The 57,671-nt window shown below is 53.4% G+C and carries 49 protein-coding genes (2 of these 49 only partly in view); 42 read left to right on the top strand and 7 right to left on the bottom strand.

What is annotated here, in order from left to right:
* The 22 genes from kdpC to NYE26_RS14100 form a co-directional block, all read left to right on the top strand.
* On the top strand, positions 1 to 544 hold the 3' portion of the coding sequence (gene kdpC / locus NYE26_RS13995; RefSeq protein ID WP_339256619.1) for a potassium-transporting ATPase subunit KdpC. Its footprint begins 77 nt before the window's first position; the window shows 544 of its 621 coding nt (coding positions 78–621); the start codon falls outside the window, past its left edge; the stop codon is at positions 542 to 544.
* A gap of 63 nt (positions 545 to 607) precedes the next feature.
* The gene (locus NYE26_RS14000) at positions 608 to 2,929 is read left to right on the top strand and encodes a universal stress protein (protein WP_339256621.1); all 2,322 of its coding nucleotides are present in this window, start codon (positions 608 to 610) and stop codon (positions 2,927 to 2,929) included.
* A 208-nt stretch (positions 2,930 to 3,137) separates the two neighbouring features.
* Positions 3,138 to 3,662 (top strand): hypothetical protein, encoded by a 525-nt coding sequence (locus tag NYE26_RS14005; protein WP_339256623.1) that lies wholly within the window; start codon positions 3,138 to 3,140, stop codon positions 3,660 to 3,662.
* A gap of 584 nt (positions 3,663 to 4,246) precedes the next feature.
* Positions 4,247 to 4,732, top strand: a complete 486-nt coding sequence (locus NYE26_RS14010) for a nitroreductase family protein (protein ID WP_339256625.1) — start codon at positions 4,247 to 4,249, stop codon at positions 4,730 to 4,732.
* Positions 4,733 to 4,776: 44 nt separating this feature from the next.
* Complete coding sequence (locus NYE26_RS14015; RefSeq protein ID WP_339256627.1) at positions 4,777 to 6,522, top strand: ABC transporter ATP-binding protein; 1,746 nt, start codon at positions 4,777 to 4,779, stop codon at positions 6,520 to 6,522.
* A complete protein-coding gene (locus NYE26_RS14020; protein ID WP_339256629.1) occupies positions 6,506 to 8,347 on the top strand; it encodes an ABC transporter ATP-binding protein in 1,842 nt (613 codons plus the stop codon). Before NYE26_RS14015 ends, NYE26_RS14020 begins: the two co-directional genes overlap by 17 nt.
* An 832-nt stretch (positions 8,348 to 9,179) precedes the next feature.
* Positions 9,180 to 9,860: a response regulator transcription factor gene (locus tag NYE26_RS14025; RefSeq protein WP_036728495.1), complete on the top strand. Its 681-nt coding sequence runs from the start codon at positions 9,180 to 9,182 to the stop codon at positions 9,858 to 9,860.
* A complete protein-coding gene (locus tag NYE26_RS14030; RefSeq protein WP_339256631.1) occupies positions 9,857 to 11,611 on the top strand; it encodes a HAMP domain-containing sensor histidine kinase in 1,755 nt (584 codons plus the stop codon). The genes NYE26_RS14025 and NYE26_RS14030 overlap by 4 nt, the downstream gene beginning before the upstream one ends.
* Before the next feature lie 39 nt (positions 11,612 to 11,650).
* Entirely contained in the window at positions 11,651 to 12,175 is a 525-nt protein-coding gene (gene pssA / locus NYE26_RS14035) for a CDP-diacylglycerol--serine O-phosphatidyltransferase (protein ID WP_076075653.1), read from the top strand.
* A gap of 6 nt (positions 12,176 to 12,181) precedes the next feature.
* The gene (locus tag NYE26_RS14040) at positions 12,182 to 12,676 is read left to right on the top strand and encodes a DedA family protein (protein WP_036728489.1); all 495 of its coding nucleotides are present in this window, start codon (positions 12,182 to 12,184) and stop codon (positions 12,674 to 12,676) included.
* A gap of 125 nt (positions 12,677 to 12,801) precedes the next feature.
* Complete coding sequence (locus NYE26_RS14045) at positions 12,802 to 15,921, top strand: GNAT family N-acetyltransferase (protein WP_339256633.1); 3,120 nt, start codon at positions 12,802 to 12,804, stop codon at positions 15,919 to 15,921.
* A 20-nt stretch (positions 15,922 to 15,941) separates the two neighbouring features.
* On the top strand, positions 15,942 to 16,814 hold the full coding sequence (locus NYE26_RS14050; protein ID WP_339256635.1) for a TatD family hydrolase: 873 nt from the start codon (positions 15,942 to 15,944) through the stop codon (positions 16,812 to 16,814).
* 465 nt (positions 16,815 to 17,279) lie between these two features.
* Positions 17,280 to 18,005 (top strand): alpha/beta hydrolase, encoded by a 726-nt coding sequence (locus NYE26_RS14055; protein WP_339256637.1) that lies wholly within the window; start codon positions 17,280 to 17,282, stop codon positions 18,003 to 18,005.
* Between the two features lie 36 nt (positions 18,006 to 18,041).
* Entirely contained in the window at positions 18,042 to 19,169 is a 1,128-nt protein-coding gene (locus NYE26_RS14060; protein ID WP_339256639.1) for an FAD-dependent oxidoreductase, read from the top strand.
* 161 nt (positions 19,170 to 19,330) lie between these two features.
* On the top strand, positions 19,331 to 20,929 hold the full coding sequence (locus NYE26_RS14065; RefSeq protein WP_339256641.1) for an ABC transporter substrate-binding protein: 1,599 nt from the start codon (positions 19,331 to 19,333) through the stop codon (positions 20,927 to 20,929).
* Positions 20,926 to 21,915, top strand: coding sequence for an ABC transporter permease (locus NYE26_RS14070; protein ID WP_076075640.1), 990 nt, complete (start codon positions 20,926 to 20,928; stop codon positions 21,913 to 21,915). The genes NYE26_RS14065 and NYE26_RS14070 overlap by 4 nt, the downstream gene beginning before the upstream one ends.
* Positions 21,912 to 22,781 (top strand): ABC transporter permease, encoded by an 870-nt coding sequence (locus tag NYE26_RS14075; RefSeq protein WP_155991610.1) that lies wholly within the window; start codon positions 21,912 to 21,914, stop codon positions 22,779 to 22,781. Before NYE26_RS14070 ends, NYE26_RS14075 begins: the two co-directional genes overlap by 4 nt.
* Positions 22,778 to 23,542 carry an ABC transporter ATP-binding protein gene (locus tag NYE26_RS14080; protein WP_339256646.1) on the top strand — a complete coding sequence of 255 codons (765 nt, stop codon included), beginning with the start codon at positions 22,778 to 22,780 and terminating at the stop codon, positions 23,540 to 23,542. Before NYE26_RS14075 ends, NYE26_RS14080 begins: the two co-directional genes overlap by 4 nt.
* The gene (locus NYE26_RS14085) at positions 23,533 to 24,285 is read left to right on the top strand and encodes an ATP-binding cassette domain-containing protein (protein WP_339256648.1); all 753 of its coding nucleotides are present in this window, start codon (positions 23,533 to 23,535) and stop codon (positions 24,283 to 24,285) included. The genes NYE26_RS14080 and NYE26_RS14085 overlap by 10 nt, the downstream gene beginning before the upstream one ends.
* A 25-nt stretch (positions 24,286 to 24,310) precedes the next feature.
* A complete protein-coding gene (locus NYE26_RS14090) occupies positions 24,311 to 25,375 on the top strand; it encodes an aminotransferase class V-fold PLP-dependent enzyme (RefSeq protein ID WP_339256650.1) in 1,065 nt (354 codons plus the stop codon).
* Complete coding sequence (locus NYE26_RS14095; RefSeq protein WP_339256652.1) at positions 25,372 to 26,526, top strand: amidohydrolase family protein; 1,155 nt, start codon at positions 25,372 to 25,374, stop codon at positions 26,524 to 26,526. The genes NYE26_RS14090 and NYE26_RS14095 overlap by 4 nt, the downstream gene beginning before the upstream one ends.
* A gap of 91 nt (positions 26,527 to 26,617) precedes the next feature.
* On the top strand, positions 26,618 to 26,743 hold the full coding sequence (locus NYE26_RS14100) for a hypothetical protein (RefSeq protein ID WP_339256654.1): 126 nt from the start codon (positions 26,618 to 26,620) through the stop codon (positions 26,741 to 26,743).
* Positions 26,744 to 27,089: 346 nt separating this feature from the next.
* Here the strand turns inward: NYE26_RS14100 and NYE26_RS14105 are convergent, their stop codons facing one another.
* Positions 27,090 to 28,034, bottom strand: coding sequence for a hypothetical protein (locus NYE26_RS14105; protein WP_339256656.1), 945 nt, complete (start codon positions 28,032 to 28,034; stop codon positions 27,090 to 27,092).
* Between the two features lie 414 nt (positions 28,035 to 28,448).
* On the opposite strand from NYE26_RS14105, the gene NYE26_RS14110 reads away from it, so the two are divergent.
* Together NYE26_RS14110 and NYE26_RS14115 are read left to right on the top strand one after the other, a co-directional pair.
* Positions 28,449 to 29,300: a Cof-type HAD-IIB family hydrolase gene (locus NYE26_RS14110; protein ID WP_036728457.1), complete on the top strand. Its 852-nt coding sequence runs from the start codon at positions 28,449 to 28,451 to the stop codon at positions 29,298 to 29,300.
* A 299-nt stretch (positions 29,301 to 29,599) separates the two neighbouring features.
* Complete coding sequence (locus NYE26_RS14115) at positions 29,600 to 31,081, top strand: Lsa family ABC-F type ribosomal protection protein (protein WP_339256660.1); 1,482 nt, start codon at positions 29,600 to 29,602, stop codon at positions 31,079 to 31,081.
* Positions 31,082 to 31,088: 7 nt separating this feature from the next.
* Here NYE26_RS14115 and NYE26_RS14120 read toward each other — a convergent pair whose 3' ends face one another.
* Complete coding sequence (locus tag NYE26_RS14120) at positions 31,089 to 32,006, bottom strand: AraC family transcriptional regulator (RefSeq protein WP_339256662.1); 918 nt, start codon at positions 32,004 to 32,006, stop codon at positions 31,089 to 31,091.
* 179 nt (positions 32,007 to 32,185) lie between these two features.
* Here NYE26_RS14120 and NYE26_RS14125 point away from each other — a divergent pair, with 179 nt between their 5' ends.
* The 3 genes from NYE26_RS14125 to NYE26_RS14135 all read left to right on the top strand — a co-directional run bounded on the left by NYE26_RS14125 (position 32,186) and on the right by NYE26_RS14135 (position 36,228).
* Complete coding sequence (locus NYE26_RS14125) at positions 32,186 to 33,166, top strand: aldo/keto reductase (protein ID WP_339256664.1); 981 nt, start codon at positions 32,186 to 32,188, stop codon at positions 33,164 to 33,166.
* Positions 33,167 to 33,231: 65 nt separating this feature from the next.
* Positions 33,232 to 33,390 (top strand): hypothetical protein, encoded by a 159-nt coding sequence (locus NYE26_RS14130; RefSeq protein ID WP_339256666.1) that lies wholly within the window; start codon positions 33,232 to 33,234, stop codon positions 33,388 to 33,390.
* A 27-nt stretch (positions 33,391 to 33,417) separates the two neighbouring features.
* Positions 33,418 to 36,228 (top strand): beta-glucuronidase, encoded by a 2,811-nt coding sequence (locus NYE26_RS14135; protein WP_339256668.1) that lies wholly within the window; start codon positions 33,418 to 33,420, stop codon positions 36,226 to 36,228.
* A 348-nt stretch (positions 36,229 to 36,576) separates the two neighbouring features.
* Here the strand turns inward: NYE26_RS14135 and NYE26_RS14140 are convergent, their stop codons facing one another.
* A complete protein-coding gene (locus tag NYE26_RS14140) occupies positions 36,577 to 37,482 on the bottom strand; it encodes a LysR family transcriptional regulator (RefSeq protein ID WP_339256670.1) in 906 nt (301 codons plus the stop codon).
* A gap of 159 nt (positions 37,483 to 37,641) precedes the next feature.
* Between NYE26_RS14140 and NYE26_RS14145 the strand changes: the two genes are divergently transcribed.
* The 9 genes from NYE26_RS14145 to NYE26_RS14185 all read left to right on the top strand — a co-directional run bounded on the left by NYE26_RS14145 (position 37,642) and on the right by NYE26_RS14185 (position 45,726).
* On the top strand, positions 37,642 to 38,436 hold the full coding sequence (locus tag NYE26_RS14145) for an SDR family oxidoreductase (protein ID WP_209870641.1): 795 nt from the start codon (positions 37,642 to 37,644) through the stop codon (positions 38,434 to 38,436).
* 418 nt (positions 38,437 to 38,854) lie between these two features.
* On the top strand, positions 38,855 to 39,562 hold the full coding sequence (locus NYE26_RS14150; RefSeq protein WP_076075611.1) for a response regulator transcription factor: 708 nt from the start codon (positions 38,855 to 38,857) through the stop codon (positions 39,560 to 39,562).
* Complete coding sequence (locus tag NYE26_RS14155; protein ID WP_339256673.1) at positions 39,540 to 40,964, top strand: HAMP domain-containing sensor histidine kinase; 1,425 nt, start codon at positions 39,540 to 39,542, stop codon at positions 40,962 to 40,964. The genes NYE26_RS14150 and NYE26_RS14155 overlap by 23 nt, the downstream gene beginning before the upstream one ends.
* Positions 40,965 to 41,101: 137 nt before the next feature.
* Positions 41,102 to 42,172 carry a hypothetical protein gene (locus NYE26_RS14160; protein WP_339256675.1) on the top strand — a complete coding sequence of 357 codons (1,071 nt, stop codon included), beginning with the start codon at positions 41,102 to 41,104 and terminating at the stop codon, positions 42,170 to 42,172.
* A gap of 117 nt (positions 42,173 to 42,289) precedes the next feature.
* Entirely contained in the window at positions 42,290 to 42,634 is a 345-nt protein-coding gene (locus NYE26_RS14165) for a YojF family protein (RefSeq protein ID WP_036728435.1), read from the top strand.
* A gap of 23 nt (positions 42,635 to 42,657) precedes the next feature.
* Positions 42,658 to 43,374 (top strand): bacillithiol biosynthesis deacetylase BshB2, encoded by a 717-nt coding sequence (gene bshB2 / locus NYE26_RS14170; protein WP_339256677.1) that lies wholly within the window; start codon positions 42,658 to 42,660, stop codon positions 43,372 to 43,374.
* A 16-nt stretch (positions 43,375 to 43,390) separates the two neighbouring features.
* The gene (locus NYE26_RS14175; protein WP_209870647.1) at positions 43,391 to 43,933 is read left to right on the top strand and encodes a GNAT family protein; all 543 of its coding nucleotides are present in this window, start codon (positions 43,391 to 43,393) and stop codon (positions 43,931 to 43,933) included.
* A 56-nt stretch (positions 43,934 to 43,989) separates the two neighbouring features.
* The gene (locus NYE26_RS14180) at positions 43,990 to 44,298 is read left to right on the top strand and encodes a hypothetical protein (protein ID WP_339256680.1); all 309 of its coding nucleotides are present in this window, start codon (positions 43,990 to 43,992) and stop codon (positions 44,296 to 44,298) included.
* Between the two features lie 96 nt (positions 44,299 to 44,394).
* Positions 44,395 to 45,726: a serine hydrolase domain-containing protein gene (locus tag NYE26_RS14185; RefSeq protein ID WP_339256682.1), complete on the top strand. Its 1,332-nt coding sequence runs from the start codon at positions 44,395 to 44,397 to the stop codon at positions 45,724 to 45,726.
* A gap of 38 nt (positions 45,727 to 45,764) precedes the next feature.
* Here NYE26_RS14185 and NYE26_RS14190 read toward each other — a convergent pair whose 3' ends face one another.
* The gene (locus NYE26_RS14190; RefSeq protein ID WP_339256684.1) at positions 45,765 to 47,165 is read right to left on the bottom strand and encodes an MFS transporter; all 1,401 of its coding nucleotides are present in this window, start codon (positions 47,163 to 47,165) and stop codon (positions 45,765 to 45,767) included.
* Positions 47,166 to 47,276: 111 nt separating this feature from the next.
* Here NYE26_RS14190 and NYE26_RS14195 point away from each other — a divergent pair, with 111 nt between their 5' ends.
* Genes NYE26_RS14195 through NYE26_RS14205 form a run of 3 tightly spaced genes read left to right on the top strand, consistent with a single transcriptional unit; the run spans position 47,277 to position 49,498 of the window.
* Complete coding sequence (locus tag NYE26_RS14195) at positions 47,277 to 48,149, top strand: LysR family transcriptional regulator (protein WP_339256686.1); 873 nt, start codon at positions 47,277 to 47,279, stop codon at positions 48,147 to 48,149.
* 22 nt (positions 48,150 to 48,171) lie between these two features.
* Positions 48,172 to 48,858: a bacillithiol biosynthesis deacetylase BshB2 gene (bshB2, locus tag NYE26_RS14200; RefSeq protein ID WP_339256688.1), complete on the top strand. Its 687-nt coding sequence runs from the start codon at positions 48,172 to 48,174 to the stop codon at positions 48,856 to 48,858.
* Between the two features lie 28 nt (positions 48,859 to 48,886).
* The gene (locus NYE26_RS14205; protein WP_339256690.1) at positions 48,887 to 49,498 is read left to right on the top strand and encodes a sugar O-acetyltransferase; all 612 of its coding nucleotides are present in this window, start codon (positions 48,887 to 48,889) and stop codon (positions 49,496 to 49,498) included.
* A 38-nt stretch (positions 49,499 to 49,536) separates the two neighbouring features.
* On the opposite strand, the gene NYE26_RS14210 is transcribed toward NYE26_RS14205, so the two are convergent.
* The 3 genes from NYE26_RS14210 to NYE26_RS14220 are packed head-to-tail and all read right to left on the bottom strand — an operon-like array spanning position 49,537 to position 52,405.
* Positions 49,537 to 50,235: a lactate utilization protein C gene (locus NYE26_RS14210; protein WP_339256692.1), complete on the bottom strand. Its 699-nt coding sequence runs from the start codon at positions 50,233 to 50,235 to the stop codon at positions 49,537 to 49,539.
* The gene (locus NYE26_RS14215) at positions 50,232 to 51,659 is read right to left on the bottom strand and encodes a LutB/LldF family L-lactate oxidation iron-sulfur protein (RefSeq protein WP_339256694.1); all 1,428 of its coding nucleotides are present in this window, start codon (positions 51,657 to 51,659) and stop codon (positions 50,232 to 50,234) included. Before NYE26_RS14215 ends, NYE26_RS14210 begins: the two co-directional genes overlap by 4 nt.
* Positions 51,656 to 52,405, bottom strand: coding sequence for a (Fe-S)-binding protein (locus NYE26_RS14220; protein WP_339256696.1), 750 nt, complete (start codon positions 52,403 to 52,405; stop codon positions 51,656 to 51,658). The genes NYE26_RS14215 and NYE26_RS14220 overlap by 4 nt, the downstream gene beginning before the upstream one ends.
* Before the next feature lie 176 nt (positions 52,406 to 52,581).
* Here NYE26_RS14220 and aldA point away from each other — a divergent pair, with 176 nt between their 5' ends.
* From aldA to NYE26_RS14235, 3 genes are all read left to right on the top strand, one after another.
* Positions 52,582 to 54,027 carry an aldehyde dehydrogenase gene (gene aldA, locus NYE26_RS14225; RefSeq protein ID WP_339256698.1) on the top strand — a complete coding sequence of 482 codons (1,446 nt, stop codon included), beginning with the start codon at positions 52,582 to 52,584 and terminating at the stop codon, positions 54,025 to 54,027.
* Between the two features lie 285 nt (positions 54,028 to 54,312).
* Positions 54,313 to 56,958: a glycoside hydrolase family 2 TIM barrel-domain containing protein gene (locus NYE26_RS14230; protein ID WP_339256699.1), complete on the top strand. Its 2,646-nt coding sequence runs from the start codon at positions 54,313 to 54,315 to the stop codon at positions 56,956 to 56,958.
* On the top strand, positions 56,951 to 57,671 hold the 5' end (the start) of the coding sequence (locus NYE26_RS14235) for a hypothetical protein (protein ID WP_339256701.1). 1,382 nt of this gene lie beyond the right edge of the window; the window shows 721 of its 2,103 coding nt (coding positions 1–721); it begins with the start codon at positions 56,951 to 56,953; its stop codon lies beyond the right edge, outside the window. Before NYE26_RS14230 ends, NYE26_RS14235 begins: the two co-directional genes overlap by 8 nt.

The following is a 57,671-nucleotide window of genomic DNA, read 5'->3' on the forward strand; positions in this document are numbered from 1 at the left end:
GTTAAGCATAGTATTCATTATTCTCTGCGGAATGATCTATCCGCTGGCTTCCACCGCGCTGGCCCAGGTGCTGCTGCCTGCCCAGGCGAACGGCAGCCTGCTGAAGGATGCTTCCGGGAAGGTCGTCGGTTCTGCGCTGATCGGGCAGAGCTTTACGAATCAGGCAATGTTCCAGAGCCGTGTATCCAGTATCGGGTACAAGGCCGAAGCCTCGGGCTCGAATAACTACGGGCCGTCAAATCCCGATATGCTGCAACGCACCAAGGATTCCATTGCCCAGTGGAAGCTGGACAATCCCGGCGTCCCTGTAAGTCAGCTCCCTGTGGATCTGATTACGAATTCCGGATCGGGTCTTGATCCGCATATTTCTCCGGCTGCGGCGCTCGTGCAGGTTCCCCGGATCAGCAAGCTGACCGGCATTCCGGCAGATACCCTTGAAGCTCTGGTGAAGGAGCATACCGAAGGGCGTGATCTGGGCCTTTTTGGAGAGAAACGGGTGAATGTGCTGAAGCTGAATCTGGCGCTGACGGAGATGGCGAAATAAGCTGACTCCGCATAGAATGCTTCCTCCAGATGTGAGTTGTGAGAAGAGAAAGAAGGTGAGTCCGTGGCGCCCTATAAACGCAAGTCTCCTGAGGAGATTCTATATTCTATCTATCAGCTCCAGCGGGGGCGGCTGAAGATCATCATCGGCTCGGTCAGCGGCTCCGGCAAAACCTATCATATGCTGGAGGAAGGCAAGCTGCTGAAGCAACAGGGAATCGATGTGGTGATCAGTGCGGTCTCCACAATGGGCCGGGCGGAGACGGTCCAGCAGCTTGGCGATCTGGAGCGCGTGCCCAGCATTCATTGGCTGAAGGACGGCAAGGAGGAGAAGGATCTGCCGCTTGAGGCGCTGGTGGAGCGCAATCCTGAGGTGCTGCTGGTCGATGGTCTGGCCCACCGCAACCGTCCGGAGGCCCGCTTCCCGACCAGGCTTGCGGACATCCGTTATCTGATGGATCAGGGAATCAGCGTAATTACGACAATTAATGTCTATGAGCTGGCCGGTGTGGGCGAGCAGATCTATGAAATGACCGGCATCCGTGCGGAGTGCACTGTACCGCTCAATACACTGGAGCTCGCCGATGAGGTACGGCTGATCGATGTGTCGCCGGAGACCATTCTCAAGCGGCTAGAGGAGGGGGTGCTTGGAGAAGGTGCGCATCCCGCACTATCCCTCAGGGGTAACCTTGGCGTTCTCCGTGAGGTGTCGCTGCGGCTGATGGCCGAAGGGGTCAATGATTCCCTGGAAAAGCATCGCGAGGCCGAAGGACTGATCGGCCCTTCGGGTGCAACAGAGCGGATTCTGGTATCCGCGCAGTATCATTGGAACGGTTCCCTCTATATTAGAAGGGGACAGCAGATTGCCAAACGGCTGAACGGAGACCTGCTAATCGTTACGTTCCTCCTGCGCGGACGTCCCCTGACCAAGGATCAGCAGGTATTCAAGCGCTCCATCCGCAAGCTGACCGAGCGGATTCAGGCCCGGTTCGAGGAGCTGGAGCTGCTGCGCCTGCGGATGCTGCCTTCCATGCTTGTGCGCTATGCCATTCAGAACAATGTCACCCGAATTGTGATGGGGCATTCGCAGAAAAGCCGCTGGCAGGAGAAGTGGCAAGGCTCCATTGCCAGCCGTGTCCTGCGGCGGACGCGGAATATCGATGTGTTCCTGATGGCTGACCGTGCCGAGCAGGAGGGAGAACGGGTTCTGCCGGTCCGTCCCGCCGTGAAGGTGGCGGCAGAACCGTTCCACCGGCTGACCGGCCGGGAGCTGGAGCGGCGGATCGAGGATATCCGCCGGGGCACCTTCAAGGTGTATATCGGCGCAGCCCCCGGCGTAGGCAAAACCTACAAAATGCTCCAGGAAGGCAATCTGCTGCTGGGCAGGGGCATCGATGTGGTTATCGGACTGCTGGAGACCCATGGGAGAGAGGAAACCGGCAAGCAGGTGGGCAAGTTAACGATGATTCCGAGAGCGCGGATTGCCTACCAGTCCACTGAGCTTACGGAGATGGATACAGCGGCCATTATCGCCCGCCGTCCCGAGGTGGTGCTGGTGGATGAGCTGGCCCACACCAATGTCCCCGGCAGCCTCACCAAGAAGAGGTATGAGGATGTGATCAAGCTGCTGGAGAACGGGATCTCTGTCATTACCACGGTTAATGTACAGCATCTGGAGAGCCTGAACGATGCGGTGGAGCAGTTAACCGGTGTGCGTGTGCGCGAGACGGTGCCGGATGCCATCCTGCGGATGGCGAGTGAGGTGGAGCTGATTGATGTGACTCCGCAGATGCTGCAGCAGCGGATGCGGGAAGGGAAGATCTATGCGCAGGAGAAGGTTAATCAGGCACTGGAGTCTTTTTTCAGAATCGGCAATCTGATCGCGCTGCGTGAATTGGCCCTGCGCGAGATTGCCGATGATGTGGATGAGCGGCTAGAGGCCTGGGAGCGTGAGCCTGCCTTGCGCGGGCCGTGGAGCAGACGGGAAGTGATCTTCGTCTGTGTAGACACGGGACCACAGGCTGAACGGCTGGTCCGCCGCGGCTTCCGCATTGCATACCGCCTGAAGGCGGAGTGGCATGTTCACTACGTGCACTGTGCCCGCATGAAGACGGCGGAGGAGCAGAAGCGGCTGGATACGCTGAGGGCTCTGACCGAGCGGCTGGGCGGGGTAATGGACATTACGGAGGCGGGAAGCCGCAAGCATCTCTACAAGCATCTGCTCCAGCGGATGAATGATATGCAGACTACGCAGGTAATCATCGGCCAGTCCCGCAGACCCTTCCTGCGCAGCCTGTTCATAACGAGCTTCGTCCAATATCTGCTGCGGCATGCCCGGCATATGGATATGCTGATCGTAGCCGTTCATACGCAGATAATGGAATGAACCTGTCTGCATACGGCCCTACGGCACTGTGCGGATAATGTACAATTTACACGGGTTTGTTCAGTAATTGACATCCTTGGCACCATTGGCAATTGCGCTAGTAGAGTCCCCGCTGCTAACCTAATGAACAGATGTTCATTTAACAAGCCCACAGAATATTGCGTTTGGCTTCCAGATAAACGGCGGGACGCGTGAGGAAGACGGGCGTGTGATCGTTGTAAGCGGTGGCGGCAAGATGGTACTGGGCAGCCTGGAGGGGGAGGTTCCGTTCAAGACGGAGCTTGCAGAAGCCTTCCATAAGACGAAGTATAAGCTGGATTATTCGCAGGATATTAACGCCTGGCTCTTGAGTCACATTGTTTTAATTATCCCGGTGATGTCGGTCATTTATCTTTATGATTTTAATTTGGCAAAAGCAAGCAAAGACTCCGCCCGCTGGAAACAGGCGGCTGCTGTAATGGATGAAGAGTTCCGTGTGCTCTCCTCGCGGGGCTTACCCGTTAACCCCGCCTCCCTGGTTAACGGGGCGAAGAAGCACCCGGCACTGCTTGCCCAAGGGTTGAGATGGTTACAAAAGCTGCCCTTCATGAAGCTGATTGATGGCTCATTCAGCGAGATTGCAGCGCTCTATCAAGCCTTTGAACCTCTGATGCAGCAAGCCCGTCTGTCCACACCAGCGTGGGATGATTTCAAGCAGCAGACGATGCGGAAATATTCCCTGGAGCAGGCCTAGGATAAACGAGTGCACGGAATACAGATGAACATTTGAACAGATCAACTCCTCCAAAAGAACAGCTCAGGAAGCTCCGCTAAGGCGGAGTTTGCTGGGCTGTTTTTGCTAATTAAGTAAATCACTATGGTTTTCTTATGTGTATGCCAAAAACCACATACAATGTGCAGGTACGAGGGCGCCCGGGCCCAATGTATGCTAAAAACCACACACAATATGCTGGTACGAGGGAGCCGGGCCCAATGTATGCTAAAAACCACACACATTATGCTGGTACGAGGGCGCCCGGGCCCAATGTATACCAAAAACCACACACAATATGCTGGTACGAGGGAGCCCGGACCCAATGTATACCGAAAACCACACACAATGTGTGGGCCTGAAGTTGTGTGAGCATGCTGCTGCCCAAAAGGAGCAAATGAGCGGCAGCCAGTGCAGCAACATTTTCCCATGAATTCGCCAGATGCCGCTATCAACATAACATACATAATGTTCCATTCTAGTTATAAAGCCTTGTAATTTAACGTGTTAAAGAGATATGCTTATTACCATGTGGATACAAATACAACAGAAGGAGTGGACTACCTATGACTATCATCGATACTATTCAAACGAGAAGAACGATCAAAGCCTTCCGGCCAGACCCGATTAAGGAGGAGGAGCTGAATACTTGGCTGGAGGCTGCCAGCTATGCTCCGAACCACCGGATGAATGAGCCTTGGGAGCTGTTGTTCATTGGGCCGCAGACCCGTGCAGCGCTGAACCATAAGACAGATTTTGGCGGTGCTCCATTGTTGATTGGAGTCTTATCCAAATCTGCCGCTACCACAATGGAACGTGAAGAGAACATCATGGCCGTGTCCTGTTATATCCAGAATTTCATGCTAGCGGCCCATGCGGCAGGAGCAGGCGTGTTCTGGTCGTCACTCGGCGGTACAGCCAAGGGCCGCGAGGTGCTTGGCGTTCCTGAAGAACAGGATGTTATTGCGGTGCTTGCCGTAGGGTATCCTTCAGAAGTGCCTGCTGCCAAACAGAGAACACCAATAACTGATAAAATCACATATTTACCCTAAACGGACGAACAGATGCAACAACTGATGAGATGAAGGTGAACTGAATGTGGAAGCTCAGGGGCTTCATGAAGCCGTACGCCCTCTGGAGCGTGCTTGCCCCGCTGTTAATGGTAGTTGAAGTAGTGATGGACCTGCTGCAGCCTGCACTTATGGCCAGCATTGTGGATAAAGGCCTGATGAAGAATGATTTATCGCATATCCTTTCAACAGGCGGAATGATGATTGGAATCGCTATCATCGGGATGACTGGGGGTGTGGGCTGTGCGATATGTGCAAGTATCGCCTCACAGAATTTCGGGAATGATCTGCGAATCAAGCTGTTTGAGCATATCCAGACCTTCTCGAACCGCAATCTGGATCGGCTGAAGACCGGCTCGCTGATCACCCGGCTGACGAACGATGTCGTGCAGCTCCAGACCTTCGTGCAGATGATTCTGCGGAGCTTCGTGCGGTCACCGCTGCTGCTGATCGGCAGTTTGGTCATGGCGGTCTGGATCAGCCCGTCCTTGGCGCTGATCCTGCTGGCTGCGGTTCCGCTGCTGTTCATCCTGCTGTTTGTGCTGATCCGGCTTTCTTTTCCGTTATTTGCCCGGATGCAGGAGAAGCTGGATGGGGTGAGCAATGTACTGCAGGAGAATCTCACCGGCATTCGTGTAATCAAAGCCTTCGTCCGTGGAGACCATGAGCAGACGCGCTTCGATACCGCCAATACCGGCTATACGGATACCGGAATCCGGGCGATCCGTCTGATGGCGCTGAATATGCCGCTTATGATGCTGATTCTGAATGCCAGCATTGTTGCCGTGCTCTGGTTCGGGGGCCTACAGAACTGGAACGGGGCGCTGCCCGTTGGTGAACTAATTGCCTTCATTAACTATGTTACTCAATTGCTCATGTCGATGATGATGCTGAGCACGATGCTTGCCTTCGTATCACGGGCTAAGGTGTCGGGGGACCGTGTGAATGAAGTTTTCGCCGCCACAAGTGAAATTACCGAAGCGCCTGCGGCGGACCAAGCAGCCATTACGCTCGGACGGATTGAGTTCAGCAAGGTCTCCTTCGCCTATAACCGCGGGGATGAGAATCTTGTGCTGGAGGATATCAGCTTTGCAGCCAGCCCCGGGGAGACGATCGCTATTCTGGGGGCTACCGGAGCAGGGAAGTCTACCCTGGTTAGTCTGATTCCAAGATTCTATGAGGTCTTGTCCGGTGCCGTTCTGATCGACGGAACAGACATCCGGGAGATTAGCCTGGAGCATCTGCGGAGCCGGATCGGCTTCGTAATGCAGCAGTCCCTGCTGTTCAGCGGCAGTATCAGGGATAATATCCGTTACGGACGGCCGGAAGCAACAGATGAAGAAGTGGAGCAGGCGGCTGTGGCCGCAGAAGCACATGGATTCATTACAGCTATGCCGCAAGGCTACGACACGCAGCTCGGACAACGCGGGGTGAACCTGTCAGGCGGACAAAAGCAGCGTCTGTCCATTGCACGCGCGCTGTTAATTAAGCCGACCATTCTGATTCTGGATGACAGCACCAGCGCTCTGGATGCGGTTACCGAAGCAAGCATCCGCCTGGTGCTGAAGACGGAGCTTCAGGACTCTACTGTTGTTATGATTGCCCAGCGGGTGTCTTCCATTATAGATGCCGACCGGATTCTGATTCTGGAGAACGGCCGGATCGCCGCACAGGGTACGCATACCGAGCTGATGGCAGGCAGCGAGATCTACCGGGACATCCGCCATTCCCAGCTTAAGGAAGAGGAGGAGCCTTATGTCCAGTCAACGTAAAAGGGAGCAGGCTCCCGGCGGACCTGGAGTGTTAGGCGGCGGGCCTCCCGGCCGTGTTGGCGTAACACCCAAGGTACGTCCGAAGAATAGCAAGGCAACGATCCTCCGCATCTGGTCCTATCTGAACCGTCAGCGGACAGGGCTGATTATGGTCTATGTATTCACGATTCTGAATGCTGTCCTCGCCCTGATCGGACCCTACCTGCTAGGAAAAGCCATTGATACCGCGATCCTCCCGCAGGATTATAGTCTGCTGGTCCGGTTCTGTCTCCTTCTGGGCGGCATTTATCTGCTGGGCAGCGCCGTCTCGTGGGTCCAGGCTTATGTGATGACCTCCGTCTCCCAGCGCACGGTGTACGAGCTGCGGCGGGACCTGTTCGCCAAATATCAGGAGCTGCCGGTCAGCTTCTTCGATACCCACGCTAACGGTGAGCTAATGAGCCGTGCAACCAATGACATTGACAACGTCTCCAACTCCCTGAATCAGAGTGTAACCCAGCTGCTGAACAGTCTGATTACACTTAGCGGCTCTCTGGTCATTATGCTGATGCTGAATGTGCCGTTGACTGGAGTTGCTCTGGTAACCATTCCGCTGGTCGTGCTGGCTAGCCGCCGGATTACCGGCTTAAGCCGGATCTACTTCAAGGATCAGCAGCAGCATCTGGGTGAGCTGAACGGCTTCATTGAAGAAGCGGTCAGCGGCCAGAAGGTGATTAAGCAATACCGCAGAGAACAGGCGGAGGTCACCAGATTCCGCGGAATAAGCGGGGAGCTTAACCAAGCTAGCATTAAGGCGCAGATCGTATCCGGCCTGGTAGGACCAGTAATGAACCTGATTAACAATCTGAACTTCGCGCTGATTGCCGGAATTGGCGGCTGGATGGCTTATCATGAGCTGGTTACCGTGGGGGTCATCGTCAGTATGCTGAATTATGCCAAGCAGTTCGGCCGCCCCATCTCCGACCTTGCGAACCAGTATAACCTGATCCAATCGGCAATCGCCGGAGCGGAGCGCGTATTTGAAGTGATGGATATGCCATCCGAGTACAGCGGAGAGCAGCCGCAGGAGCTGGAGCGGATTCGCGGGGAAGTTGTTTTCCGGGATGTAGTGTTCGGCTATAAGCCGGGCGCGCCTATTCTGAACGGTGTAAGCTTCACCGCACAGCCAGGCGAGACGATCGCCCTGGTCGGGCCGACCGGAGCGGGGAAGACGACCATTGTCAACCTGCTGACGCGCTTCTATGAAGTGAGCGGCGGTGAGGTGTTGATCGACGGCAGGGATATCCGGGAGCTGGGTAAAAACGGGCTGCGCCGCCAGCTCGGCATGGTGCTGCAAGACGCCCATGTCTTCTCTGGAACCATCCGTGAGAATATCCGGTTTGGCCGTCTGGAGGCCACGGACCGTGAAGTGGAAGAGGCGGCCAATCTAGCTAACGTCAGCGGCTTCATTGCGCGGATGCCGCAGGGCTACGACACGCTTCTGGGCACGGACGGGACCACCTTGAGCCACGGCCAGCGCCAGCTGTTGACCATTGCCCGCGCCATCCTGGCCGATCCGGCCATCCTCATTCTGGATGAGGCAACAAGCAGCGTGGATACCCGGACAGAGATGCATATCCAGCAGGCCATGCGGACACTGATGAAGGGCCGTACCAGCTTCGTGATCGCCCATAGGCTCAGCACCATTCAGGATGCTGACCGGATTTTGGTCATCCAAGGCGGCCAGATCTCCGAGCAAGGTAACCACAGACAGCTCCTTGCGCTGCAAGGGATATATGCCGAGCTGTATAACAGCCAGTTTAAGCAAGCCTTTGAAGCCGGGTAACTAAGGCGGCGAATGCCGAATATTGTATCAGTTATAATTACAGGAAAACAGCAATCCTCCGTTTATAAGAGAATTGCTGTTTTTCGTTTTTTGCTTCAGCCGCTATTGAATTTGTGGCCGTTCACGGTATCGCTTACTTTCCAATGCTCATATTATTGGTTACAAAGTGCAACAATGCACCTTATCCAGCTCCGCACAGATGGAATTCCTGCACAGAATACAACAATGCGCATGATCCAGCACCGCGCTGATGGAATTCCTGCACTAATTACAACAATCTGCGCTCCTCAGCTGTGAATCTAACCGAATTCCTGCAATAAATACAACAATGTGCAGGATCTGAGCTCAAACGAACGGAGTTCCTGCAAAAAGTACAACATTTATATTCAGTGAAGTGTTCAGTAGGCGTTCAGTGGGACGTTCATTGAGGCGTTCAGTGCGGCTATTTCTTTTTCAGATTTGTGTTGCATGAGAACACTAATCTCTTTCAGTATGTTTTAAGTGCACTCGCACCCTACACTCAAACAGCGGAGCGGGCGGAACGACCCGCGTAAAAGCGAAGCGTTCGCCTTTGTGTCCGGATTTTCACCGCTAAGGGGAATGAAAAAAATCTGGACACAACAGCGATTGTAACAACGTTCCGTTTGCGCAGCGTTCATCCGTGCTAAGAAGTATATCATACTCGAAACCAAGGGCCTTCCCGAGTAACTCCAACATGCTTTTCAGAACACACTTTCCACTTAATTATCAGCCAATTTCACAACAGGACACATAAAGGACATAACACTCGACTATGCTGAGAGGTATAAACGGGTTGAAAGCAGGGAGTACATTGAAGAAAAAGTTACTGCTTGTCGAAGACGAGCTGCGTATCCGTGAGCTGGTGTCGGATTACTTCATACAGGACGGCTGGGAGGTGCGCGAAGCCGATAATGGGCAGGACGCGCTCCTGTGGTTCGATTCGCTTGAGCCGGATCTGCTGATTCTGGATATTATGATGCCCAAAATGGACGGATTTCAGGTATGCCGGGAGATCCGCAAGAAATCGGCGACCCCGATTATTCTGCTGACCGCCAAATCCGCCGATGATGACAAAATACACGGCTTCGAGCTGGGAGCCGATGATTATGTAACCAAGCCGTTCAGTCCCAAGGTGCTGGTGGCCCGGGCTGCCGCGTTGATGAAACGGGTTGAAGGCGCACATCAGCCAGAATCCGGGGTAGTGAGATTCGGCTCGGCCATCTTCAACACCATGGCGCACCGTCTAGAGGTGGAAGGCGCCGATGTCGAGCTAACCCCGAAGGAATATGATCTCCTGTGGCTGCTGATCCGCAACAAGGGCCATGTGGTCTCGCGGGATACCATCCTCAGCCGGGTGTGGGGAATTGAATTCGAGGGGGACTCCCGGGTCGTGGACAGCCATATCAAGAAACTGCGCAGCAAGCTGGGGTATGAATCCCGCCACATCCGAACAGTGATTGGAACCGGCTACAGATTCGAGGATGAAGAATGAAAAGATGGGGAATTACCTTCAAGCTGTTCGTGATGACCGTAATCTTCTTCGTCTGTTTCTACGGGATGGTAATCCTCAGCCAGTTCCTGCTGTTCGACCGCTTCTACCAGACGCAGAAGGAGTCCCGTGTAGAGAAGCATCTTAAGAGCTTCGGGACAAGCTACACCAAAGAAGCCTGGGGCAGAACCCGCACTTCCCGCGAGCTGGTCCGGTTCATGCTGCGCAATAAGACACAGATGGTCATTCTGAAGCTGGACGGGCGGATGAAGTCGGAAGATCCGTTCCGCATGAAGCTGATTGACGATAAAGGCCAGACTCAGGTGATCCCCATGTCCCTGTTCATGAATCAGTTCGGGGATATGCTCCGGTCGGCCCATTTGAAAGAGAATGACCGGGTTACCATCCAGGGAGAGCTTGTCACTGGGGAGAATGACCTCGGCAATCAGTTTTTCCCGCTCACGATTATCAAACAGGGGTTCCAGCCGGTAGGCGAGGAGGCGGAGCTGGGCAACACAAGCATTACCGGGACGATTACCGAGCTGGTCCTGCCGGATCTGAAAATATGGAACCCGCGCCAGGGCATCCTTTTCGAGGCTATCGAGGACTGGTTCCCGTTAAATACGGGGCAGCTGGAGAGCCTGGGCAAGCTGAATATGGTCAAGGAAGAGTGGACGGCTCCCTGGAGCGGTATCCGCAATTCCGTGATGATTCTGCCCGTGAAACAGGCCAGCGGGGAGATTGAGCTGTTGTTCTCAGTGACCTCGCTGCAGGATGTTAAGGATTCCAATGAAGCGCTGCGCTGGTTCTTTTTATACTTAGGGCTTGGCGGGTTCGTGCTGATTCTGGTCCTCTCGCTGTTCTATTCCAAGATGGTGACCCGGCCCTTGATCAAGCTCAATAATACGGCCAAACGAATGGTAGCGCTCGATTTCACCGGCCATGCCTCCATCCGCCAGAAGGATGAGCTGGGCAATCTGTCCAGAAGCATGTTCACCTTGTCCCAAAGTCTGGACACTGCACTGGGCGAGCTGCGGGAGACGAATCAGCAGCTGGTGGAGGAGATGGAGCAGAAGAAGAAGCTGGAGCAGATGCAGCAGGACTTTTTTGCCAGTGCCTCCCATGAGCTGAAGACGCCGCTTAGCATTATCAAGGGCTTCGCCGAGGGTCTGGAGGATGGGGTGAGCGCCGGCAAGCAGGATCATTACATCAAGGTCATTATCGAAGAGGCCGACAAGATGGAGTTCCTGGTAAAAGATATGCTGGACCTGGCCCGGCTGGAGTCCGGCACGATCAAGCTGCGCAAAAGCTCCTTCATGCTGAGCGAAATGACGGAGAAGGTGACCGATAAACTGGTGCATTCCCTCCAGAATAAGCAGCTGGATGTGGTCATTATTCCGGCGAATGAATTGCCCGTATATGCGGATGCTACATGGATTGAACAGGTGCTCAGCAATCTGCTGACCAACGCAATCCGTCATGCGGAAGAGGGCAGTACGATAACCGTCACCTTGGAGAGCTCACCCAAGAAGCTGCTGTTCACCATACACAACAAAGGGGAGCGAATCCCCGAGGATCAGCTGGCGCATATCTGGGAGCGCTTCTACCGGATCGAGGCTTCACGCAGCCGTCTGACGGGCGGGACCGGACTCGGATTATCCATTGCGAAGCAGATTTTAGATATGCATCGCTGCCGGTATGCAGTGATGAACACCTCGGACGGCGTCTGTTTTAGTGTAACCTTTGGAGGCTGAGCCGCCCATTACTAACTTGTCAGGAAAGGAGTGAACAGCATGAAATGGAGCTGGCTGCCTTCAATGTGCACACTGGGAAACCTGGGCTTCGGATCAATTTCCCTGCTATTCACGATTGAAGAACGTTATGATCTTGCTTTATTAATGATACTGCTGGCTGCGATATGCGATGTTATGGACGGACTGCTCGCCCGGATGCTGCATTGCACCAGTGATTTCGGCAAACAACTGGACTCTTTGGCGGATATTATTTCTTTTGGCATCGCTCCCGCCTTCCTAATTCTGTTATACCGGCTGGAGAACGTGCAGTGGGTCGGACCTGTCGCTGCGGTCGCATTCCTGATCTGCGGGGCGCTGCGGCTGGCCAGATTCAATATCTCGGCTCCTTCAAAGGGCTTCGTGGGCATGCCGATTACGGCAGCCGGATTGCTTCTGTCGATGACCACACTTATAGGTGAGCGGCTGAAGCCGGAAATGGTCATTTTAATTATGGGACTGTTGTCCATACTGATGATAAGCAGGGTTCCGTTCCCTTCGTTCAAAAAATTCGGTAACAGGAAGTGATTGTTCATGCCATGGGTCATCGAGATGATCTCACAATACGGTTATATAGCTATATTCGCGCTGCTGGCGCTGGGGCTTGTCGGACTTCCCGTTCCCGATGAGCTGCTGACGCTGTTCGTTGGCTATCTATCCTCTACCATGGTGCTGGATTTTTCACTTTCGGTTCTGGTCTGTTTCATAGGTTCGATTACAGGCATGCTGATCAGCTATACCATCGGTCTCCGAGTGGGGCAGCCTGTTGTGGACCGGTACGGGAAATGGGTAGGCCTGACGCCCAAAAGATTCGCCTATGTCAAACGCTGGTTTTTCCGGTTCGGCAACTGGACGATATTCATCGCTTATTTTGTTCCGGGCATCCGGCATGTGACAAGCTACATCTCGGGCATCAGTGCCATGTCCTTCCGAAAATACTTAATGGTCACCCTGGCTGGTGCCTTTATCTGGTCACTCCTGTTTGTCTCGATCGGTTATCTGATCGGTTCGAGGCTAACCTTTGCTTGAGTTAAGTAATAATCTTTTATAATCAAACAGGAACTTACAGCGGCTTAACGTTCTGTTATATACTGCAAGTAGTATTTATTGCTATGAAGCTAGGAATTATAGCGATCCGAGGAGGTATGACTGTAATGCCCGAATTACAAGAGATCAAGATTGAAGAATATGTGCCGGTGAAGCACGCCGCTTCCATTGCCGATATGTGGAACAGAAGCGCAGAGAGCTGGGGCGGAGACGGAGCGTACCGGACAGAGGAAAGCGTGCTGCGGGAACATGAGAACAGCCCGATGCTCAAGTTATTCCTGGCGGTAAGCGGCTCAGAGGTCATCGGATATTGCAGCTTCTCTCACTATAAAGAGGATACCGGGGCGCTCTATATCGCTCTGCTCAATGTGAGACCGGATTACCATGGACGCAAGGTGGGCAAGGCGCTGGTAAGGCGTTCGATTGAAGAGACGATTAAGCTGGGCTGGCCGCGGCTGGATCTCTATACGTGGCCCGGTAATGTCAAGGCGGTGCCTACGTATAAGAAAAGCGGGTTCTTCTGGGAGAACCGGGATGACACCACTCACCTGATGAACTTCATTCCCTCAGTGCTTCAGACCGGAGCGGTGAAGTCTTATTTCGAGAAGATAGACTGGTATAACGACAGCATCCGTGAGATCAAGGTGGAGCCTGATGGTCATGGGGAAAACGGCTTCGACTATTTTACATATGAATGGCTGAAGGATGGCCTGTCGCTGAAAATGGAATATGAGCGGACAGGCCGCGGCCTGCGCCTCATTGAGACGGAGGATTACCGGATACAGGTAACGATTCCTGCGCAGCATGAGCTGCCGTTTGGAGCTGAATACCCTGTCATTTATGAAGCCGTTAATAAAAGCGGGAAGCCCTTGTCGCTCCAGATTAGCGGTAAAAGCAATGCGCAAATCCGCTTGGAGCTGGAGGCTGCTCAGGATATCGAATCCGAGGCGCGGATCGAAGGACGCTTCTTCATCCATCCGGTGGAGGAGGAGCAGAATCTCTATCAGACCCATCCTGTGGTGGAGGCAGAACTGCTCATTAACGGCCTGCCTGCCGTATTCAAGCTGGGCATTAAGCCCAAGTTCCCGGTCAAGGTGAAGCTCCAGGTACCGGACAGAACGCTTTTCGCGGGCGAAGAGGTGGAGCTGGATGTGACGGTGGAGAATGAGTACAGCACAGACACCGTGTTCAGCTTCGAGCTGCCGGAGGACGAGATTCTGTCGTTCAGTCAAAAGCATTACACCGTTGAGGTTCCTGCCAAGAGCCGGAGGAACGTTACCGCAGCGGCCCGGCTGCTTGGGTACGGAATTTGGCACCATTCGGTGAGCATATGCAGTACAGAAGAAGGAGCGGATTCAGCTATACTGGAGCAGGAGCTGAGCCTGGTCTTCACCGGAGCAGAGACGGTCTTCGGCGGCCCGACCGATAAGGACTGGATCATCAGCAATGGCCGCTACTCCGCCGTTCTGAACAAAACGAATCATTGGCTTACTTTTTTCCAGAACCGTAAATATCTGATGAACCTGCCTTATCCGAAGCTTGGACTGCCTTATACGAATGAATTCAAAAAATTCTCAGCGCTGGATGTGAAGATCTCCAGGGATCAAGAGGCTATCGTGCTTGAGGCCACTTATGAGGTCGGCATCCGGAAGGGCTTGCTGCTGACGATGGTCGTGAAGCTGTTCGGCAACGGGATTGTCTCCCGTTATTTCAGAATCGACAACCCGCAGGCTACCGAACAAGTGGATGAGCTGGTCTTGAAGGACTGCTTCCGCTTCAACCTGCATGGAGGCGTCATCCCTTACCGCGGCAAATATATAGATCTGAGCGCAGGGGCAGAAGCCTCCGGCATGGATTACTGGGAAGCGCAGGAATTCACGGAGAACTGGATGTTCGCTGCGGATGAAGGCTTCTCCAGAGGGATTAGCTGGCCGTCAGAGCTTAAGCTGATTCAGGACTCTTGGATGCATGCCGTGGAGCATTCCCTGGGGCGGATTCCCGCCGGCGGGCGGAAGGAAACGCAGCCGCTGCGGATCGCTCTGGGAACCTGGGACCATTGGCAGGATTTCCGTGCTTATGCGCTGCAAAGCGGTAACAGGAATGCTGAGGAACTGACCACTACAGAGCAGCTGGAGCTGAGCCTGAATAACGGGAATCCGTTCATGGCTGGAGAGGCTAAGCTTCTCCTTCAGGAGCAGAAGAAGAGCTATCTGGTGGGTGAGATTCGGATCTCTTCCGAAGCAGGCAGCATGGAGGAAGCGCGGTTAACGGTTCAAGAGGAAGAGAAGCTCAGAGAAGCGGCTCTGCCGCTGACAGTACCGGCAGGCGCTGCCCCGGATGTGCTGACCCTGCATCTGGATATGGACAGTTATGTGCAGGATCAATCCTTCCTGGTCTTGCCTGTCGCGGATGAACGTGTCCGGCAGGAGAGACTTGTAGCAGAAGGGGCGCAGGTACTGGCTGTAGACAACGGGATACTGCGGATACAGGCCAGCCCTGACTTTGCACCGGGGTTATTCTCGCTTGCCTATCAGGGCGAGGAATGGCTGGAATCTTCTTTTCCGCAGCCGATTGCAAAGTCTTGGTGGAATCCATGGGTAGGCGGAATCGTAACCAGTGTGGGCGACATTGCCTTGCGCAGCTTCATGGAGGAGCCGTTAACGGCTGATTTCGCTGAATTAACCGATAACAAGGGGAACCGCTGGTCTGGTATACGGATGAGCGTCACCATTCAGAAGAATGATAAATACAAAGGACTCGTACTGCATCAATATTACATGCTGCTGCCGGGCGTTCCGGTGCTTGCCTCTACGGTACATGTGGAGCAGAATACAGGCGGCCCGCTATGCCCATTGAAGCTTGAGACTTCAACCTTCTATACTGCTGCCTCCGGCATACAGGATGGCAGGGCGTATCTTAAGAACAGCAGAGGTCAAGAGCTCACCTACAAGTCAGGCCGGGGACAGGCAGAGGATGCCAGCCATAGCGGGATTCTGCAAGTGGGTTCCAAGGAACGCCAGCAGCGTCTGTCATTAGTTACATCATTTAAGCATCCGTCACCTTCCTTGTTAGTCAATTCCGTCGCGTTGACGTCTTATGCGGAAGAGTACCTGCATCTGCAGGATGGCAAAGAGCAGTTCAGCAAGCCGCAATTCTATCTGATCTCGGATCTCCAGGTACCTGAGCAGGCTTATGGCGATCTGCTGTCGATCCGGTTCAAGAAGTGAGTCAGAGAAAGGAAGCTTCTATGAAAATCATTGACGCACATGTGCATTATTCCAATATTGCAGCTTTCCACGAAACGGCGCAGACCTTGGCGCATATCGACTATACCGGCAAGGGACTCCTGGAGGAGTTCCGCCGCAGCGGTGTCATTGCCGGGGTCGGCATGGGAGTGACCGAGACGGTTGCCGGAGCTTTTCCCGATTCCGCTGCCCTGAATCCTATGCTGCTTGACCTGAGCGAGACCCTGCCGGACAATCTGTTCACCTGCGTGGGCATTAACCCGCTCACCCTTCATCTGGAGGGGCAGCTTGAAGCACTGGAGCAATCGCTGCAGCGCACCGATGTCGTTGGCATCAAACTGTACGCCGGGTATTACCACTTCAATGTGGGGGATGAGATCTATGATCCGGTCTATAAGCTGGCTGCCGCTTACGATCTCCCGGTGGTCATTCATGGCGGATTGACTTATGCGGACCAGGGATTGCTGAAGTATTCCCATCCGCTGTCCATGGAGGAGACCTTCCTGAAGCACCGGGAGATTACCTTCATGCTCTGCCACCTGGGCGATCCTTGGGTGATGGACACCGCAGCCCTGCTGGAGAAGAACCCTAACCTCTATACGGATCTATCCGGCTGGATTGTCGGCGATCAGGACAAGGTGGACCGGCTGCTGACCGAGCAGACCTATACCGATCATTTCCGCCGGGCGCTGGTGTTCGCCGAGAAATACGACCGGCTGGTCTTCGGCACCGACTGGCCGCTGGTCCCGCTGGACGCTTATATTACCTTCGTGAAGCACCTGGTGCCGGAAGCTTATCATGAGGATGTCTTTTATAACAATGCACTCCGCGTGTTCCCTAAGCTTGCGGAGCGGATCAGAGAACTGAATCTATAATGAGATGGGCTGCAAACTTCCCCCGGAATGGGTATTCCGGGGGTTTTTAGTTCCGTTTCCACTTGTTGAGTGGGGGCGGGTTACTACTTCTGACGGACGACCTGTGGTAAGCTCAGAGTAGTACAGCATCAGCTTTAACACTGTAAGTGATTGTATTTCCTACAATAGAAAAGGCAGAGCTGACCGCAAAATGAAATTCTAATGTATTTCATACAGTGGAATGTTGTGTTTTGGGTGAAAAATGGCCTTTTTTCAATATTCAATTGTACGGAATACAATAGCTGCTATTTCGAAGCCTTTTTTACAGCAATCTATTGTACAAAATGCAGTTACTATCGTTCAAGTGCCTACAGCATCCGAATGACTGCTGTGCGAATGAGAAGCTGGCTCGTTAAGGTCCGGTAATGGTCATATTCACAAAGGGAGGCGGGTATTATTCCATACATACAGGTACACGATCTTGAAATGTTCTATGAACAGATGGGCACCGGGGAACCGGTAATCTTCCTGCACAGTCATTATTCCCGCAGCATGCTGGCCTTCAGCAGCCAGGTTCTGGACTTCCAGAGCCATTACAGTTGTTACTTCCCTGATCTTAGAGGGCATGGCAGGACCCGCTGCCGGGATCTGGACTGGTCTACTCCACGAATAGCTGAGGATGTCGCTGGATTCATGGATAGGATGAACATTGAACGGGCACATCTTATTGGATACAGTATGGGCGCGGGCGTAGGGCTGTACCTGGCGGTGAATCATCCGGGACGGATTGCTACGCTTACTACGATTGGAACCAGCGGATTCTGTGAACCGGCTGGAGCCGGAGAATACGAGCCTGAACAGCTGCTGGCGAATCAGCAGCAAGCCTTCATTAATCAGATGATCGAGAGGCATCAGGAGGCCCATCAGGGGAATTGGCAATACTATCTGCGGCAAACGGTGCAGGACTGGATCAGATACCCGGATCTCACGGAGGAGCAACTGGGCAGTATAACCTGCCCGGCACTGCTAATTTCAGGGGAACATGACCCGTTCGCGGGAGAGGATAGAACGGTGAAGCTCGCTTCCCTGCTTACGGATGCAAGGACGCTGATCGTTCAGGGAGCAGGGCACCGCCCGCATATGGTAAGGGAACAGCCCATTCTGGTGAACGATACGATTCTTGAATTCCTTGCACAGAACCCTATCCACTAACACAAGGGGATGTACACATCCAGAAAGGAGTTACAGATGAAGAAAGTCATCGTGATCGGAGCAGGGATTCTCGGAGCCTCGGCAGCTTACCAGTTAGCAGTGATGGGCGCAGAGGTGCTGATTATAGACCGTCAAGACCCTGGACAAGCTACGGATGCAGCGGCAGGCATCATCTGTCCCTGGCTGTCGCAGCGGCGCAATCAGGCCTGGTACCGGCTGGCGAAGGCGGGGGCGCGGTTCTATCCTGAGCTGATTAGCCAGCTTAAGGAAGGCGGCGAAGCGCATACCGGTTATGCCAGGGTTGGAGCGCTTAGTATACATACGGATGAGAGCAAGCTCGACAGAATAGAAGAGCGGGCACGGATGCGGCTGGCAGATGCCCCGGAGATCGGAGTCATCACGCGGCTTAGCACAGGGCAGACCCGTGAACGCTTCCCGCTGCTGGCGGAAGGATATGCTTCGGTTTATATCAGTGGAGCTGCCCGAGTGGATGGCCGCGCTTTGCGGGACGCTCTGCTTCATTCTGCGCAGCAGCAGGGGGCGGTCATGATTAGCGGTGACGCTGCGCTTGCTTTTGAACCGGGCCGGGTCACCGGAGTCAACGCAGGAGGATACTATTATCCGGCGGATGAAGTTATTATCTGTGCAGGCGCATGGGCGAACCCGCTGCTCCGGCCGCTGGGCATTGACTTTAAGGTGAGCTACCAGAAGGGGCAGATCATGCATTTGCAGGTATCTGACCAACAAGATACGGAAGTCTGGCCGGTGGTGATCCCGCCAAGCGATCAATATCTGCTCGCTTTTGCCCGGCAACAGATTGTTATCGGAGCTACTCATGAGAATGACGTAGAAGGATATAATACCAGAGTGACCGCCGGCGGGATGCAGGAGATTCTGACTAAAGGACTGGAAGTAGCGCCTGGACTGGCGGACGGTACTTATAGTGAAGTGAGGGTCGGCTTCCGTCCGTTCACTCCGGGATTTCTGCCGGTCATAGGGGCGGTCCCCGGGTGGAGCGGAGTCCTTGCGGCCAATGGTCTGGGAGCTTCAGGACTTACGATGGGGCCGTATATCGGTTATCAGCTGGCGAAGCTGGCACTCGGCAGAGAGCCTGATCTGGAGCTGGACGATTATAGCCTTCAAAGAGCCATAACGGGCGGATGATTACGAATACATTTCCTTCATTGGAACATTATGATTCAATTCGGCTTGCCGGATGAATTTTTGTTTGACAGAAGTGAAGGTCTGATCCATAATACAATCCATACTAAACATATATGATTTATAGGAAGGGTGGATCACACGTGATTAATTTAAAAGCTTCTATGAGAAAAACAGCAGGGCTGGGCACACTTGCGGTATTGTTCGTATCGCTGCTTGCCGGCTGCTCCGGGTCTGCCAATCCTGCGGATTCCAATAATGGGGCTAAGGCCAGTACGGCTCCAGCGGCAACAGAAAGTGCAAGCACAACAGAGCCTGCAACTGGAGGCACCTTCGTGTATGGCCGCCCGGCTTCCGTAACGTCGTTTGATCTGCATAACCAGATTACATCGAATAACGCATTCGCGATTGATAAAGTGTTTGAGTCACTGGTTGCTTTTGACAGCAAGGGTGAAATTACGGATCAGCTCGCAGCCTCGCATACGATCAGCGAAGACGGCTTAACTTATACGTTCGTACTCCGTGACGGCCTGAAGTTCTCGAACGGTACGCCGGTAACCGCAGAGGATGCGGTATTCTCCCTCCAGCGGCATCTGAAGGTTGGCGGTCCCCTGGCCATCTCGGCCAAGGTAGATACGGTGAAGGCACAGGATGAGAAGACACTCGTAATCACGCTAAAAGAACCCTACACCCCATTCATCTCGGAGTTGTCGAACTTCTCGAACGGGATCATCCCGAATAACTTCGGCGGAGTGAGCGAAGAGGAATTCTTCAAGAAGCCGGTAGGGACCGGGCCATTCGTGATCGAGACATGGGACCCGGCAGGTGATGTGACCTTCACCAAGAATACTAACTACTGGAAGGAAGGTAAGCCTTATATCGACAAGCTCGTCTATAAGCTGATCCAGGACGACAGTCAGGCCATTAACCAGCTTAAAGCCGGGGCAGTGAATGCAGTTGAAGCCCTGTCACTACAGAATGCGGGCGAGATCAAGGACGGTGCAGACACCACAGTAGTAACGAACGGCAGCTGGGTGACAGAACAGCTCTTCTTCAATACACTGGATAAGCACTTCTCCGATGTGCATGTCCGCCGGGCACTGGCACTGGCGCTTGACCGTGACGGACTGACCAAGGCCTTGACCTTCGGCTATGCACAGACTGCGACTTCGCTGCTGCCAACTACGATTCCTTACAATGCCAATGATAAGATCAAGGCACTGAGCTTCGATCCGGCGGCTGCCAAGGCAGAGCTGGCCAAATCGGCCTTCCCTGACGGATTCTCCACCAAGCTGCTGGTTGCTTCCGGCAACAGCACCCGGGCTCAGGAAGCCCAGATTATCCAGGCCGCCGGCCAGGCGATCGGGATCAAGATTGAGATTGAATCGGTGGAGCTGGCTACCTTCCGCGAACGCTTTTTCGCTTATGATTTCGCGGCGATGCTGAACAGCGGTCAGGCGGATTCCCCGGAAGCGAACTCGATCTTGGCGTTCCAGACCGACCCGGAAGGCTTCAGCAAATCGTACTGGACGCATTACACGAATGAGAAGGTAACCAAGCTGCTGTATGAAGGCCAGAAGACAGCTGATGGTGAAGGACGGGCTACGATCTACACCGAGCTTTTACAGACGCTTGCCGATGAAGTTCCTTACATTCCGCTGTACTATCCGGATATCCTGATCGGCGCGCGGTCTTCTGTAGACGGACTTGTGGTTCTGCCTAACGGCAGCATCCGTCTGGAAGATGTCCGACTAGCTAAATGATGAAATCCAAGCTGACCCTAAGCGGTGCAGCTGGAAACAACGGTTCTTACAAGTGGCTGGCCTTAGCCCTTGTAAGAGCCTTACTTGTTATCCTCTGCGTAATGACGGCGGTCTTTTTCCTGATTCGAATTGTACCCGGCGACCCCGCCAAAATGATTCTCGGTGAATACAGCACACCTGAAGCGCTTAAGAATATGCACCACACACTGGGACTGGATCTCTCCTTATGGGATCAGTTCACCCGGTTCGTGAAGCTGCTGTTCACTCAGGGAGATACCGGAAACTCTATTATTGCCGGCACCTCGTCGAGAGAGCTGATTGCAGAGCGTGCTCCGGTCACACTACTGCTGATTGTAATTGCTTCGGTGCTTGCGATAATTGTAGCCCTTCTGCTGGCAACGGTTGCTGCCACCCAGAAGGACAAGCTGCTCGATCATCTGATCCGCATTATTCCAGCGGTCACCCTTGGGATGCCGGTCTTCTGGGTTGGGATTCTGTTCATTCTATTCTTTAGTGTGCGGCTGGGCTGGTTCCCCGTAGGGGGAATCGGCGAGGGATGGTCGGGTACGCTCCATAGTCTGGTGCTTCCGGCGGTCACGATTGCTTTTTCACAGATTCCTACGCTGGTCCGCTCGCTGCGTGCGCAAATGCTGGAGGTGCTGGAATCCGAATTCGTGGTCACTCTCCGTGCAGCTGGAATCCCGTCCAGAGTCATCCTGTTCAAGCATGTGCTGCGCAATTCGGCATTGCCGACCCTGATGCTGCTGGGAGTCAATGTGTCCTACCTGATCGGGGGAACGCTCGTTGTGGAGCAGGTCTTCGGGATCAAGGGCATTGGCAGCCTGCTGTTCACCTCCATCTCGAATAGAGATTTTCCGGTGATTCAGGGGATTGCGCTCTATTGTGCACTGGCTGTTGTAATTATCAGTCTGCTAATCGAAATGATCTCCGGGTGGCTTGATCCCAGAACGAAGGGGAAATCATGAATACTACACAGATAGATACAACCCTGCCGGACCTCGGGAAGCCCGCAAGCGGACTCCGAAGAGTACTGAACACCCCGTCACTGCTGATCGGAATCATTATGTTCACTATACTTATACTGCTCGCCATATTCATTCCTTATTTAAGTCCGTACAACCCCACGGAGCAGAATCTGAGCGCCTTCCTGCAGCCGCCTTCCGCAGCCCACTGGCTCGGTACCGACCAGCTTGGCCGTGATTTGTTCACCAGATTGATCTATGCCGCCCGGACGGATCTGACGATCATGGTGCTGGCTGAGATTATTCCGTTCTGCACGGGCGTCATGCTGGGCATGATTTCGGGGTACTATGGCAAATGGACCGATAGAATTATAGCGCTGATCACGGACACTTTTATTGCCTTCCCGTTCTATCTGATCGTCATTATCGTGGCCTTCGCCAGCGGGGCAGGGGAGCGCGGAATCTATATTACCTTCATTCTCGTAGGCTGGATTGTATTCGCCCGTGTGGTCAGAGGACTCAGCGCATCCTTCCGGAAGCAGGAATGGATCGCCTCGGCGCAGACGCTAGGTCTGCCCGGACACCGCATCCTTCTGCGCCATCTTCTGCCGAATGTACTGCCGCAAGCCGTTGTCGTGCTGATGACGGATATGATAGGACTCCTGGTAGCCATTGTTACGCTAGGTTATCTGGGAATAGGGATTGCCCCGCCTACGCCGGATTGGGGAACGATGATCGCAGACGGACAGCCCTTCATTACCACAGCCTGGTGGCTGTCGGCGGTTCCCGGCTTCGCAGTCGTGTATACGGGAATTGCGTTGTCTCTCCTGGGAGACGGACTGGCCGATATCTGGAGGAGAAAAGGATGACAACACAACCTGTACTTGAACTCGAAGAATTGACACTCGCAGCCTCTTCCACAGAAATCCTGGTCAACAGCGTCAGCTTCTCCCTTGAACGCGGCGAAAGCCTGGGACTAGTCGGCGAATCCGGCTCAGGCAAATCGCTGACGCTGCGGGCGATTCTCGGCTTGCTTCCGCGCGGTGTGGAGCAGACCGGGGGAGAGGTCCGCAGCAAGGTAAGCAGTGCCATGGTGTTCCAGGACCCCAGAGGGGCGCTGGATCCGCTCTGCCCGGTAGTGAAGCAGCTGACCGAGGTTGTATATTACAGACAGAGAACCAGTCTGAAGGCTGCGCGGCGCATCGCCCTGGAGCTGCTTGAACGGCTCGGTCTGCCAGCTTCGCTGAAGACAACAGACCGCTACCCGGGGCAGCTCTCCGGCGGCCAGTGCCAGCGTGTCGTCATTGCTCTGGCGCTGGCCTGCAAGCCGGGCATTCTGCTCTGTGATGAGCCGACCACCGCGCTGGATGTGACGGTTCAGCGCCAGATTATAGATACGATTACGAGTCTGCAGCAGGAGCTGGGCTTCGCTATGGTCTTTGTGACCCACAATCTGGCGATTGCCGCCAACCTCTGCTCCAGACTGGTTGTGATGAAGCAGGGCCGGATCATTGAGCAAGGCGAGACGCATAGCCTGCTGCGCCATCCGGCTGAGGGCTATACACAGATGTTAATGGATTCGGTGCTACCTCTGCCGGAGCTGGAAGGAGGCGGGATCTCATGGAAGTAGCACTACAGGTGCAGGATGTAACCGTCCGTTATGGCGGGTTCACCGCCCTCGATCAGATCCGGCTGGAGCTTGCGCGGCATACCACGCTGGGGCTTGTCGGTGAGTCCGGCTCCGGGAAGTCTACGCTGGCCCGGGTCATTGCCGGACTCATTACCCCGGATGCAGGACAGCTTCTGCTGGGTGCGGAGCCGTTAGGCAAGAAGCGGAGCAAGGCGCAGCATAAGCAGATTCAGATGATTTTTCAGAACCCGGATTCTTCGCTGAATCCCAGGCATACTGTCCGGCAGATTCTGGCTGAAGCCTTGCTATTCCACCGGATTGTAGAGCGTTCGCAGGTTGAACGCAGAAGTAAGGAGCTGCTTAGCCGGGTGCAGCTGGATGCCAAATCTCTGGACAGATATCCGCATGAATTCTCCGGCGGCCAGCGCCAGCGGATTGCCATTGCCCGCGCGCTTAGCGTGGAGCCTAGTCTGCTGATCGCCGATGAGCCTACCAGCGCACTGGATGTCTCAGTGCAGCGCAGCGTGCTGGAGCTATTCCATACGCTGCAAGCCGAGCTTAATCTGACGATGCTGTTCATCTCCCATGATCTGGGAGTCATTCATGCCGTCAGCGATACCGTCGCTGTGATGCGTCAGGGGCAGCTGGTCGAGGTGAATTCGAAGGATGAATTCTTCGTCCGGCCCCAGCATGAATACAGCCGGGAGCTATTGTCTGCGGTGCCCAAGATGCCGCAATATTGAACATTCATACCATCAGGAGGATTATATGAACCGTCAAATTACAGGATTCGTACCACTCACGCTATCTGAACTGGACACATTAACACAACAGCTATCCCGGCTATTAGGGACACAGCATCCTCCGGTAATCATTCCGGGGGAGGCGATTCTAGGCATTGAGGCGGTAGCAGCAGGAATTGCTGCGCCGGGACGTACGATTCTGAACGTAGTGACCGGACCTTACGGCAGCTTGTTCGGGGAATGGCTTACGCGCGGCGGGGCTACCGTTAAGGAAGTGAAGGTTCCCTTCGACCAGGTGGTTACAGTAGAGGAAGTGGCCGCAGCGATTGAGCTGCATCAGCCGGTTGCGATTTCTTTGGTACAGGCAGAGGTGGTTACAGGCGGCTCGAACCCTGCGGAGGAGATCTTCAAGCTGGCCCGCAGGCATGACCTGATTACGGTAACGGATTCCGTGTCGGCTGTCGGGGGAGAGGCGCTGTCTGTGGATGAGTGGGCGGTGGATTTCGCTGTAATGGGTGCGCAAAAAGCGCTCGCCGGTCCTAACGGAATCAGCGCGGTCAGTATTTCTCCCCGCGGCTGGGCCTTCCTGGAGTCGAACGAACGGGCTCCGCGCAATTCCATTCTGTCCTTGCTGGATCTGCAGCCGTCCCCGGACGGAGCAGCGCCGCTCCGCGTCCCGCCGAATATCCCGGTCCTGGAAGCCAGAGCTCTAATCGAAGCCCTGGAGGCTGTTGCCGAAGAGGGACTGCCCCAGGTTATCCAGCGGCATGAACGTGCGGCGGCCTCTGCTGTCGCAGGGGTCGCGGAGCTTGGGCTTGCGCCTTGGCAGAAGGACAGCAGTCATTATTCCACGCTGACTACGACTGTTCGGATTGACGAGCAGCCGCTTCTGCTGATCAAGCAGCCTGTCGGTATCGTAGCTCCCGGGGACGGGGAATTATTCGGTCAATTGCTGCGGATCAATCATTTCGGAACGAATGCCAGCCGGGAGAGTGTCGAAGCAGCGGTGCAGACGCTGGCCAGACTGCTGAAGCTGGATGCTGAACCGGCAGTGCAGGCCGTCCGCCAGATCTGGAGGGAAGCGGAATGATCCTTAAGCAGCCGCAATTTCAGGCATACACTGGAATCCATATTGCAGGTATCCAAGGGAAACGCTTCGATATCGAGATTACGAACGGGCGGTTCACCTCAGTGGCAGAAGCGGGTTTGCAGCCGGGACAGGCGGAAGGCTCCAGGCAGCAGCAGCTATGGATCAGTCCGGGCATTCTGGATCTGCACACCCATCTGGCCTGGACCGACTTCGACCATGACGACCAGCTCCGCCGGGACCCCCGCGAGATTGAGGTCATGCAGGCGGAGGCCTTCGCCGCTACCTTGCGGACGGGAGTAACTACAGCCCGCGACGCCGGCGGTATTCTGCCTGCCACGATCCGGCATCTCGTGAAGTATTACCAGCAGCCGCTGCGGGTAGAGACCAGCAGTGAAATGCTGGGAGCTTCCGATGCCAAGGGGATTAAGCATCTGGAGAACCGCCTGACGGAGATCTACGCGACCGGGGCAGGCTGGGTCAAAATCATGGCAACCGGCGGTCTTGGCGCACCTACCGAGAAGGTTACGGAGCCGAACTTCTCCGAGGAGGAATTCGCCTTCATCGTCCGTCATGCCCATGCGAACGGGAAGAAGGTATTGGTGCATACCTGGGGCGGGGTGACGATTGACTGGTCCATTCAGGCCGGTGTGGAATCTATTGAGCACGGGATGTTCATGACCTGGGATCAGGCCGGGAGACTTGCCGAATCCGGCGTGGCTTACGTGCCGACCACTTCAATCTACCGGATCGCCGCCGATCCGAAGGGAGTGCTGGCGCTAAGTCCGCTCATCTGTGAACGTGCCGCCCGGGCCGCCGATGCTCATGCCATCGCGCTTGGATATGCCAGGGAGGCAGGGGTGCGGCTTGGCTTCGGCACCGATTACGCTACGCCTGCGCTGCATGGATACAACCTGCAGGAATTCGACACGCTGCTGGACTACGGCCTGAGCCGGGTGGAGGTCTGGCGGTCAGCTACAGAAGACGCAGCGGCGATACTTGGAAGCGGCCATGAGCTGGGCCGGATTGCGGAAGGCTATATTGCCGATGCCGTCATCTACGCCGCCGATCCTTATCAGGCCAAGAATGCGGATCAACTGCGCACAAGCATTGTTACGGTCATTACTGGAGCGCAGGAAGAGGATTTGCTATAACGGTTGTGCAAAGAGGCTGTCCTTTCTGATGAAGGACAGCCTTTTTGCGGTGTGATGGCCGAGACCAAATGTATGCGAAAAACCGATTACAATGGAGCGTTACGTAGGCATGTGGCCGAATGTAATCGAAAAACCGATCACATTGGAGCGTTACGTAGGCGTGTGGCCGAATGTAATCGAAAAACCGATCACATTGGGGCGCTATGTAGGCATGTGACCAAATGTAATCGAAAAACCGATCACATTAGGACGCTACGGAGGTGTGTGGCCCAATGTAATCGAAAAACCGATCACATTGGGGCGCTACGTAGGAATGTGGCCTAATGTAATCGAAAAACCGATCACATTGGAGCGTTAAGTAGGCGCGTTTCCGAATGTAATCGAAAAACCGATCACATTGGAGCGCTACGTAGGCACGTGTGCGGAATGTAATCGAAAAACCGATCACATTGGAGCGTTACGTAGGCATGTGGCCCAACCTAATCGAAAAACCGATCACATTGTGCCCTCTGAGCCTCCCAGCTTTTCACCCGCCAGCATCATTCAATTCAAATCGTAACCATTCACAGCTCAGTATACTGCTTAACCACTTGATCCAGGTAGGACTCAACCGCAGGTGTCTTCTTATCCCCGGCAGCATCGAGCAGCGTCACCAGCTTGGCCAGAATGTTCAGCACCTTATTGTCGCCTGGCCCCTCCATCAGGGCATGGTCGTAGGCCCGGCGCAGCTCAGGATCGAGTTCATTCGTGTCGTAATCGTAGGCTGGGGTGTTATCCGAGCCTAGCAGTACTAGGGGAACCGTATAGGACATTTCATTGCGGATGGCCGCCGTCCGGTTCGACTTCGGATAATCCTGAACATAATCACTCATGATAGCCGCTCTGCCGATCAGCTCATCCCAAGTGATCACGATACCTGCATCGAAGGTGGAAGGCTTGTTGCTCTCCGTTGCCATGATATCAATATACGCGGCGATATCCTTGCTGATATAGGGCTTGAATACCTTGAAACCTTCATAATGCATAACCGAGTAATACATACCTTCGCTGGTCTCCAGCTTGTAGCCTTTCTCCCAGATTTCCTCCATCAGCTTGCGCACCGCAGGTGCTTTAACCCGCTTTTGAATCTCCGTATAGGTCATATCGTTGTTAATTTGGGCGTCCATTAGTGCCTTTTGCACAGCATCTGTATATAGCTTTTCAGAGAACCGCTCAAGCCCCGCCTTCTGGGCATTTTCCAATTGAAGGGTCATTACCGTGCCGTACCAGGAGCCAACTTTGGAGATATGGTTCATAAGATATTTGCGTGCCTGTGCGAGGCTTGCGGGATTGCTCACGTATTTGCGGAACTGGTTGTAGACCGCCTGGGCATCAGCTGTGGATGCCGACGCCGCAGCTACGGGCTGTCCACCAACACCTGCAATCACTGTGCCGCCTGCCAGAGTCAGAGCTGTGCCTAGCAGCACCGCTCTTGCTGTTTTTGCTAAATAATTTGGTAATGTTCTCATTATGTACCTCCTGTGGGATAAGATGCTTTCTGCAACGCCTATATAAATTGAACTTAAGGATTTAAGTTAAGGGAAAAGTGGCGGAGGGGAATTTTGGAACTGGAGGAGCGGTAGCGCCCGCCTGAAAGCTATCCGTAGGAAAGCTCGTATCGTAAGCATCAGCAGTCTGCGGATTTCTACCGTTAAAAACGGGATAAATCATGAAATCTACTGACAACAGCGGCCGGAAGTCCAAAACTTCTCTGGAGTCACGGCACATCCCAAAACATAAAAGCCATTAGTTCAATCTATCCTATCTATTTGGACAGATCCGGAATGGATGAATCGGGCAACTCATATGAAATAACGCTTGACTTGGAACGCATTTCATAACCTATAGTTCAGTGGAAGACTAGACAAAGGGGAGAAGAGGACATGAATCAAACTAGCAGAAAGATTGTTTTCATCGATATTGACGGAACGCTTCTCATGGAGAATGGAATAGTCCCGGAATCAGCAGTGCAGGCATGCCAGCAGGCACGGAAGAACGGGCATTTGCTGTACCTGTGCACCGGACGCTCCAAGGCTGAAATCTATGATTATATCTGGGAGATCGGGTTCGACGGGCTGATTGGAGCGGCAGGCGGATATGTGGAGAGCGGTGGCGAAATGCTTTATCATAAAAAAGTGACCCCGGAGGATGCGAAGCATTTGATCGATTATTTTAACGCGAACGGGGTCGATTTCATTCTGGAATCCAATACAGCGCTTCACGGCAGCCGCCATTTACAGCCGCATCTGGAGCGCAGAATCTATGGCGACTTGCTGAATGATCCCGAGGCGCAGGAGAGAAAACGGCAGTCACCTCATCCCTATATCGCAACACTCACTTACGGGGACGAGGAGTTATATCTGGATGACGTTAATAAGGTATGCTTCTTGGAGAGCAGCCTGCCCTTTGATCAGATTCAGAAGGAATTACAGGACCGGTTCACGGCGATTCAGTGCTCCATCCCGATCTTCGGGGAGAACAGCGGGGAACTGATGATGCCTGGCGTTCATAAAGCTTCCGCTATTGCCGATGTCCTGCATCATTTGAATATCCCGCTTGAGAACAGTATGGCGATTGGAGACGGGCTGAACGATATGGAGATGCTGGAATATGTCCAGGTGGGGGTTGCCATGGGCAATGCCCGCGAGCCGCTCAAAGCAATTGCCGATGATATTACCGATTCTATTGAGAACGATGGACTGTATAATTGCTTCCTGAAGCACGGACTGATCTGACTAACGGGTTGATCTCCGGGAAGACTCGTGTTAAAATGCACTTAATTAAGCGATTGGAGTTGAAGAGTATCGTGCGGACATTTCTTGCGTAATGTGACCAATAAACAAGCGTTATTTGCGGCGCGCAATTTATGGTTGATATGCAGGAAGGGTCTGCCTCTTTTCACTCTGGTCCAAATATCCTTATTCAAGTCCGCCTGGAGATAGTGTCCGGGTATGGGATTTGCTGTGTTTATTTGAGCTGCTGGAGGAGAACCTTCTTGCAGCTTTTATTTTTGTAAATACAGGAGGATACTTGTATGTCTTTGATTAATGTGAGCAAGCTGACTTTTGCCTATGAGGGCACTTACGAACATATTTTTGAGAATGTGAGCTTTCAGCTGGATACAGATTGGAAATTGGGCTTCACCGGCCGCAACGGCCGCGGCAAAACAACCTTCCTGAACCTGCTGCTTGGCAAATATGAGTACAGCGGGACGATATCCGCGCAGGTGGGCTTCGAGTATTTCCCGTTTGCGGTGGCTGACCCTGCGGCTCTGACCGTGGATGTCATGCAGGAGATTGACCCGGAGATGGAGCACTGGAAGCTGATGCGCGAGCTGTCGCTGCTGCGGGTGTCCGAGGATACGCTGTACCGGCCGTTTGAATCGCTGTCGAACGGGGAGCAGACGAAGGTGCTGCTGGCCGCTCTGTTCGCGCGCGAGAACCAGTTCCTGCTCATAGACGAGCCGACGAACCATCTGGATGCGAAGGGCCGGAAGCTGGTCAGTGACTATCTGCGTACGAAGAGCGGGTATATTCTCGTGTCGCATGACCGTGCTTTTCTCGATAACTGTGTGGACCATATCTTGTCGATTAACAAGACCAATATTGAGATCCAGAAGGGCAACTTCAGCAGCTGGTGGGAGAATAAGTCCAGACAGGATCAGTTCGAGCTGGCGGAGGATGAGAAGCTGCGGAAGGACATCAAGCGCTTATCGGACTCTGCCAAAAGAACGGGCGGCTGGGCGCATGAAGTCGAGAAATCTAAGAATGGCACCCGGAGCTCCGGCAACAAATTGGATAAAGGCTACGTCGGGCACAAGGCCGCCAAGATGATGAAGCGCTCCAAGTCGATTCAGCAGCGGCAGGAATCCGCCATCGCGGAGAAGTCGAAGCTGCTGCGTAATCTGGAGAGCGCGGACAGTCTGAAAATTGCACAGCTTCCTTATCATAAGCAGCAATTGGTGGAGCTGGAGGATCTGTCGATCCGCTATGACGACAAAACGGTATGCTCCGGTGTTAGCTTCGTTCTGGAACAGGGGGACCGGATCTCCCTCTCCGGCAGCAACGGCTCAGGAAAATCAAGCATTCTGAAGCTGATCTGCGGGGAGGACATAAACTATACCGGCCACTTCGCACGGGACAGCCAGTTGTCTATCTCTTATGTATCCCAGGATACTTCGCAGCTCAAGGGCAGCCTGAGTGAATACGCGCGAGAGCAGGGGATCGACGAGAGTCTGTTCAAGTCGATTCTGCGGAAGCTCGATTTCTCACGGCTGCAATTCGAGAAGGATATGTCCACGTACAGCGGCGGGCAAAAGAAAAAGGTGCTGATTGCCGCAAGCCTCAGCGAGCAGGTGCATCTGCACATCTGGGATGAACCGCTCAACTTCATCGATGTTATCTCCCGGATGCAGATCGAGGAGCTGCTGCTGGAATATACACCGACGATCCTGTTCGTGGAGCATGACCGCGAATTCTGCGCGAATATCGCGACTAAGCAGGTTGTACTCGACTAAGCAGGTATCAAATCTGTACCGGAAGCTCAAATTGTTCCTTCAACCGCTTAATGTCGGCCCGCGGGGGAGCGCCAAACATACGGGAATATTCCCGGCTGAACTGTGAGGCGCTCTCGTAGCCGACCCGGAAGGCAACATCGGCTGCATCTGCAGACTCGGCTAATAACAGTCGGCGAGCCTCCTGCAGGCGCAGCTGCTTCTGGAACTGGATCGGGCTCATAGCCGTAACTTCCTTGAAGTTGCGGTGGAATGCCGAGACGCTCATATTGGCGATATCGGCCAGCTCGTCGATCCGCAGAGCCTGTTCGCTATGGCTGACAATCTGTTCAATTGCTTCCCTGATCCGGTAAGTGCTGCTGCCTTCCATGGCAATCTGGGCCAGCGTTACTCCATACGGTCCCTGCAGCAGTTTATACAGAATTTCCTTAGTATATAGAGGGGCAAGGAACGGGATGTCCTTGGGAGTATTGAGCAACCGCGCCAGACGGAGAAGCGCATCCAGCAGATCCGTGTCGATGTGTCCGACGAATAAAGCACGCCGGGCATTCTCCCGGGGGAGAATCTGCAGCTGCGATTCATGGAGGACCTCCAGAATCTGGTTTTGCGTGAATTCCATTTTGAAGCTTAAATAGGGAACCTCCGGGGACGCCTTAATCACTTGTCCCACTACCGGCAGGTTCATTGAAGCCACCAGGAAATCAGAAGAGGTATATACAAAATGCTCCTGGGCCAGCATAATCTCCTTCACGCCTTGGGTAATGAAGCAGAAACACGGGTTATATACCCGGTAAGCAGGCTCACTCGCCTGGGAGTAACGGATGAATTGCAGTGCAGGCACGGCCGTTTCATGAGCGCCGTCCCGGCCGGTATGCCGCTCAATCAGCCGGCACAGCTCAAGCTTTTGCGTTACGATAGCTTCAGTCACTTGAGAGCCTCCTTAGTTTCATATGGTTTCATTATAGGGCATATCCGGCGGGAGTGTTAATGAGAACGGTAGGATTAGGCAATCATTCGCGACTATTGTGATAACGCCAATCCATTATCTGTTGCACAATAAGAGAGACTGATATATACACTATTCTCAGGAAAGTAGGGAACAAGCGAATGGAATATACAAAAATGGGCAACACCGGCCTTGATGTCTCCAGACTGTGCCTGGGCTGTATGAGCTTTGGCGATGCCAAGCGCTGGGTGCACCCTTGGGTGCTGGATGAAGAACAGAGCCGGACGATGATCCGTACCGCACTGGACCTGGGCATTAATTTCTTCGATACGGCCAATGTCTATTCTGACGGCACGAGTGAAGAAATGCTCGGACGGGCTTTGAAGGACATGACTGCCAGGGATGAGGTGGTGATTGCGACCAAAGTATTCTTCCCTATGCGAACCGGACCGAACGGCGGGGGCTTGTCCCGCAAAGCAATTATGAGCGAGATCGACCACAGCCTGAAGCGGCTGGGAACTGATTACGTTGATCTGTACCAGATTCACCGCTGGGATTATACTACGCCGATTGAAGAAACGATGGAAGCCCTGCATGATGTGGTGAAGGCGGGAAAAGCCCGCTATATTGGCGCTTCCGCCATGTATGCCTGGCAGTTCCAGAAGGCGCTGCATGTTGCTGATATGAACGGCTGGACCCGGTTCGTCTCCATGCAGAACCATCTGAATCTCATCTATCGTGAAGAGGAACGTGAGATGCTCCCGCTCTGTAAGGAAGAGGGCATTGCGGTCATCCCCTACAGCCCCTTGGCTTCTGGCCGGCTAACCCGGGACTGGGTGGAATCTACGCTGCGCTCGGAAACGGATCAGGTACAGAGATCCAAATACGATGCTACAGCCGATAAGGACCGCCTGATTGTCGAGCAGGTAGCTGCCATTGCGGCGGAGCGCGGAGTTCCGCGCATCCATGTTGCACTGGCCTGGCTGCTGCAGAAACAGCCGGTCACTGCGCCGATTATCGGGGCGACGAAGCTGTCGCATATTACCGATGCGGTGGGAGCGTTATCCCTTCAGCTGACAGCTGAAGAGATTGCCCGGCTGGAAGAGCACTACGTGCCGCATGCTATCGTTGGTGCGCTTTGAAAATTTCCATTCAGTAGACAACTGAATCAGCTTCATCCATTGAGCGCGTGCCGGTATGATCCGGCATGCGCTTTTTGCTGGAGCAGGAAACAGCCCTGCTCAGGGAGAAACTAACAGGAAGCCGGGAAATGCTGCCGGAGCGTTTGATTAAGGATTTGACTGGAAGCTGGATGCACAGTGATGAACTGCTGGATTCATGGCGGCATCTGGCCGCAAGAGTATAGAGATTACCATGATTAGGAGTGATAATTGTGCTGTCAAAGATCAGCCTTGAAGGCGAATGGAAGCTGCAACTGGAAGAGAAGGGGCAAGGACTGGTGCTACCTTTTACCGATGTAATTATGCTGCCGGGAACTACCTCCTTCGCCCGTAAAGGGCCGAAGAATGAGGAGATTCTGGTAGGCGCTCTGACGGATGAATTCCGTTATGAAGGACCGGTCTGGTACTCCAGTGAAGTTGTGATTCCGGAAGAGCTGGCAGGTAAGCACTGCTGCTTATATCTGGAACGTACAAGGCTTACCACCCTCTGGCTGGACGGTCAGGAGATCGGCAGCCGCGACAGCTTGAATACTCCGCATGTATATGAGCTGCCGCAGCTGCAGCCCTGGAGTCATACGCTTACTATCCGGGTGGACAACACCGGCTATCCGACCAAAGGCGGGCATATGACCTCGCCGGACACCCAGACCAACTGGAACGGAATTACCGGGCGGATGGAGCTGCAGTTCTATGGGGAAGCCCGGATTAGCGGCATCCGGCTAAAGTCTGATCTGCCTGCACGTTCGGTGCAGATCTCGGCAACGCTGGAGAGCATGCAAGGTGCTACACTCGCGGTATCTGCTAATAGCTTCAATAGTGAGATAACACATTACGTAGAGGAACAGGAATATGTCATCGCACCGGGTCCGTTCACTATAGACTATGCACTGGGTCCCGATGCGCTGCTGTGGAGTGAATTCGCTCCCCATCTGTATACTGTCAGCCTTGTTCTCAAGGGCAGCGATGGCATTACCGTGGACCGGCAGGAGGTGATCTTTGGGCTTAAGTCATTCCGGGCTGAGGGGGACAAGTTCACCATTAATGGGGAAAAGACTTTTCTGCGCGGCAAGCATGACGGCCTGATCTTCCCGCTCATCGGCTATGCTCCTACAGACGCCCGAGAGTGGGTGCGGATTCTGGGTATTGCGAAGTCCTACGGCATTAACCACTACCGCTTCCATACCTGCTGTCCGCCGGAAGCAGCCTTCACCGCTGCCGATCTGCTCGGGATCTACATGCAGCCGGAGCTGCCGTTCTGGGGAACCATTACTGTAGATACCGATGAAGGGCATAATCAGGCAGAGCAGGACTATCTGATCAGCGAAGGATACGCTATCCTGCGGGAATTCGGCAATCATCCTTCCTTCGTCATGATGTCGCTAGGCAATGAGTTATGGGGCAACAAGGAGCGGATTGATTCATTCCTTGCCGATTATAAAGCGTTCGATGACCGTCCGCTCTACACCCAAGGCTCGAATAACCATCAATGGGTGCCGGAGGTGCTGGAGCATGACGATTTCTTCAGCGGTGTGCGCTTCACCCGGGACAGGCTGTTCAGAGGCTCCTATGCCATGTGCGATGCTCCGCTTGGCCATGTCCAGACTTCGCTTCCAAGTACAATGAAGGATTACGACGATCAGATTATTCCGCCGGGCTTCGGGAATGGTGAAGGAGTGTCCGTCGAGGCAGGCGGCGAGATCCTGATCCAGTACGGTACCGAATCCAAGGCTGTACAATCCGGCAGTGAGTCCGGTGAATGGATACCACAGGTTCCGGTAATCTCGCATGAGATTGGACAATATGCAACGTTTCCGAATTTTGCGGAAATTGAGAAATATACCGGTTCGCTCAAAGCGGAGAATTTCATTATCTTCCGGGAACGGCTGGAGAGCAAGGGGCTTGGCCATCTGGCCGATGCATACTTCAAAAGCTCAGGCCAGCTCGCTGTCGCTTGCTACAAGGAAGAGCTTGAGGCTGTCTTCCGTTCCCGCCGGTTAGCGGGGTTCCAGCTTCTGGATCTCCAGGATTTCAGCGGCCAGGGTACAGCATTGGTAGGTGTTCTGGATGCCTTCATGGATTCCAAGGGGCTGATCAGCCCGGAAGAGTGGCGGACCTTCTGTAATGATGCCGTGCTGCTGGCAAGATTCCCTAAATACAACTACGGCGCCGGGGAGACCTTCGAGGCCCATGTGGAGCTGAGTTGCTTCCGCAGCGGCATGCCGGATGCCATTGAGCTGCACTGGGAGCTTGCGGTTGAAGGGGGAGCCCGGACAACGGGCTCAGCCGGAGCCTTTATTCCTGCCGGAACCCATTACATTGACATTTGTGATCTGGCGATTGAGCTTCCTGCGGTTGACCGGATGAGCCGTGCGGAGCTGGCGCTTCGGGTCCAAGGAACCGATATCCGCAAAAGCTACGACTTGTGGATATATCCTGAGCAGAGGGATAACCCGCTTGAAGCTGAAGGCATCCATGTGTTCACAGAGCTGTCTGAGGAGGCAGTCTCCCTGCTGGAGCAAGGCGGCAACGTGCTGCTGATGCCGGAGCCGGAGTCGGTTCAGAACGGAATCGAAGGCTATTATTGCACGGATTTCTGGTGCTACCCGATGTTCCGCTCGATCTCGGAGAGCATGAACCGGCCGGTTCCCATCGGTACGATGGGCCTGCTGATCGATAACGGGCATCCGGTGCTGCGCGATTTCCCGAGTGAAGCGCATTCCACCTACCCGTGGTGGACTATCGCCCAGCATTCCAAATCGCTTATCATGGATGAGGCGGACCGCAGCTGGAATCCCATCGTACAGACCATCGATAATTTCGAGCGTAATCACAAGCTAAGTTTCCTCACAGAGTGCAGCGTAGGTAACGGTAATCTGCTGCTGTGTGTACTGGATGCCGCTAAGGTGAGCCGGACCACTGAAGGCAGACAATTCTTGACCAGCATAGCCGGTTATATGAATTCTGCTGATTTCCAGCCGCAATACCAGGCAACCATTGAAGAGCTTCGGGCATTGATTCGTTAAAAGACTGGGTAGAGCTGTCCCACAGCCGTGAAGCGGCTGGTTGGGGCAGCTCTTTAGAATGCGAAAGCCTCGTTTGAAGCTAATATTCGGAGATAGGTGTATTCCGTGCAATTAAAACTAGCAAAAAGGAAGGCATTCTGCTTCTAACTGTAGTTTGTACAACTAAAATTGCCCGAATGAGCGAAAACCCGGCTGTGAGGGAATTTTAAATGTACCTTCTACAACTAAACATACTATCGGTAGAAAATCGGATGCTTTAGCTGTACAGATTGCAATTAAGCCCAACTGTGTACCTTTACCAGACGCTCGGCAAACCCTCAGCTTGTAGTGGGTTAATGTGTTAATGGGTTATTGTATTACTCGCAAGGCTAAATCTGCTACCTCCCTAGTTTCCCGAATATACTCCAGGAACCTTCTGGAGGCGGGGGACAGATAATGGTCCCGCCGCCATTGCAGGCCCACCTCCCATTCCCAGCCCGGTTCCTGGATGGGAATCCAGACCAGGCCGTCAAGCATCAGTCCGAGCGTCTGCGGAAGTACGGAGACGCCGAGCCCGGCTTTGATGAAGCCGGCCACAGTAATCAAATCCTCAGCGTCATAGGTGGAGGCCAGCTCGAAATTAGTATTTTGGAAGAGGGAGGTGATTGTGCTCTTGAGTCCGCAATTCGTCTTCAGTCCGACAAACGGCTCACCCGACAGCTCGAACAGACTCAATGAGGAGCGCGAGGCGAACCGGTGGGAACTGGAGACCACAATATAAATCGGTAATCTGCGAAACACCATCCATTCCTTATTCTCCGCCGTAGTCTCTCTGGACGTAATCAGCATATCCGAGGTCCCGTTATCCAGCGCTTCGTCGATATCCCCGTGATTCCCCTGATACAGATCAAACCGCACCTTCGGATGGTCTGCCTGATAGTCTCTGATAAGCGATGGAATCAGGTCCACGCCAAGAATATTCAGATAAGACAGATGAACGGTTCCGCTCTCCGCATTGGCCGACTCCTCAATCTCCCGCACACCATTCCCGATACTGCGCAGCGCTTCTTCGACCCGTGAACTGAACATAACCCCATAGCGGTTCAACTGGACATTGCGGCCCTTACGCTCGAATAAAGGAACCCCCAGTTCGCTTTCCAGTTTGGAAATCGCATGGCTCAAGGCAGGCTGCGTAATTCGCAGCGCTTTGGACGCTGAGGTCATATGCTCAAGCCGGGCTACGGTCAGAAAGTACTCCAATTGTGTAAGCTCCATGCAGACAGCCTCCTTTATATATTAATATTATTCATGATTTTAATGAAAATAATAAATTAGACGCTCATATTAATCAAGTCTAATATATACATATAGACCTTAGGGCGGCTGGACTTCCAGCCTATCCTGAGGAATCCCTATTGAAATGAGGCTGTAACGATGGCTGTAACTTATGCTAGCCCGCTGACAGAATACGAAGGTAAAAGAATCTTGGTAACAGGCGGTACCAAGGGAATGGGACAGGCAATCGCTGCCCGATTCACAGCGGCAGGCGCTGAAGTTATGACTACTGCCCGGACACTTCCGACGGAAGGGCCCGCTTCGGATTTGTTCGTCCAGGCCGATCTGTCCACGCCCGAAGGCGTGGAGCGAGTCATTGCCGCAGTCAAGGCCCGGTTCGGGCGGATCGACATTCTGGTGAATAACGCTGGCGGCAGCTCAACACCAGCGGGGGGATTTCTCGCAGCATCCGATGAACACTGGATGGATGCGCTGAATCTGAACCTGCTGGCAGCTGTGCGGCTGGACCGGGGGCTGATCCCGCTCATGCTGGAGCAGGGCAAGGGAGTCATCATCCACATCTCTTCCATTCAAAGAGTGCTGCCGCTGATCGAATCGACCATCCCCTATGCAGCCGCCAAAGCTGCGTTAAGCAGTTACAGCAAGAGCTTATCTAAGGAATTCTCTCCGAAGGGCATCCGGGTGAACCGGGTTGCGCCGGGCTTCATTCAAACCACAGCAAGCGAGGACTTCCTAAAGAGTATTGCGGAGGTAACCGGCAGTGTGGAAAGTGCGCTGCAGTCCGTAATGGACGCGCTGGGCGGCATTCCCATCGGACGTCCCGGCTTCCCCGAGGAGGTGGGTGAGCTGGTAGCCTTCCTCGCTTCCGACCGCGCAGCCTCCATTACGGGTGCCGAGTACGTGATTGACGGGGGAACCGTACCTACGGTGTAAGTTGAAGCTTCACGGTTTAGCTCTGCCTAAACTAACCTCTACTATTAGGACAGTCCGTTAAGCCATTCATTGGCTGAGCGGGCTGTTCCTTTTTCTTTTATTTGTTTTGGAACTATTAAGAAGGTTTTACAAACGAAAGGCAAAAAGAAGCGGAGGGGAAATTTGGAACTGGAGGAGCGAATGCGACCGCCTTTGTGTTTGGATTTCTACCGCGAAAAGCGGTTTCAATCAGGAAATCCAAACACAACAGCGGCCGGAAGTCCAAATGTTCACCGCAGCGACGACCAAGCTTCGAGTTATAATGTCAGTTGTAATAATTCTTTATCTTTTCTTTAGATTTGGTTTAGACTGGATTAAGAATGGCAGGCTATAGTTACAAAGAGTGCGGCTTGCATGACAAGATAGAGGGGGATTCACCATGTATACCATTCTCATAGCCGATGACGAATCGGAGATTGTTGAGCTTCTGCAGCTGTATCTGGAGAAGGAATATAACATTTTGACGGCAGAGAACGGAATCGAAGCCTTGAAGCTGATGCAGAATAACAAGATTGACCTGGCGATACTGGACATTATGATGCCGGGGATGGACGGGCTGCAGCTGCTGAAGCGGATTCGGGAGCATGAGCATTTCCCCGTACTGTTTCTGTCCGCCAAGAGCCAGTATCATGACAAAATCCTGGGTCTGGAGCTTGGTGCGGATGACTATATCGCTAAGCCTTTTAATCCGCTGGAAATTGTGGCGCGTGCCGGGGCCATGCTGCGGCGGGTGCATCAGTTCGATGCCAAGGCACCGGAGGAGGAGAAGCCAAGTGAGCAGATCGTGCTCGGCAGGCTGACGCTGGACCGGAGTACCTGTCAGGTTGAGGTAGCCGGGGAGGCCGTCGCTCTGACCTCTACCGAATATAAAATCCTGGAGCTGCTGATGCAGCAGCCGGGCCGTGTTTTTACACGCAAGAAGATCTATGAGACCGTCTGGGAAGATTTCTACGTCTATGAGGACAACAGCATTATGGTGCACATCAGCAACATCCGCGACAAGATCGAACGAGATTCCAAGAGACCGGAATACCTGAAGACGATCAGGGGATTGGGGTACAAAATTGAAGCACCCGTGGAAAAGTAGAGATAACCGCCCGCTGCAGACGTCGCTGACCATCGACTTCCTGCTGTTCAACTGCATGCTGCTGATGCTGGTGTTAGTGGTCTATCTATTCGTACAAAAGGATATTGCTGAGGTTATCCGTGAGCAAATGACGCCTGACCCCAATCTGTCTGTGGAAGCCGGGGCGTACCGGGAGGAGCTGGGCCAAGGGCCGGAGAGTGAGCGTCTGCTGAAGAGCGGAGGCTGGCTGGAGCTGCTGGATTCCGGCAAGCGGGTGATCCGTGTTGTTGGCGAGAAGCAGGATGAGATTCAGGTTTATGACGAGGACAGCCTGTTTCAGGGACTGGAGAACCGCAGCGACCAGCCCTTTTATTATTCTATTACGAGCGTAACGGAGCAGGATAGCGGGGCAGCCTGGATGTTGCTTAAGATTCCCCGCGATGTAATCAATGTCTCTATTAACAACGAGTTTCTGGTCTCCTATCTGAATCATTCGGTGTTCTTTTATGTATTCCTGGTCAGCGGGTTGATTCTGCTGCTGATTTTTGTATACAGCTATTGGGTCTCCAGACGGATCAAGAAGCCGCTGCGGGTGCTGAATCTAGGCTTGAACCGTATGATGGAAGGGCATTACAATACCCGAATCGCTCTGTATGCAGAGACCGAGTTCCTGCGGATCGGTCACAGCTTCAACTACATGGCTGATGTGATTGAGAAGACCACCGAGGAGAAGCGTCTCGCCGAGAAAAGCAAGCAGCGGCTGATGGTCGATCTGTCGCATGACCTGAAGACCCCGATTACCAGCATCCAGGGATACGCGCAGGCGCTTATCGAAGGACGCGTTACCGACCCGGAGCGGCAGACGAAATATTTGAATTACATCTACACCAAGTCCGTGCAGGTCACGAAGCTCATTACGCATATGCTGGATCTGCTTAAGCTAGACTCACCGGATTTCATCCTGCGGATAGAGCGCCTTGAGCTGGGCGACCATCTGCGGGAGATTATTGCTGATACCTACGGCGAGATTGAGCAAAAAGAATTCGAGCTTCACCTGCAGGTGCCCGAAGAAGAGGTCTATGCCCGTTATGATCCAGAGCTGTTCGCCAGTGTTATTAATAATCTGATCGGCAATGCGCTGGCCTATAATCCGGAAGGGACGCGCATCCGGGTATCCGTGATTCCCGAGGATACACAGATCAGGATCGAGATTGCGGACAATGGAGTCGGCATTCCGAAGGAGCTGTGGACTACGATCTTTGATCCGTTTGTGCGGGGAGATGAAGCCCGGACAACGGCAAGCGGGGGTACCGGTCTGGGCTTGTCCATTGCCAAGAAGAACGTAGAGAAGATGGAGGGCACGCTGCTACTGGAGAGTAGGGAAGGGGAACCGACGGTATTTGTGATCCGTATTCCGAAGTAGCGAACGGCTGAAGGAATACAGATAAGTGATTTTATATAGAGGAAATAATTAACTTCTTGTCGAATGTACTGATCTGGAAGATTCCGGCACCTTGCCGGGACACCTAACTTACATCGGGGGAAGGAATTAGAACATCTATGAAAAAACTTGCATTACTGCTCACCACTCTGCTGCTTGCGCTCGGACTGGTCTATCCGGGAGGCGCCGGACAGGCAGCGGCCGCAACCGCACCGGTGTACACGGAAATTGCTACGTTTGTCGAAGGCAACCTGCTTATTTCGCCAGCCAAATCTGTACTCGTGAATGGCTCTGCCTATGTTCCGGTTAAGCTGGCCGGACAGATTCCGGGCTTTAACTTGGCGGCAGATGCTACTGGCGTAACGCTCACAGGCAGCAAAGGAAGCACCAAGCTGAACAAGGACAACTCTATTTTGTACAAAAGCACCAATTACGTAGCCTTCAAAACCCTGCTCAAGCTCGGAGCGATTGACGGCAAATATGCCTCCAGCGCCATAGCGTTGTTCGTTTGGAGTACAGAGGACGGCATGAATAAGAGCAACAGTATGCTCTACGCAATCAGCAAGCTGCCTGGAACGATGGGCATTGTGCTTGGCAAAAAGGTCTATTTATATGGACATCCGGGAAGCCATTGGGTGAAAAGTGTACAGTACGTTGATGACAACAACCAGAACTTTGTGATGCAAAATGAAGCCGGAACCGAGTGGGTTCTGGACTTGAACGATTTTGTGGACAATACTATGTACACCATGGAGAATATTGATTATTTGAAGTATTACTATAATGGACTAACGGTGTGGACCCGGAACGCCATGATTACCGATAGTCCGTTCAAGAACTTTGAGAAAGCAACCATCGCCAATTTCCGCCCGAACCCGGCCAATGGTAATTTAGAAATGATCATCCGCCGGGCCAACGGGCAGGAGGTTCCGCTCAAGATTGAACCTCGTGATGACCCTAGTGAGTATGTCGAAGAGGTACTGTTTTTCAAGAATCCGCAAACGAAGTTCAAGATCAGCGATAAAATGTGGTCAGCCATCCGTGAAGAGCGGGCGGTCAGCGGCATGACGATCACAGAGCTTCTGCTCTCCTGGGGAGACCCGGACGAAGTTTATGACGGGTATGTAGTGTACGGCCACCAATACGTCTATTTTATCAATGATAAGGTCTTCTCTATAGTTAATCTTTAATTCTTAGCATCTCCAGGCTTGCTTAAGGAATTCTTAGAGTTCCTTGGGCAGGCTCTTTTTTTCATGTATAATAAATGCACTGGAACCAGCTATTCTTTTACACTCTAGGAGGACATTATGCAGCTCATTCAACCCCAAGCTATTCAGAACCGGATCGACGATTTCGTCTCTGAGGATCTATATATCCATCTTGAACTTACAAACGGAGCCTATGCCAGCCATTTCGACAGCTCCCGTGCTCCGGGCTCGGTGTTCATCAGCAATGCCGAGATCCGTTACACGAACGGCTCCATCTCAGGGACAGGACCCTACCGGGTGGGCTTGAAGACAGAGAAGGGCTGGATCTATGCAGAAGGCCTGACCCATGTGGATGAGCAGGATAACGAGCGGCTGATTCTGGCCGGACATGACAGTATGGGCAAGCTGATCGTGGCGTTGCAGCTTAGCCGGAGCCCTTTTTAATGATACTGGAGGAGTAAGCAGACATGAATAATAAATCTATGGACCATACGAGAATCCTGGTGGTACTTCCCCATCCTGACGATGAAGCCTACTTCGTATCCGGGACGCTGGCGATGTATATCGCAGCAGGTGCAGAGGTGACCTATGCCTGTCTGACACTGGGAGAGATGGGCCGGAATATGGGCGTTCCGCTCATTGCGAACCGCACGACCTTGCCAGCCATCCGCCAAGCGGAGCTCGAAGCTTCCTGTAAGGCCATTGGAATTCAAGACCTGAGGATGCTGGGCTTCCATGACAAAATGATTGAGTTCGAAGACCCGGCGCTTCTGGATCAGCGGATGGAATCGCTCGTGAAGGAGCTTACCCCGTCGCTGGTTATTACGTTCTACCCCGGATATAGCGTGCACCCGGATCATGATGCCACTGGTGCTGCGGTGATCCGTACAATGGCCCGGCTGCCCGCAGCGGAACGTCCGGTTGTACATAGTGTCGCCTTCTCGAACGGCCATCAGCAGCGGATTGGAGCAGCCGATGTAGTCATCGATGTAACGCCTTTTATCACTGTCAAAATCAACTCCATTCTGGCGCACCGCACCCAGTTCCAGGAGGATAAAGTGCTTGGTAGCCTTCTGCCAACTGATCCAGTAATCTGCGGCAAGTACGGTATGGAACGCTTCTGGACCTACCGGTTCCCAGAATGCAAGGAACAGCCGGAGGAAGCGGCATTGTGCTGCAATTAAGAATGGAGGCGTAAAGATGACAGAACAACGGGTATACATCCGCTACCCTGAGGCGGGAGATGCCACGGAGCTGACGGGGATGTATTTACGTAACCGTGAATTTTTTGAAGAACATTCACCGGAGATCAGCGGGGATTTCTATACTGAGGAGTACCAGCGGGACAAGCTTGCGCAGTATGAAGAGTTCAGGGCAGCGGATGAGAGATACGACTTCCTGGTCATTCACAAGGCTGACCGCCGGATTATCGGTACTGTCAGTCTGTCTTTTGTGGTGCGGGGACCGCTGCAGAGCTGTATGATCGGGTACAGTCTGGACAAGGACTATAACGGAAAAGGCTATATGACGGAGGCGGTGCAGCAGGTCGTGCGCTATGCCTTCGAGGAGCTGAAGTTCCACCGGATTACTGGGGAAGCCTCACCGGATAATCCCGGCTCCATCCGTGTGCTGGAGAATGCAGGCTTCCATAAGGAAGGCATTGCCCGGCTGAATGTGAAGATCCGCGGGGTGTGGAAGGACCACCAGATTCTCGCGATTATCAACCCGGCCGATATCAGTTAACGGAGTTAACACTAACAGATTAGTAGCTTAAATATTAACATTGTGGAGGATCACCAATGAGCCAGCGTTTACGAATTACCCGTTCCATGCAGGAAGAGAATGCAGAGCAGGCGCTAGCCTTAGAGGAATGCAAGCAATACTTTGCCGATAAATCCGGCTTCAGCTATTCCGGGGTCTACACCGTACAAGGTGCAGAGAGCACGATGTCGATTGATGGAGATTTTTTCATGTGGAGCCATGAGGGGACGGAGTATCCGTTCCGTCTGTATATGGGCGATCTGTACGTTGCCTTGTCAACGGAGGCTATTGTACCCGTGATCCTTGAGATTGCCACGGACCTGCGGGCCGATGTGGTTGAGGGGTAGGCTGAGTAAAGTTCGGATTAAGCTGTTTTTTACACATTCTGTATGCTCCCCGGATGTTATATTGATCCAGTACATATAAGAACTGGGGGAACCAGAATGAATACATATCAGAGCAGAGTACAAGAGCTTCACACGATGCTGACCCGCTTTATGGAGAATGGACCGTTTACCGGATTGCAGGTGGGGATCGTTAGTGAGGACAAGATTCTTTTTACAGGAGAGTATGGCAGCGCTAATGTGTCTACAGAGGAGCCAGTGGTTAACAGCACTCTTTTTCACCAGGCATCCGTCTCCAAGACCTTTGTAGTTACGGCTGTGATGCAATTGGCAGAGCGTGGGCAGGTAGAGCTGGACTCACCTATAGTGAGCTATCTTCCGTATTTCAAAATGAATGATGAACGCTATCATCAGATTACGGTCAGACAATTGTTGAATCACACCTCCGGGATGCCGGATGAGGAGGATTATGCCTGGGACCGGCCTGAATATGATGAAGAGAGTCTTGAGAGGTATGTCAGAGGAATCTGCCATCTCGGCCTGCTGAGTGATCCGGGTACTCATTTTGCATACAGTAATATCGCTTATGAAATTCTTGGAGATCTGATTGCCAAGGTTAGCGGCCTCAGCTTCGAGGAGTATATGCGGCAGCATCTTCTGGAGCCTGCTGGGATGAGCACGAGTTCTTTTCTGAAAATGGAGGTTGAACAGGTGCTGGCTGCGCCCCATGTGCTGAGGAGCTCTGCAGGGTACGGGCCATACGTTAGTGAAGTGTTCCCATACAATAGAGCGCATGCTCCCAGCTCCACACTGTATACCAATGCGCAAGAGATGTGCCAATATATGCTGATGCAGCTCGGTCAGGGCAAAGCTAAGGATAGATATAACGCCTTACAGCCCGGCAGTTATGATCAGATGTGGAACCCTACTATGGCTACAGGCTGGGGGCCGGAGCATGAAGCTGTGGGGCTGGGCTGGTTCCTGGGCCACTATAATGGCTCACGGATACTCTCGCATTCCGGCTGGGATACCGGATTCCTTAGTGAGCTTATTCTACTGCCGGATGAGAATCTCGGCATCTCTGTAATGACCAACTGTGACCATGTGTGGCTGGGCAGTGTGACCCGTCCTATTCTGGATCTGCTGCTGGGCATGGAGGTCCGCCAGCTTAAGCAGTCGATGGTGCATCATCTTGCCAAGACCGTTGTCACGAGCGGCGCAGGTGAGGCCATTAACGAATACCAGCGTATCCGGCGCTTAGAGCAGGATAAGTATTATGAAGCGGATTTTGAATTTATGCGGATTGCTGATATCTTAAGTTATGGCGGCCACCGGGAGGGAGCAATACGCATTCTTACCTGCGCTGCTACAATATACCCGGACAGTGAAGCCGTTGCAGGCAAGCTGCAGCAGCTTTTGGACGAAGCCTAGATTTTTCAGTGGGGTAAGACCCGTCTTCCAAGCGCTCCCTAGCGGTCATCAAGACTGTGATGGGAGTCTTTAGTCTTGCGGGAACGCCGCCGGGACATGAACAGCAGACACAGGGCAATCACGGTGAGGATCATTCCCAGCAGCCGGAATCCGCTGAAGCTGAACTGGTCGCCCATAATGATTCCGATGAGCAGGGAGGAGAGGATCGTCCCGAAATATCTGGAGGTGCTGAATAAGCCGGAGGTTACCCCGATGATCTCTTTTGGCGAGTGGTTGAACAAGGCGGCTTGCATGGCGACGTTGTTCAGTCCGTTGCTGATTCCGAAGGCAGCCAGGGCCAGGATGATGCTGATTACAGGCGATGCCGGATTCAGCATCACGATCCATAGCGACCCGATGGTCATGAGGATTGCCGAACCTGCCTGTGCGGGCCGGGGCCCTGAGGCATTGATCCATCTTCCGGCGATTGGAGAAACGGCGAGTGAGCATAGACCCAGACTTAACATCAGAAGCCCGGTGTGGAATTCACTGACTTGACGAACGAGCTGCAAATAAGATGGAAGACCGAAGAAGACGGAATAAAATAATAGATTAACCAGCATGAATTCGACATTGACACGGATCAGCCCGGGATACCCGGCGAAGGTACGCAGAGGAATGAAGGGCATGGCTGTTCTTAACTCATGCCTTACGAAGACCGCAAGCAGGATGAACCCGGACAGGCCGATGATTACATTGAATAGGGAGACATGACCGGAGGACTTGGCCGACAGCATCTGCGCAAGTACAGCCACCAGCCCCACAGTGAACAGCAGGATTCCAGGCACATCCATCCGGCTCATCCATTGCCGCAAGGACGGCTTGGGTAATAAGGCTGCGGATGGTTTATCTTGCGGGATGGTTCTCCAGGCTAACAGGAAGCTCGCCATTACAAACGGCAGGTTGATGTAGAAAATGGAAGACCAGCCCCACACATGGATCAAGACCCCGCCGATGAACGGTCCTGCCGCTGCCGCTCCTGATGTAAACATCGACAGCACGGATAGAGCAGAGGCTTGCTTGTCTGTAATATTCACCCGGATGATAGCCATCCCTACAGCCACCACCATACTGGTTCCGATAGATTGGATAATCCGCAGAACAACGAGTCCCCCGAAGCCCGGAGACCAAGGGGCGAGCAAGGAGGCTGCGAAGACGATTACCAGTCCGGCCAGGAATATTCTCCTGCGGCCGAAGATATCGCTGGCTCTGCCCATGACAGGCTGGGCAACAGCGCTGCCAATATAGAACGAGAAAATGATCCAGGAAACCACAGTGAACTCAAGCCCGAACACATGCTGTAACCTGGGAATCGCCACAGCTACCATCGAAGAGTTAAGCGGGTTAAGCATGATTCCCAGCCCAACGGATATCATTAACCACCAGTTGCGTGCATTCATTGTTATTCCCCCTCAAGTGCTGTACAGTTATCGTACAGGATATGAGTTATTTACTCCAACGCATTTCATGTTATGATTTCATAGACTTGAGGGAATGAATGGAGGCGGGATATGGAACTTCTTCAATTGCAGTATTTCATCGCAGTTGCCCGCCTGGAGCATATGACCGAGGCTGCACACAGGCTGCATGTTACCCAATCCTCACTGAGCAAGACCATTCAGCGGCTTGAGGAGGATCTCGGAGTTCCATTGTTCGACCGGAGTGGGAGGAAGCTGCGGTTGAACGAGCCGGGACGCCGATTTCTTCAACGTGCAGAGAAGGCGCTGTTCGAATTGGAGCAGGGGAGGCAGGAGCTTAAAGACCTGTCCAGCCTGGAGTCCAGCAACCTTGAGTTAGCGGTAACCACCGCGAGTACCTTGCCCGGTATTCTCCGGGAGTTTCGCCTCAAGCTGCCGGACATCCATTTTCACGTACAAATGCTGCCCATGCAGGAGATGATTCCCCTTCTTCAGAGGGGAGAAGTTGATTTCTGCTTGTCCTCTCCTCCGGTCAAAGGGGAAGAGCTGGAATGTCAGGTGGTCTGTAACGATCACATCTACCTTGCCGTTCCAGCCGCTCACCCTCTGGCGGACCGCAAGAGCCTCGCCTTGATAGAGCTTAAGGATGAGTGGTTTGTGGGTGTCAAACAAGGTTACGGGATTCGAGATTTGGTGGATTCCGTCTGCCAGGCTTCAGGATTCCTGCCACGCTATGTGTATGAGGGAGACGAACCGGCCCGCTTGATTGACCTGGTGGAGGCCGGAATCGGCTTAGCCTTCATCCCGGGTACGGCGAGGAATGCGCAGGATCATATCCGTCTGATTCCGCTGGAAGACGAGGGACTGGTCAGGGAAATCGCCTTGTTATGGCATAAGAACCGCTATATTTCACAGGCGGGCCTGATTTTCCGCGAGGTTGTTATCGAATATTTCGCTAAGCTATAATGTCACCGGGAGGAATGAACCTATGAACGACACACAGATTACAGAACACAAGCGCATACTGGTGGTGTTCCCGCATCCTGACGATGAGGCTTTTACAGCGGCTGGCACACTGGCGAAGTATATTGAGCAAGGCTCAGAAGTAACCTATGCCTGCCTGACGCTTGGCGAGATGGGCCGGAATATGGGGATTCCTCCATTCGCGAACCGGGTAACCTTACCGGAGATCCGCCGGGAGGAGCTGCGTGCTTCCTGTCAAGCTATCGGGATACAGGACTTAAGAATGATGGGCTTCCACGATAAAATGATCGAATTCGACGACCCGCGCCTGCTGGAGGATACAATACTTTCCCTGCTTCGGGAGCTGACGCCGTCCCTAGTGATTACTTTCTATCCCGGCTACAGCGTGCATCCGGATCACGATGCCACCGGAGCGGCGGTCATCCGGGCAGTCCACCGCCTGCCTGCCGCTGATCGGCCGGTTGTCCACTGTTGCGCCTTCTCCATCGGCCATGAGGAGCATATCGGACTATCGGATGTGCATGTCGATGTCACCGCATACTTGGACAAGAAGATGGCTTCTATCCAGGCACACCGTTCGCAATTCCAAGCGGCGGAGCTTGTCGGCAATCAGGTGCTGACGGCGGAGGAGATTCAGCTCCGCTTCGGGCAGGAAGCCTTCTGGACCTACCCCATGAACACACAACACTAAGAGAAGGCAGGAATCACCTATGAATCTAATGAATCAAAAAGATAGAATGCTTGCAGGATTACCCTATAAAGCGTGGCTGGACGGATTAACCGAAGAGCGGACAGCCGCCAGGCTGCTGGTTCACCAGCTCAATTCACTTTCTCCAGACGCTCATGAGGAGAGAGACGGGCTGATCCGCAAGCTTTTCGGCAAGACGGGGGAGCTTGTGCATATTGAGACTCCCTTCCGCTGCGATTATGGATCGAATATCACTGTAGGTAATAATTTCTATGCCAATTTCAACTGTACGATTCTCGATGTAGGCAAGGTGGTCATCGGCGAGAATGTCATGTTCGCTCCGAATGTATCACTTTACACAGCCGGACATCCTGTCCATCCCGATTCCCGGAATTCAGGCTATGAATACGGGATTGCCATCACCATCGGCAACAATGTGTGGATCGGCGGCAATGTCATTGTGAATCCGGGGGTAACCATCGGGAATAATGTAGTTATCGGAGCGGGGAGCGTAGTGACCAAGGATATCCCGGATAATGTGATCGCCGTAGGCAGCCCGTGCAGAATTGTCCGTGAGATCACGGAGGAAGACCGGAAATTCTATTACAAGGATAGAGAGTTTGACGTCACGGACTACGTGTAGAATCGCTGCTATACCGTCCTTAAGGGACAGGATTCGTTCTATATTAACACATAAGTAGCCCTCAGCGGCCCATGCACCCCGACGACAAGCTTCATTTCGATATCGGCGGAATTGGAGGGACCGGAGATGAAGTTAATCGATGAACCCACCGGTTCCCCGTCCTGAATTCTCCGGTTAAGCGCTGCGGCGGCATCCGTGGAGCGGAGCACCAGCTTCTCACGTTCAACCACCGCAATATAATGGGCAGGCAGGAAATGGAGCGCCCGTCCCTGATCGGGGCGGCTCTCCAGAACAACCGTTCCAGATTCCGCAAGTGCACAGTCGGCGAAGACTATGGCTGTATTCGCCGATTCAGCACGCCTGATATTCTCCGCCCGTCCCGCAGCTTCTTCCCATACGGCAGCATCCGGGAAAGCCAGCCCGTACTCCCTGAACCGGGGATCACCGGAAGTCATCACGTTCCCGCCGCCATTTGCCTCTAACAGATCATCTAACGTTCTCTGCAGCAGCTCCCGTGTCGATTCAATTACCTGGGTGTGGATGAAGAAGCACTGTTCCTTAAGAATCTCCACCAGATCGTCCGTAGTAAGCGCGCCGTAGCTGTCAGGAATGAACTCCCGGATTGCAGGACGCTGAACCTCAGTCCTCCGTTCCCGGCCCAGCTTGGAGGCAATCGTATTCAGAAAAGCCTCCTTATTCGTGTTCATCTTCATATTTGTATTCGTGGATGATGTCATTGCTTTGCTCCTCCTTTGCGCTTCTCCAGCCATGCCCGGAAGCTGTCCTTCTGCCTGACGGGCTGCTTTAGGTCGCGGGAACGAATCCAGCCCTGAAGCAAGGCCGGTCCTCTTACAATACGGCCCTGCTTGCTCATCATCCGGCTTGCAGAGTGGGCGAACCGCAGGGTTTTGCCGAACAGGGCAGGGGAAGAGAGCAGCTTGCTGGCGGCTTTCATCTGGATACGGTCTGCGGTGCCGGTTCTTTTTTGTTCCACCATCTTCTGGCGGTGCACGATGAGCTGCTCATGCAGCGGGATGCGCACCGGACAGACATCCGTACAGGCGCCGCACAGACTGGAGGCAAAGGGAAGTTCCTTGTAGTCATCATAACCGCCAAGCAGCGGGGTAATGACCGCCCCAATCGGCCCCGGATAGATCGATCCGTAAGCATGGCCGCCGATATGGCGGTAGATCGGGCAGACGTTCAGACATGCACCGCAGCGGATACACTGCAGCGCTTCGTTGAATTCACTTCCGAGAATATCGGACCGCCCGTTATCGACGACTACCAGATGGAATTCCTCAGGGCCGTCTGTCTCACCTGCGGAGGACGGTCCCATTACCGTAATATAGCTGGTCAGTTTCTGTCCGACGGCGCTGCGGCAGAGCAGATTATCCAGTACCTCCATCTCCTCCAGAGTCGGCACAATCCGCTCCATGCCCATTACCGCGATATGCGTCTTGGGAATGGCAGCCGTAAGATCGCCATTGCCCTCATTGGTGACGAGATTAATCGCTCCGAGATTGGCTATGGCGAAGTTGCAGCCTGTGATTCCGACCTCCGCTTCCAGGAACTTCTGGCGCAGGACGGTGCGGGCGAACCCGGCCAGCTTCTCCGGCGTCTCATCGCCGGTATATCCAAGCTTCTCCGCGAAGACGCGCCTGACCTGCTCCCGGTCTTTATGCAGAGCGGGGGCTACGATATGGGAGGGAGGGTCCCAGTCATCCATCTGCAGGATATATTCTCCAAGATCCGTCTCCGTCAGCTCACAGCCTGCTTCAAGCAGAACGCGGTTCAGCTCTATTTCTTCCGTGACCATGGATTTCGATTTGACGATCTTCGTGGCTTGTTTGCGCACAATAACATCCCGGATATAAGAGCTGGCTTCTTCTTTGGTCGCTGCAAAATAGATATGCCCGCCCTGTCGCTCAATATTTCCGGCAAGCTGCTCCAGATAATAATCCAGATTCTCCAGAGTGTGCTGGCGGATAAGCTGGCCTACATTCCGCCACTGCTCCCAGTCACCGAGCGCAGTGGCCGCAGACAGACGTCTTGTCTTGAGACTGTCCTGCGCCGAACCCACGGCACTGCGCATGAAGGAATCCCCAAGGCCATCCGTCGTCCGTTCGTTGAAATTACGTGAATCCGTCTGCAGGCTCAAGTCCGGCTTCCCCCTTTGCTAACTACAGGCTGATGTTGATTCAATACCTCTGCAATATGCATGATCCGTACAGGCTCACCCTTACGTGACAGGCGTCCCCCGATATTCAGCAGACAGCCCATGTCTGCACTGATTAGAATATCCGCTCCCGTATCCATGACACAGCCGCATTTCTCATCCACCATCTGCTCCGAGATTTCAGGCATCTTCACCGCAAAGGTTCCACCGAACCCGCAGCAGTTATCGCTGTTCTTGAGCGGCTCAAGCTTCAGTCCCTTCACCTGCTCCAGCAGCTGGAAGGGGGTTTCCTTCTCTCCGAGAAGTCTGGTCATATGACAGGAACGATGGTAGGTTGCGGTGCCTTCGAGAGTTGCACCCACATCGGTCACCCCCAGTACTTTGACAATGAATTGGGTCAGCTCGTAGGATTTCTCTTTTAGAGCAACCGCTTTCAATTCCCAATCGGGGTCACCGCTGAAGATCTTCGGATATTCATGAAACATAGCAATGCAGGAGCCGGAGGGACCTACGACATAATCCGAAGCCTCGAAGGCCAGCATCATGTTCTGCATAGCAAGCTTGGATTCTTGCAGATAACCGCTATTGTAAGTGGGCTGGCCGCAGCAGACCTGTGATGCGGGATAATCGATCTCGCAGCCAAGCCGCTCCAGGACCTCCACCATGGCAATCCCGACATTCGGGCTCATTAGGTCTACCAAACAAGTAGAAAAAATACTGATTCGCACTCCTACCCCTCCCATCAATGAAAACCTATGTTCACAGCTTAACTCAACAAGTCAATGAAAAACAACACAAAAACAAATAAAAAATGTGAAACTTATTGACAATAAATATTGATAGCGTTTACACTATGATTGGGTAATTGGACAAATGGAATAATCTACCTTGAGGGGGAGAAACAGTGACCAAGCATTTGATGTATATCGACGGCCAATTTACGGAATCCGAAGGCAAAGAGTGGATGGATGTTACCAATCCGGCAACCGATGAAGTGATCTCACAGGTTCCCAAGGCTACAAGGAATGATGTCATACGTGCCATTGATGCAGCAGAGCAGGCCCAGGCAGCGTGGGAGGAGACTCCGGCGGTAGAGCGCGGCAAGTATTTGCATGCGATTGCTGACGGTATTCGGGCAGAGGCGGACAGCATCTCCAGGCTGATCTCGGAGGAAGTCGGCAAGACCCTGGAATTATCCACCGTAGAGGTTCATTTCACTGCGGATTATTTGGACTATATGGCGGAATGGGCACGGCGTTATGAAGGGGAGATCGTGCAGAGCGACCGTGATAATGAGCATATTTTTGTATTCAAAAGAGCGATTGGTGTCACCACAGGCATTCTGCCCTGGAACTTCCCGTTCTTCCTGATCGCGAGAAAAATGGCCCCGGCGCTCATCACCGGCAACACGATTGTCGTGAAGCCCAGCGCGGAATCTCCGAACAATGCCATGGCGTTCAGCCGGATCGTGGATCAGTCCGGATTGCCTAAGGGGGTATTCAACCTTATTACTGGCAGAGGCGCGGAAGTGGGCAATGAGCTGTCCAGTAATGCCAAGGTAGGCATGGTTAGTCTTACCGGCAGCGTACCGGCAGGGCAGAAGGTTATGGAGGCAGCGGCTGAGAATATCATCAAGGTCAGCCTGGAACTGGGCGGCAAAGCGCCTGCCATCGTCATGAAGGATGCCGATCTGGAGCTGGCTGTTCAGGCGATTGTGGCTTCCCGGGTCATTAATACAGGGCAGGTCTGCAACTGTGCGGAGCGTGTCTATGTCCATGAAGATATTAAGGAGGAGTTCACTACGCGGCTGGTTGAAGCGATGAAGGCCGTGAAGTACGGAGACCCGCTCAAGGACACAGACATCCAGATGGGACCGCTCATCAACAAGACCGCGCAGGAATCGGTACAGCAGAAGGTGGACCGGGCTGTTCAAGAAGGGGCTAAGATTGCCCTGGGCGGTAAAAAGGTAGAAGGAACCGGCAGCTTCTTCGAGCCGACAGTAATCACAGACGCTACGAATGAGATGGAGATTGTGCAGGATGAAATTTTCGGTCCGGTCATTCCAGTCATTTCATTCTCTACCATGGATGAGGCGATTGCTCTTGCCAATGACAGTGAATTTGGCTTAACCTCATCGCTGTACACCCAGAATCTGAATGTCGCCATGAAAGTAATCAAGCGGCTGAAATACGGAGAGACGTACATCAACCGCGAGAATTTCGAAGCGATGCAGGGCTTCCATGCAGGCTGGAGAAAATCCGGCATCGGCGGCGCTGACGGCAAGCACGGCTTGAACGAATACCTCCAGACGCATGTCGTCTACTTGCAATATGACAAGTCGGTTAACTGAATGACCTCATAATGTAAGTATATAAGCAAAAAGAGAAATGCTCCCATGCAGTTTGGGGGCATTTTTTGCGTGTGAATATAAGAAGTTGTAGGTTCATCCGCAATTGAGCAGATTTACAAACGATTTCACAGATATGGGGGCCTTCGGATTCGAGAGCGCGGTGCTATCATTGGTAATGAAACGGCAGGAATTATGGATTGTAAGCGCATTAACGGGCTGGCGCCAGAGCCGTTCTTGGTTAGAGGCAGCGCCAAATTACCAGGGTCTGGAGGAACGGAAGAAGCGATGAGAGAAATTCTGTTGAACGAATTGAACTGGGAAGTCAAAGGATACTGGCCTTGGGTGCCGCTGAAGGGTACAAGCATGGAGCTAGGCCAGGAATTAATGGGGGTGACCGACTGGATGCCGGCAACGGTGCCGGGGGGAGTTCATTACGATCTCTACAGACAGGGCTGGATTGCCAATCCCTATGAGGACTTGAACAGCTTGAGCTGCGAATGGGTAGAGAATCGCTGGTGGGTGTACCGTATGACCTTGAAACGACCGGAGTTGAAGGGGTCCCGAGTTGAGCTGGTCTTTCTGGGGCTTGATTATGAAGCAGCGGTATACGCTGATCATATCCTGCTTGGGGAGCATAAAGGAATGTTTGATCCGGCTGTGTACGATGTTACAGAGCTGCTATCCGTTAGGGAGAAGCTTGAGATCTCCGTGCTTCTGAAGCAGGCGCCCGATGAAATGGGGCAAATCGGCAAAACCTCGGCCACCTTCACACAGAAGAGCCGGTTCAATTATAAGTGGGATTTCTCTACCCGGCTGGTTAACGTTGGAATCTGGGATGATGTGCTGCTAAGGATACATGAGGATTATTCGTGGGGTGAAATGTCCATCACGACCGATGCTGAGGTTGAAGAGGACGGCAGCACTCAGGTGGCTGGCTGTATTGAAATACAGGCCGCCGTTTCATCCACTTCTGGAGCAGAGCCTGCCCGGACACTGATGGCGAATATCACCTGCTCTGATCCCGGAGGTAATCTGCTGTTGATGCAGACGCATCCCGTCTGTGCTGGATCGGTGCTCAAGACCACGCTGGACATCCCTGAACCTGAGCTATGGTATCCCAATAGTTACGGGGCGCAGCCGCTCTACAGTCTTGAACTGAAGCTGCTGGATGAAGACGGGAAGGAGCTGGATACTCGGGTTATACGAACCGGCATCCGCAAGCTTGATTATATCCGAAATGTTGACAGTCCTGACAATGCGCTGCCCTATACAGTGGTCATCAACGGCCGCCGGATCTATATGAAAGGGGTGAATATGACACCTCTGGACCATCTCTACGGAAATATAACAGTCGAACAGTATCAGCTTATGGTCCGTCTCATGAAGGCGGCTCATGTCAATCTTGTCCGGGTATGGGGCGGCGGGATCATTGAGAAGCAGGTCTTCTACGACCTATGCGATGCGAACGGCATTATGGTCTGGCAGGAATTCATCCAGTCGAGCTCGGGGATTGACAATATTCCTTCCAAGCAGCCGGAGTTCCTTGAGCTGCTGCACCAGTCCGCCCGCTCAGCACTCAAGACGAAGCGTAATCATGTCGCCATGACGATATGGAGCGGCGGCAATGAATTAATGAGCGAGCCGAATAAGCCTTCGGACTTAAGCGATTCCAATCTGGCAATGCTGAAGGAACTCGTTGAGCAGTATGATCCGCAGCGGCTGTTCCTGCCAACCTCGGCTTCCGGTCCGGTGGAGTATATTAGCGAGACCAAGGGGCAGGGGCATGATGTACACGGTCACTGGAAGTACATGGGCAACCCGTATCATTACGAGCTATATGGCAGCAACGATAATCTGCTGCACAGTGAATTTGGGGTGGACGGTCTGAGTTCACTCAAGAGTCTTGAGAAATTCCTGGGCGCAGCGCACCGCCAGCCGGTCTCCATGGAGTACAGTGCAGTCTGGAGACATCACGGGGAGTGGTGGGATACGCTGAGCCGGGATGAAGAAATATTCGGCAGTCTGACAGATCTGGCACAATTCTCCGCCTGTAGCCAGTGGATTCAGGCGGAAGGAATCCGCTTCGTGCTGGAGGCCAACCGGCGGCGCAAGTTCCGGAACAGCGGAAGCATTGTCTGGCAGCTCAACGAACCCTGGCCGAACGTGTCCTGTACCAATGTGGTTGATTATTATGGTGAACCGAAGATGGCTTACCACTGGATGAAACAGGCCTTCCGTCCACTGCATGTATCACTGGACTACCGGAGTCTGCTGCTCACACCCGGCACTGATTTCCAGGGAGATGTATACGTACATGGCTGGGAAGGGGAATCGTGTGAAGCTGATGCGGAGGTCCTGAATGCGGCGGGCCGGAGCCTGCACAGGCAGCGCTTCATAACCCGAGGAGACAGAGACCGGGCAGTCTGCGCCGGGACCCTGAAGTTCACAGTACCTGAGCAGGAGGACCAGTTATATTTCGTCAGATTGTCCTTTATCAACCGTGAAGAAGAACCGCAGCAGAATGTATATGTATTCTCTACCGCCAGGGAGCATCTGTACGCACCAGCGTTAGCGCTTACAGGCGGCAATCTTCAGGTGCGCCAGGAGAATAGATGGCTGCCCGCTGTTACCGGAGAGCTGAGTCTGCAAGCCTGCTTCATGGTAGCTAATACAGGCAGTGAAGCGTTGCTGCATGTACATGCGGAAGAGAAGGGAAACCGCTACTGGATGGAAGCAGACGAGCAGTTCCTGACCTTGTTCCCTGGTGAGGCAAGAATGGTGACGGTGACCTGCACGCCGAGACAGGCGGGAGGATTCCTGGCCGGGGAGAATCACAGCATCTCCGGTGACCTGCCGGTTATACAGTTCAAATCGTTCCTGGCTGTCCAGGGCGCAAGCAAACCGGACGGGGGGCAGGAGAATCGTGAATAGACCATTATGTTATGTTCCAGGGCCATTCGTACCGCTAAGCCGGTATGTTCAAGCGGGCGGGCATGAGCCCGTTACCGTTCCGGTAAGCCGGGCAGTGGCGGACTATCTAAGACGGCATCGCTCCATTCTGAAGCTGGCCTGTCAGCGCAGCGGCGAGGTGACCTACCTTAATGCACGGTGGTCCACACGTTATGAAGATACCGTTGAAGCTGAAGCAGCAGCCTGGAACAGCAATACAGCGGAAGGCGTGTTCGTACTTGTCAGCCCGCTGCTTACCAATATGTTCCCGGTAGTATCGCACTGGGATAACGATTCAGCAGAGGGCGGAGGCAGGTTCCGCTATGGAGGAACAGACGGCATTGGAACGCTGCGCATGGACGAAGCGGGCGAGCAGGTTATTTCCGAGCATGTAAAGCTCTATAACAGCGACACCGACAGCCCTTATGTATATAACACTGAAGATTATGAGCTGTTTGGGGATGGAGAAGCGGAGAAAACACTGAAAAATCCGCAATTTGAGCATTACATCGGGGACCGTTACAGTCTCTATGCCGTCGATGATTTGGTGGCTGTATCCTTGAGTGACCGTATGCTCAAGACCTTCGGATATCCTGTGGTCTTCATTAATGAATCCAGGGAAGAAGGGGCGCTAATAGGTGATGCACCTGTATTTCAGCTAATCAGCAACAGGCTGCTGAATTCGGAGAACCGGC

The organism is Paenibacillus sp. FSL P2-0136 (assembly GCF_037975325.1).
GTDB classification, from domain to species: domain Bacteria; phylum Bacillota; class Bacilli; order Paenibacillales; family Paenibacillaceae; genus Paenibacillus_AQ; species Paenibacillus_AQ silagei.

Excerpts from the sequence above, each read along its gene's own strand:
- NYE26_RS14010 (WP_339256625.1), top strand. The coding sequence starts at position 4,247 with ATGACTATCATCGATACTATTCAAACGAGAAGAACGATCAAAGCCTTC.
- NYE26_RS14165 (WP_036728435.1), top strand. The coding sequence starts at position 42,290 with ATGCAGCTCATTCAACCCCAAGCTATTCAGAACCGGATCGACGATTTC.
- NYE26_RS14050 (WP_339256635.1), top strand. The coding sequence starts at position 15,942 with ATGAAAATCATTGACGCACATGTGCATTATTCCAATATTGCAGCTTTC.
- NYE26_RS14080 (WP_339256646.1), top strand. The coding sequence starts at position 22,778 with ATGACAACACAACCTGTACTTGAACTCGAAGAATTGACACTCGCAGCC.
- NYE26_RS14055 (WP_339256637.1), top strand. The coding sequence starts at position 17,280 with ATGTTCTATGAACAGATGGGCACCGGGGAACCGGTAATCTTCCTGCAC.
- NYE26_RS14105 (WP_339256656.1), bottom strand. The coding sequence starts at position 28,034 with ATGAGAACATTACCAAATTATTTAGCAAAAACAGCAAGAGCGGTGCTG.
- NYE26_RS14040 (WP_036728489.1), top strand. The coding sequence starts at position 12,182 with ATGCCATGGGTCATCGAGATGATCTCACAATACGGTTATATAGCTATA.
- NYE26_RS14180 (WP_339256680.1), top strand. The coding sequence starts at position 43,990 with ATGAGCCAGCGTTTACGAATTACCCGTTCCATGCAGGAAGAGAATGCA.
- NYE26_RS14020 (WP_339256629.1), top strand. The coding sequence starts at position 6,506 with ATGTCCAGTCAACGTAAAAGGGAGCAGGCTCCCGGCGGACCTGGAGTG.
- NYE26_RS14090 (WP_339256650.1), top strand. The coding sequence starts at position 24,311 with ATGAACCGTCAAATTACAGGATTCGTACCACTCACGCTATCTGAACTG.
- NYE26_RS14195 (WP_339256686.1), top strand. The coding sequence starts at position 47,277 with ATGGAACTTCTTCAATTGCAGTATTTCATCGCAGTTGCCCGCCTGGAG.
- NYE26_RS14210 (WP_339256692.1), bottom strand. The coding sequence starts at position 50,235 with ATGACATCATCCACGAATACAAATATGAAGATGAACACGAATAAGGAG.
- NYE26_RS14145 (WP_209870641.1), top strand. The coding sequence starts at position 37,642 with ATGGCTGTAACTTATGCTAGCCCGCTGACAGAATACGAAGGTAAAAGA.
- NYE26_RS14075 (WP_155991610.1), top strand. The coding sequence starts at position 21,912 with ATGAATACTACACAGATAGATACAACCCTGCCGGACCTCGGGAAGCCC.
- NYE26_RS14045 (WP_339256633.1), top strand. The coding sequence starts at position 12,802 with ATGCCCGAATTACAAGAGATCAAGATTGAAGAATATGTGCCGGTGAAG.
- bshB2 (WP_339256677.1), top strand. The coding sequence starts at position 42,658 with ATGAATAATAAATCTATGGACCATACGAGAATCCTGGTGGTACTTCCC.
- NYE26_RS14115 (WP_339256660.1), top strand. The coding sequence starts at position 29,600 with ATGTCTTTGATTAATGTGAGCAAGCTGACTTTTGCCTATGAGGGCACT.
- bshB2 (WP_339256688.1), top strand. The coding sequence starts at position 48,172 with ATGAACGACACACAGATTACAGAACACAAGCGCATACTGGTGGTGTTC.
- NYE26_RS14160 (WP_339256675.1), top strand. The coding sequence starts at position 41,102 with ATGAAAAAACTTGCATTACTGCTCACCACTCTGCTGCTTGCGCTCGGA.
- NYE26_RS14175 (WP_209870647.1), top strand. The coding sequence starts at position 43,391 with ATGACAGAACAACGGGTATACATCCGCTACCCTGAGGCGGGAGATGCC.
- NYE26_RS14070 (WP_076075640.1), top strand. The coding sequence starts at position 20,926 with ATGATGAAATCCAAGCTGACCCTAAGCGGTGCAGCTGGAAACAACGGT.
- NYE26_RS14205 (WP_339256690.1), top strand. The coding sequence starts at position 48,887 with ATGAATCAAAAAGATAGAATGCTTGCAGGATTACCCTATAAAGCGTGG.
- NYE26_RS14060 (WP_339256639.1), top strand. The coding sequence starts at position 18,042 with ATGAAGAAAGTCATCGTGATCGGAGCAGGGATTCTCGGAGCCTCGGCA.
- NYE26_RS14030 (WP_339256631.1), top strand. The coding sequence starts at position 9,857 with ATGAAAAGATGGGGAATTACCTTCAAGCTGTTCGTGATGACCGTAATC.
- NYE26_RS14130 (WP_339256666.1), top strand. The coding sequence starts at position 33,232 with ATGCGCTTTTTGCTGGAGCAGGAAACAGCCCTGCTCAGGGAGAAACTA.
- pssA (WP_076075653.1), top strand. The coding sequence starts at position 11,651 with ATGAAATGGAGCTGGCTGCCTTCAATGTGCACACTGGGAAACCTGGGC.
- NYE26_RS14085 (WP_339256648.1), top strand. The coding sequence starts at position 23,533 with ATGGAAGTAGCACTACAGGTGCAGGATGTAACCGTCCGTTATGGCGGG.
- NYE26_RS14230 (WP_339256699.1), top strand. The coding sequence starts at position 54,313 with ATGAGAGAAATTCTGTTGAACGAATTGAACTGGGAAGTCAAAGGATAC.
- NYE26_RS14065 (WP_339256641.1), top strand. The coding sequence starts at position 19,331 with ATGAGAAAAACAGCAGGGCTGGGCACACTTGCGGTATTGTTCGTATCG.
- NYE26_RS14150 (WP_076075611.1), top strand. The coding sequence starts at position 38,855 with ATGTATACCATTCTCATAGCCGATGACGAATCGGAGATTGTTGAGCTT.
- NYE26_RS14110 (WP_036728457.1), top strand. The coding sequence starts at position 28,449 with ATGAATCAAACTAGCAGAAAGATTGTTTTCATCGATATTGACGGAACG.
- NYE26_RS14015 (WP_339256627.1), top strand. The coding sequence starts at position 4,777 with ATGTGGAAGCTCAGGGGCTTCATGAAGCCGTACGCCCTCTGGAGCGTG.
- NYE26_RS14100 (WP_339256654.1), top strand. The coding sequence starts at position 26,618 with ATGGAGCGTTACGTAGGCATGTGGCCGAATGTAATCGAAAAACCGATC.
- NYE26_RS14140 (WP_339256670.1), bottom strand. The coding sequence starts at position 37,482 with ATGGAGCTTACACAATTGGAGTACTTTCTGACCGTAGCCCGGCTTGAG.
- NYE26_RS14125 (WP_339256664.1), top strand. The coding sequence starts at position 32,186 with ATGGAATATACAAAAATGGGCAACACCGGCCTTGATGTCTCCAGACTG.
- NYE26_RS14190 (WP_339256684.1), bottom strand. The coding sequence starts at position 47,165 with ATGAATGCACGCAACTGGTGGTTAATGATATCCGTTGGGCTGGGAATC.
- NYE26_RS14185 (WP_339256682.1), top strand. The coding sequence starts at position 44,395 with ATGAATACATATCAGAGCAGAGTACAAGAGCTTCACACGATGCTGACC.
- NYE26_RS14095 (WP_339256652.1), top strand. The coding sequence starts at position 25,372 with ATGATCCTTAAGCAGCCGCAATTTCAGGCATACACTGGAATCCATATT.